55 protein-coding genes, 1 tRNA gene and 1 pseudogene (1 of these 57 cut by a window edge) are annotated in these 54,886 nt (G+C 72.5%); 22 read left to right on the top strand and 35 right to left on the bottom strand.

The window, feature by feature from the left end; translation table 11 throughout:
- Positions 1-123 carry the final stretch of a magnesium transporter MgtE N-terminal domain-containing protein gene (locus ACH35V_RS35770; RefSeq protein ID WP_395979298.1) on the top strand. It extends 1,185 nt beyond the left edge of the window, so the window shows 123 of its 1,308 coding nt (coding positions 1,186-1,308); the start codon falls outside the window, past its left edge; the stop codon is at positions 121-123.
- The gene (locus ACH35V_RS35765; protein WP_395979297.1) at positions 120-614 is read left to right on the top strand and encodes a DUF1003 domain-containing protein; all 495 of its coding nucleotides are present in this window, start codon (positions 120-122) and stop codon (positions 612-614) included. The genes ACH35V_RS35770 and ACH35V_RS35765 overlap by 4 nt, the downstream gene beginning before the upstream one ends.
- A gap of 4 nt (positions 615-618) precedes the next feature.
- Here the strand turns inward: ACH35V_RS35765 and ACH35V_RS35760 are convergent, their stop codons facing one another.
- Positions 619-1,074 carry a MarR family winged helix-turn-helix transcriptional regulator gene (locus ACH35V_RS35760; protein WP_395979296.1) on the bottom strand — a complete coding sequence of 152 codons (456 nt, stop codon included), beginning with the start codon at positions 1,072-1,074 and terminating at the stop codon, positions 619-621.
- Between the two features lie 112 nt (positions 1,075-1,186).
- On the opposite strand from ACH35V_RS35760, the gene ACH35V_RS35755 reads away from it, so the two are divergent.
- The gene (locus ACH35V_RS35755; RefSeq protein WP_395979295.1) at positions 1,187-2,326 is read left to right on the top strand and encodes an Mrp/NBP35 family ATP-binding protein; all 1,140 of its coding nucleotides are present in this window, start codon (positions 1,187-1,189) and stop codon (positions 2,324-2,326) included.
- Positions 2,327-2,524: 198 nt separating this feature from the next.
- Here the strand turns inward: ACH35V_RS35755 and ACH35V_RS35750 are convergent, their stop codons facing one another.
- The 5 genes and pseudogenes from ACH35V_RS35750 to sigE all read right to left on the bottom strand — a co-directional run.
- Positions 2,525-2,875, bottom strand: coding sequence for a sec-independent translocase (locus ACH35V_RS35750; RefSeq protein ID WP_395979294.1), 351 nt, complete (start codon positions 2,873-2,875; stop codon positions 2,525-2,527).
- 139 nt (positions 2,876-3,014) lie between these two features.
- Entirely contained in the window at positions 3,015-4,856 is a 1,842-nt protein-coding gene (locus ACH35V_RS35745; RefSeq protein ID WP_395979293.1) for a S1C family serine protease, read from the bottom strand.
- A 109-nt stretch (positions 4,857-4,965) separates the two neighbouring features.
- On the bottom strand, positions 4,966-6,066 hold the full coding sequence (locus tag ACH35V_RS35740) for a MucB/RseB C-terminal domain-containing protein (protein ID WP_395979292.1): 1,101 nt from the start codon (positions 6,064-6,066) through the stop codon (positions 4,966-4,968).
- Positions 6,063-6,683 carry an anti-sigma factor family protein gene (locus ACH35V_RS35735; RefSeq protein WP_395979291.1) on the bottom strand — a complete coding sequence of 207 codons (621 nt, stop codon included), beginning with the start codon at positions 6,681-6,683 and terminating at the stop codon, positions 6,063-6,065. The genes ACH35V_RS35740 and ACH35V_RS35735 overlap by 4 nt, the downstream gene beginning before the upstream one ends.
- A 216-nt stretch (positions 6,684-6,899) precedes the next feature.
- Positions 6,900-7,511 (bottom strand): annotated as a pseudogene (sigE, locus tag ACH35V_RS35730) (RNA polymerase sigma factor SigE); the annotation flags it as partial.
- A gap of 251 nt (positions 7,512-7,762) precedes the next feature.
- Here sigE and ACH35V_RS35725 point away from each other — a divergent pair.
- Positions 7,763-8,365 carry an O-methyltransferase gene (locus ACH35V_RS35725; RefSeq protein ID WP_395979290.1) on the top strand — a complete coding sequence of 201 codons (603 nt, stop codon included), beginning with the start codon at positions 7,763-7,765 and terminating at the stop codon, positions 8,363-8,365.
- 3 nt (positions 8,366-8,368) lie between these two features.
- Entirely contained in the window at positions 8,369-8,980 is a 612-nt protein-coding gene (locus tag ACH35V_RS35720; RefSeq protein ID WP_395979289.1) for a hypothetical protein, read from the top strand.
- Between the two features lie 16 nt (positions 8,981-8,996).
- Here the strand turns inward: ACH35V_RS35720 and ACH35V_RS35715 are convergent, their stop codons facing one another.
- Together ACH35V_RS35715 and ACH35V_RS35710 are read right to left on the bottom strand one after the other, a co-directional pair.
- Positions 8,997-10,469: a leucyl aminopeptidase family protein gene (locus ACH35V_RS35715; protein ID WP_395979288.1), complete on the bottom strand. Its 1,473-nt coding sequence runs from the start codon at positions 10,467-10,469 to the stop codon at positions 8,997-8,999.
- A gap of 110 nt (positions 10,470-10,579) precedes the next feature.
- On the bottom strand, positions 10,580-10,747 hold the full coding sequence (locus ACH35V_RS35710) for a DUF3117 domain-containing protein (protein WP_083946426.1): 168 nt from the start codon (positions 10,745-10,747) through the stop codon (positions 10,580-10,582).
- 180 nt (positions 10,748-10,927) lie between these two features.
- Here ACH35V_RS35710 and ACH35V_RS35705 point away from each other — a divergent pair, with 180 nt between their 5' ends.
- The 3 genes from ACH35V_RS35705 (at position 10,928) to ACH35V_RS35695 (ending at position 15,170) form a co-directional block, all read left to right on the top strand.
- The gene (locus tag ACH35V_RS35705; protein ID WP_395979287.1) at positions 10,928-11,713 is read left to right on the top strand and encodes an enoyl-CoA hydratase-related protein; all 786 of its coding nucleotides are present in this window, start codon (positions 10,928-10,930) and stop codon (positions 11,711-11,713) included.
- 96 nt (positions 11,714-11,809) lie between these two features.
- Entirely contained in the window at positions 11,810-12,574 is a 765-nt protein-coding gene (locus tag ACH35V_RS35700; RefSeq protein WP_395979286.1) for an ABC transporter ATP-binding protein, read from the top strand.
- 7 nt (positions 12,575-12,581) lie between these two features.
- Complete coding sequence (locus tag ACH35V_RS35695; protein WP_395979285.1) at positions 12,582-15,170, top strand: FtsX-like permease family protein; 2,589 nt, start codon at positions 12,582-12,584, stop codon at positions 15,168-15,170.
- Between the two features lie 7 nt (positions 15,171-15,177).
- On the opposite strand, the gene ACH35V_RS35690 is transcribed toward ACH35V_RS35695, so the two are convergent.
- The 3 genes from ACH35V_RS35690 to ACH35V_RS35680 are packed head-to-tail and all read right to left on the bottom strand — an operon-like array spanning position 15,178 to position 16,640.
- On the bottom strand, positions 15,178-15,753 hold the full coding sequence (locus ACH35V_RS35690; protein WP_395979284.1) for a DNA-3-methyladenine glycosylase I: 576 nt from the start codon (positions 15,751-15,753) through the stop codon (positions 15,178-15,180).
- A gap of 15 nt (positions 15,754-15,768) precedes the next feature.
- Entirely contained in the window at positions 15,769-16,197 is a 429-nt protein-coding gene (locus tag ACH35V_RS35685; RefSeq protein ID WP_395979283.1) for an SRPBCC family protein, read from the bottom strand.
- The gene (locus ACH35V_RS35680; protein ID WP_395979282.1) at positions 16,194-16,640 is read right to left on the bottom strand and encodes a hypothetical protein; all 447 of its coding nucleotides are present in this window, start codon (positions 16,638-16,640) and stop codon (positions 16,194-16,196) included. Before ACH35V_RS35680 ends, ACH35V_RS35685 begins: the two co-directional genes overlap by 4 nt.
- Positions 16,641-16,709: 69 nt before the next feature.
- On the opposite strand from ACH35V_RS35680, the gene ACH35V_RS35675 reads away from it, so the two are divergent.
- Positions 16,710-17,027, top strand: coding sequence for a hypothetical protein (locus tag ACH35V_RS35675; protein ID WP_395979281.1), 318 nt, complete (start codon positions 16,710-16,712; stop codon positions 17,025-17,027).
- Between the two features lie 22 nt (positions 17,028-17,049).
- Here ACH35V_RS35675 and ACH35V_RS35670 read toward each other — a convergent pair whose 3' ends face one another.
- The 11 genes from ACH35V_RS35670 to ACH35V_RS35620 all read right to left on the bottom strand — a co-directional run bounded on the left by ACH35V_RS35670 (position 17,050) and on the right by ACH35V_RS35620 (position 28,982).
- Complete coding sequence (locus tag ACH35V_RS35670) at positions 17,050-18,465, bottom strand: alkaline phosphatase PhoX (protein WP_395979280.1); 1,416 nt, start codon at positions 18,463-18,465, stop codon at positions 17,050-17,052.
- A gap of 133 nt (positions 18,466-18,598) precedes the next feature.
- Entirely contained in the window at positions 18,599-19,435 is an 837-nt protein-coding gene (locus ACH35V_RS35665) for an inositol monophosphatase family protein (RefSeq protein WP_395979279.1), read from the bottom strand.
- A 43-nt stretch (positions 19,436-19,478) separates the two neighbouring features.
- Positions 19,479-19,955, bottom strand: a complete 477-nt coding sequence (locus tag ACH35V_RS35660; protein WP_395979278.1) for a CBS domain-containing protein — start codon at positions 19,953-19,955, stop codon at positions 19,479-19,481.
- Positions 19,956-19,980: 25 nt separating this feature from the next.
- On the bottom strand, positions 19,981-20,583 hold the full coding sequence (locus ACH35V_RS35655) for a TIGR00730 family Rossman fold protein (RefSeq protein WP_395979277.1): 603 nt from the start codon (positions 20,581-20,583) through the stop codon (positions 19,981-19,983).
- Positions 20,584-20,622: 39 nt separating this feature from the next.
- Positions 20,623-22,227, bottom strand: coding sequence for an ABC transporter permease (locus ACH35V_RS35650; protein ID WP_395979276.1), 1,605 nt, complete (start codon positions 22,225-22,227; stop codon positions 20,623-20,625).
- Positions 22,224-23,132 (bottom strand): ATP-binding cassette domain-containing protein, encoded by a 909-nt coding sequence (locus tag ACH35V_RS35645; protein ID WP_395979275.1) that lies wholly within the window; start codon positions 23,130-23,132, stop codon positions 22,224-22,226. Before ACH35V_RS35645 ends, ACH35V_RS35650 begins: the two co-directional genes overlap by 4 nt.
- Positions 23,129-23,797: a TetR/AcrR family transcriptional regulator gene (locus ACH35V_RS35640; RefSeq protein ID WP_395979274.1), complete on the bottom strand. Its 669-nt coding sequence runs from the start codon at positions 23,795-23,797 to the stop codon at positions 23,129-23,131. Before ACH35V_RS35640 ends, ACH35V_RS35645 begins: the two co-directional genes overlap by 4 nt.
- Before the next feature lie 80 nt (positions 23,798-23,877).
- Entirely contained in the window at positions 23,878-24,945 is a 1,068-nt protein-coding gene (locus ACH35V_RS35635; protein ID WP_395979273.1) for a S1C family serine protease, read from the bottom strand.
- 65 nt (positions 24,946-25,010) lie between these two features.
- A complete protein-coding gene (locus ACH35V_RS35630; protein ID WP_395979272.1) occupies positions 25,011-25,676 on the bottom strand; it encodes a response regulator in 666 nt (221 codons plus the stop codon).
- Positions 25,673-28,228: a DUF4118 domain-containing protein gene (locus ACH35V_RS35625; RefSeq protein WP_395979271.1), complete on the bottom strand. Its 2,556-nt coding sequence runs from the start codon at positions 28,226-28,228 to the stop codon at positions 25,673-25,675. The genes ACH35V_RS35630 and ACH35V_RS35625 overlap by 4 nt, the downstream gene beginning before the upstream one ends.
- Before the next feature lie 139 nt (positions 28,229-28,367).
- Positions 28,368-28,982, bottom strand: coding sequence for a TetR/AcrR family transcriptional regulator (locus tag ACH35V_RS35620; protein WP_395979270.1), 615 nt, complete (start codon positions 28,980-28,982; stop codon positions 28,368-28,370).
- A 66-nt stretch (positions 28,983-29,048) separates the two neighbouring features.
- Between ACH35V_RS35620 and ACH35V_RS35615 the strand changes: the two genes are divergently transcribed.
- Positions 29,049-29,999, top strand: a complete 951-nt coding sequence (locus tag ACH35V_RS35615) for an NAD(P)-dependent oxidoreductase (RefSeq protein ID WP_395979269.1) — start codon at positions 29,049-29,051, stop codon at positions 29,997-29,999.
- On the opposite strand, the gene ACH35V_RS35610 is transcribed toward ACH35V_RS35615, so the two are convergent.
- Together ACH35V_RS35610 and dapE are read right to left on the bottom strand one after the other, a co-directional pair.
- Complete coding sequence (locus tag ACH35V_RS35610) at positions 29,950-30,750, bottom strand: TIGR00730 family Rossman fold protein (RefSeq protein WP_395979268.1); 801 nt, start codon at positions 30,748-30,750, stop codon at positions 29,950-29,952. The two genes, ACH35V_RS35615 and ACH35V_RS35610, sit on opposite strands and share 50 nt — an antisense overlap.
- Positions 30,747-31,823, bottom strand: coding sequence for a succinyl-diaminopimelate desuccinylase (dapE, locus tag ACH35V_RS35605; RefSeq protein WP_395979267.1), 1,077 nt, complete (start codon positions 31,821-31,823; stop codon positions 30,747-30,749). Before dapE ends, ACH35V_RS35610 begins: the two co-directional genes overlap by 4 nt.
- Positions 31,824-31,851: 28 nt before the next feature.
- Here dapE and ACH35V_RS35600 point away from each other — a divergent pair, with 28 nt between their 5' ends.
- On the top strand, positions 31,852-32,529 hold the full coding sequence (locus ACH35V_RS35600) for a 4'-phosphopantetheinyl transferase family protein (protein ID WP_395979384.1): 678 nt from the start codon (positions 31,852-31,854) through the stop codon (positions 32,527-32,529).
- On the opposite strand, the gene ACH35V_RS35595 is transcribed toward ACH35V_RS35600, so the two are convergent.
- Entirely contained in the window at positions 32,519-33,355 is an 837-nt protein-coding gene (locus tag ACH35V_RS35595) for a 2,3,4,5-tetrahydropyridine-2,6-dicarboxylate N-succinyltransferase (protein WP_395979266.1), read from the bottom strand. The two genes, ACH35V_RS35600 and ACH35V_RS35595, sit on opposite strands and share 11 nt — an antisense overlap.
- 44 nt (positions 33,356-33,399) lie before the next feature.
- Here ACH35V_RS35595 and ACH35V_RS35590 point away from each other — a divergent pair, with 44 nt between their 5' ends.
- On the top strand, positions 33,400-34,317 hold the full coding sequence (locus ACH35V_RS35590; protein ID WP_395979265.1) for a hypothetical protein: 918 nt from the start codon (positions 33,400-33,402) through the stop codon (positions 34,315-34,317).
- 129 nt (positions 34,318-34,446) lie between these two features.
- A complete protein-coding gene (locus ACH35V_RS35585; protein WP_395979264.1) occupies positions 34,447-34,806 on the top strand; it encodes a hypothetical protein in 360 nt (119 codons plus the stop codon).
- A gap of 15 nt (positions 34,807-34,821) precedes the next feature.
- Here ACH35V_RS35585 and ACH35V_RS35580 read toward each other — a convergent pair whose 3' ends face one another.
- Positions 34,822-36,285, bottom strand: coding sequence for an MFS transporter (locus ACH35V_RS35580; RefSeq protein WP_395979263.1), 1,464 nt, complete (start codon positions 36,283-36,285; stop codon positions 34,822-34,824).
- A gap of 159 nt (positions 36,286-36,444) precedes the next feature.
- Here ACH35V_RS35580 and sigJ point away from each other — a divergent pair, with 159 nt between their 5' ends.
- The 5 genes from sigJ to ACH35V_RS35555 all read left to right on the top strand — a co-directional run bounded on the left by sigJ (position 36,445) and on the right by ACH35V_RS35555 (position 41,793).
- Positions 36,445-37,353 (top strand): RNA polymerase sigma factor SigJ, encoded by a 909-nt coding sequence (sigJ, locus tag ACH35V_RS35575; RefSeq protein ID WP_395979262.1) that lies wholly within the window; start codon positions 36,445-36,447, stop codon positions 37,351-37,353.
- A 189-nt stretch (positions 37,354-37,542) separates the two neighbouring features.
- A complete protein-coding gene (locus tag ACH35V_RS35570) occupies positions 37,543-38,769 on the top strand; it encodes a glycosyltransferase family 4 protein (protein ID WP_395979261.1) in 1,227 nt (408 codons plus the stop codon).
- Positions 38,748-40,040, top strand: a complete 1,293-nt coding sequence (locus tag ACH35V_RS35565) for an MFS transporter (protein WP_395979260.1) — start codon at positions 38,748-38,750, stop codon at positions 40,038-40,040. Before ACH35V_RS35570 ends, ACH35V_RS35565 begins: the two co-directional genes overlap by 22 nt.
- 44 nt (positions 40,041-40,084) lie before the next feature.
- Positions 40,085-40,459, top strand: a complete 375-nt coding sequence (locus tag ACH35V_RS35560) for a VOC family protein (RefSeq protein WP_395979259.1) — start codon at positions 40,085-40,087, stop codon at positions 40,457-40,459.
- Positions 40,460-40,617: 158 nt separating this feature from the next.
- Positions 40,618-41,793: an epoxide hydrolase family protein gene (locus ACH35V_RS35555; RefSeq protein ID WP_395979258.1), complete on the top strand. Its 1,176-nt coding sequence runs from the start codon at positions 40,618-40,620 to the stop codon at positions 41,791-41,793.
- 134 nt (positions 41,794-41,927) lie between these two features.
- Here ACH35V_RS35555 and ACH35V_RS35550 read toward each other — a convergent pair whose 3' ends face one another.
- Genes ACH35V_RS35550 through ACH35V_RS35540 form a run of 3 tightly spaced genes read right to left on the bottom strand, consistent with a single transcriptional unit; the run spans position 41,928 to position 43,225 of the window.
- Positions 41,928-42,191 (bottom strand): DUF397 domain-containing protein, encoded by a 264-nt coding sequence (locus ACH35V_RS35550; protein ID WP_395979257.1) that lies wholly within the window; start codon positions 42,189-42,191, stop codon positions 41,928-41,930.
- Between the two features lie 18 nt (positions 42,192-42,209).
- A complete protein-coding gene (locus ACH35V_RS35545; protein WP_395979256.1) occupies positions 42,210-42,416 on the bottom strand; it encodes a DUF397 domain-containing protein in 207 nt (68 codons plus the stop codon).
- Entirely contained in the window at positions 42,413-43,225 is an 813-nt protein-coding gene (locus ACH35V_RS35540) for a helix-turn-helix domain-containing protein (RefSeq protein ID WP_395979255.1), read from the bottom strand. Before ACH35V_RS35540 ends, ACH35V_RS35545 begins: the two co-directional genes overlap by 4 nt.
- 721 nt (positions 43,226-43,946) lie before the next feature.
- Here ACH35V_RS35540 and ACH35V_RS35535 point away from each other — a divergent pair.
- Together ACH35V_RS35535 and htpG are read left to right on the top strand one after the other, a co-directional pair.
- Positions 43,947-44,387, top strand: coding sequence for a DUF3592 domain-containing protein (locus tag ACH35V_RS35535; protein ID WP_395979254.1), 441 nt, complete (start codon positions 43,947-43,949; stop codon positions 44,385-44,387).
- Between the two features lie 62 nt (positions 44,388-44,449).
- The gene (gene htpG / locus ACH35V_RS35530) at positions 44,450-46,423 is read left to right on the top strand and encodes a molecular chaperone HtpG (protein WP_395979253.1); all 1,974 of its coding nucleotides are present in this window, start codon (positions 44,450-44,452) and stop codon (positions 46,421-46,423) included.
- Between the two features lie 76 nt (positions 46,424-46,499).
- Here the strand turns inward: htpG and ACH35V_RS35525 are convergent, their stop codons facing one another.
- The gene (locus ACH35V_RS35525) at positions 46,500-47,447 is read right to left on the bottom strand and encodes a ParB/RepB/Spo0J family partition protein (RefSeq protein ID WP_395979252.1); all 948 of its coding nucleotides are present in this window, start codon (positions 47,445-47,447) and stop codon (positions 46,500-46,502) included.
- 115 nt (positions 47,448-47,562) lie between these two features.
- Complete coding sequence (locus ACH35V_RS35520) at positions 47,563-48,966, bottom strand: PLP-dependent aminotransferase family protein (RefSeq protein WP_395979251.1); 1,404 nt, start codon at positions 48,964-48,966, stop codon at positions 47,563-47,565.
- A 141-nt stretch (positions 48,967-49,107) separates the two neighbouring features.
- On the opposite strand from ACH35V_RS35520, the gene ACH35V_RS35515 reads away from it, so the two are divergent.
- Positions 49,108-49,180, top strand: a tRNA-Leu gene (locus ACH35V_RS35515).
- A gap of 49 nt (positions 49,181-49,229) precedes the next feature.
- Here the strand turns inward: ACH35V_RS35515 and ACH35V_RS35510 are convergent.
- Complete coding sequence (locus ACH35V_RS35510) at positions 49,230-50,141, bottom strand: ParB N-terminal domain-containing protein (RefSeq protein WP_395979250.1); 912 nt, start codon at positions 50,139-50,141, stop codon at positions 49,230-49,232.
- Positions 50,056-51,297 (bottom strand): hypothetical protein, encoded by a 1,242-nt coding sequence (locus ACH35V_RS35505; RefSeq protein ID WP_395979249.1) that lies wholly within the window; start codon positions 51,295-51,297, stop codon positions 50,056-50,058. Before ACH35V_RS35505 ends, ACH35V_RS35510 begins: the two co-directional genes overlap by 86 nt.
- A gap of 590 nt (positions 51,298-51,887) precedes the next feature.
- Here ACH35V_RS35505 and ACH35V_RS35500 point away from each other — a divergent pair.
- Positions 51,888-52,664, top strand: coding sequence for a BTAD domain-containing putative transcriptional regulator (locus tag ACH35V_RS35500; RefSeq protein WP_395979248.1), 777 nt, complete (start codon positions 51,888-51,890; stop codon positions 52,662-52,664).
- 89 nt (positions 52,665-52,753) lie between these two features.
- Here ACH35V_RS35500 and dpgD read toward each other — a convergent pair whose 3' ends face one another.
- Both dpgD and dpgC read right to left on the bottom strand, forming a co-directional pair.
- Positions 52,754-53,551 carry an enoyl-CoA-hydratase DpgD gene (dpgD, locus tag ACH35V_RS35495; RefSeq protein ID WP_395979247.1) on the bottom strand — a complete coding sequence of 266 codons (798 nt, stop codon included), beginning with the start codon at positions 53,549-53,551 and terminating at the stop codon, positions 52,754-52,756.
- On the bottom strand, positions 53,548-54,886 hold a 1,339-nt coding region (dpgC, locus tag ACH35V_RS35490), incomplete at its 5' end, for a (3,5-dihydroxyphenyl)acetyl-CoA 1,2-dioxygenase DpgC (RefSeq protein WP_395979246.1). The genes dpgC and dpgD, both read right to left, overlap by 4 nt.

Raw genomic sequence — 54,886 nt, 5'->3', positions numbered from 1 at the left:
ATCGACGACGTCCTCGACCACCTGCTGCCCGAGGACTGGCGGGAGGCCGTGATGGACGCCGCCGCGGACGAGTCCGCGGACCGCGATCCCGAGGAAGAGGCTCTCCGGGGGGACATGCAATGACGACACGCCAGATGCCCGCTCGCCTGGACCAGCCGAGGGAGATCCGCCGGACGTTCGTGCCGCGCGTCCACTACGATCCCGAGTCCTTCGGGCGCCTGTCGGAGCGGATCGCGAGGTTCCTCGGGACGGCCCGCTTCCTCGTCTACATGACGGGGTTCGTCACCGTCTGGATCGTGTGGAACCTGGCCGCGCCGTCGTTCCTGAAGTTCGACCCGTACCCGTTCATCTTCCTGACGCTGATGCTGTCGCTGCAGGCGTCGTACGCGGCGCCGCTGATCCTGCTGGCGCAGAACCGGCAGGACGACCGCGACCGCGTCCAGTACGAGCAGGACCGTTCCAGGAACGAGCGGAGCATGGCCGACACCGAGTACCTGACCCGGGAGATCGCCGGGCTGCGGGTCGCGGTGAGCGAGGTCGTCACCCGCGACTTCCTCCGCTCCGAGCTCCAGCAGATCATGAAGGAGCTGGACGCCAAGGAAACGCCCCGCTGAGCGGCTACGCGGGGATCTCCTCGTCGGCGAGCTTGTCCAGGATGGCGCCGAGGGCGCGCAGGTCGGGCTCGTCCAGCCGGCTGAGCACGTAGTCGCGGACGCCCTGCCGGTAGGTCGGGGTCGCCTCCTCGAGCCGGGCCCGCCCGGCGGCGGTCAGGACGGCGTACAGCCCGCGCGCGTCGCTCGTGCACGACTGCCGGACGACGAGCCCCTCGCGCTGCAGCCGGTCGACGAGCCTGGTCAGGCCGCTGCGGGACAGCAGGACGCGGTCGGCGAGGTCGTTCATCCGGAGCCGTCCCGCCGGGGCCTCGCCGAGGTGCATCAGCACCTCGTAGGAGCCGAGCGCGAGGTCGTGGCGGTCCAGCAGGTCGGCCTGGACCCGGCGGGAGACGAGCGCCTGGGCGCGGAGCATGGTGCGCCAGACGATCAGCTCGGCGGCCGAGAGGGTGCTGCTAGTCACGGACCCGATCGTACGGCGGCGCCGCTGCCCGCGCGATGAACACGGGGACACGTCCTGTGCGGTGGGACACCCTGATTAGGAGGGAGGGGCGTCCGGTTCATACCATGGGGGCATGGCCTCCCAGTTGACGACCGAGCAGGTGACCGCGGCGCTCTCCACCGTGATCGATCCGGAGATCCGCAAGCCGATCACCGAGCTCGACATGGTCAAGAGCGTCGACATCGCCGCCGGCGGCGCCGTCCGCGTCGGCGTGTACCTGACCGTGGCGGGGTGTCCGATGAAGGACACCATCACCAGGAACGTCCGCGAGGCCGTGTCGAAGCTGGACGGCGTCACCGCCGTCGAGGTCGAGCTGGACGTCATGAGCGAGGAGCAGCGCAAGGACCTGCAGACCAAGCTGCGCGGCGGCGAGCCCGCCAAGGAGATCCCGTTCGCCAAGCCGAACTCGCTGACCAAGGTGTACGCGATCGCGAGCGGCAAGGGCGGCGTCGGCAAGTCGTCGGTGACGGTGAACCTGGCCGCCGCGCTGGCCGCGCAGGGCCGCAAGGTCGGGGTCGTGGACGCCGACATCTACGGCCACTCGGTGCCGCGGATGCTGGGCGTCGAGGGCTCGCCCACCAAGGTCCAGGACATGATCATGCCGCCATCCGCGCACGACGTGAAGGTGATCTCCGTCGGGATGTTCACCGCCGGGAACCAGCCGGTCGTGTGGCGCGGGCCGATGCTGCACCGGGCGCTGCAGCAGTTCCTCGCGGACGTCTACTGGGGCGACCTCGACATCCTCCTCATGGACCTGCCGCCCGGCACCGGCGACATCGCGATCTCCGTGGCGCAGCTGCTGCCGTCCGCGGAGATCCTCGTGGTCACCACCCCGCAGCAGGCGGCCGCCGAGGTCGCCGAGCGGGCCGGTGCGATCTCCGCGCAGACCCACCAGCAGGTCGTCGGCGTGATCGAGAACATGTCGTACCTGACGTGCCCGCACTGCGGCGAGCGGCAGCACATCTTCGGCGAGGGCGGCGGCCAGACGGTCGCGGACGCCCTGACCAAGACGCTCGGCACCCGCGTCCCGCTGCTCGGCCAGGTGCAGATCGACCCGCGCCTGCGGGAGGGCGGCGACAACGGCGTCCCGCTGGTCCTGTCCGACCCGGACGCCGGCGCCGCCAAGGAACTCCGCACCATCGCCGACACCCTCGCGGGCCGCAGCCGCGGCCTCGCCGGAATGTCCCTAGGAATCGCCCCCAAGCGGGACTGACCTCACTCCCAGGGGGGCGACCCCCTGGAACCCCCGTCACGAGCCGGTCGATCCTCACGCCACGGTGCGGGTTCGCCGTGACCGTGCGGGTCGCCGACGTGTCGCTGCGGTCGCCCGGCTCGGCGGGCCGTGCGACCTCCGGCGCTGGGCGCCTCCGGCCGCACGACCCGTGACCCCGGCTGAGGTTCGGTCGAGGAGTCAGGTCGCTTCCGAGTCGAAGGGCGGGCGTTCGCCGTAGGCGAGTTCGCCGCCTGCCGGGGCCATCGCGGGCTCGTCGTCGAACAGGCCGTTCTTGCTGTTCGGGAAGTCGTCGTCGTCTTCGAGCAGGTGCTTGCGGACGAACGTCTTCGGGTTGAGGTCGGCGATGTCGAAGTCCTTGAACTCCGGCCCGAGGCCCTCCTGCAGGTCCGCCTTGGCGGAGTTGGCCATCTGGCGGAACTGCCGCAGCATCCGGCCCGCCTGCCCGGCGACCTGGGGCAGCTTGTCCCCGAAGATCACCAGGGCGAGGACGACGAGCACCGCCATCTCACCGAGTCCGACGTCGAACAACCCGTCCTCCACACGCCGCCGAAGGGGACCGGCCCTGCGGCGGACCGGTCCCCCCAGCGTATCCCGAGCCCGGATGAACCGGACCTGAACATCCCTGCCAAGATCGGCGTCACCCTGCCGGGATCGGCCGCCCGCGGGGTCAGTCGGAGCCGAGCGTCACCTCGACCGTGCTCTCCTGGCCGTCGCGGCGGTAGGTGACCTTGACCTTGTCGCCGGGCGCGCGGCTGCGGATCTGCGCGATCAGGTCGGTGGCGTCCTCGATCGGCTTGCCGTCCACCTTGGTGATCACGTCGCCGGGCTTCAGGCCCGCCTTGTCGGCCGGGCCGCCCTTGGTCACCGGGTCCTGCCCGTTGACGGCCTGCGGCATGATCCGGGCGCCGCCGTCCTGGAAGCGCGGGTCGGGGAGCACGCCGAGCTTGGCCTGGCGCACGCTGCCCGACCTGATGATCTCCTCGGCGACCCGCTTGCCCTGGTTGATCGGGATCGCGAAGCCGAGGCCGATGCTGCCGCTCTGCTGCTCGCCGCCGAGGCCCCCGCCGCCGAGCGTGGCGATCGCGGTGTTGATGCCGATCACGCGGCCCTTCGCGTCCACCAGCGGGCCGCCCGAGTTGCCGGGGTTGATCGCCGCGTCGGTCTGGATCGCGTTGAGGAAGGACGCGTCGCCGCCGCCCTCGCCCTGCGTGGGCACGGCGCGGTTCAGGGAGCTGACGATGCCGGTGGTCACCGAGCCCTGCAGGCCGAGCGGGGAGCCGATCGCGATCACCGGGTCGCCGACGGCGATCTTGCTGGAGTCGCCGACGGTGAGCGCGGGCAGCGAGTGCTGGCCCTCGGGCTTGAGGACGGCGACGTCCGAGCTGGCGTCCGCGCCCTTGACCGTCGCGGGCAGCATCTTCTTGTCGTTGAAGACGATCTGGATCTGCCCGCCGCCGTTCGCCACCACATGGTTGTTGGTGATCACGTAGCCGCCGTTGACGATGAAGCCGGTGCCGCCGACCTCGCCCTGCGCGGACGGCACGCGGATGCTCACGACGCTGGGCAGCACGCGCTGCGCCACGCCCGCGACCGAGTCCGGCGGGCGGGCCTGCGCCTGGCCCTCGCCGCTGTCGCTGCCGCCGCCGAGGCTGACCGAGCCGCCGTCGTCGCCGTCGTCGGTCGCGATCACGCCGACCCCGGCGCCGACCGCGCCCGCCACCAGCGCGATGATCAGCGCGACGATCGCGAAGAGGCCGAGGCCCGGACCGCCGCGCGAGGACGACGGGAGCGCCGGGACGGGCGCCCAGTTCGGGCCACCGCCGGGCGGCATCCCGAAGCCCATCGGGCGCGGGCCGCCGGGCGGCGGGCCCATCGGCGCGGGCGGCGGCCCCATCGGCGGCCTGCCCGCCCCGGGCGGGGGCGGCGGGCCCTGCTGGTGGGACTGCTGCGGCCAGCCGCCGCCGTACGGCGGCCTGCCCTGCGCGGCCCTCGGGTCCTGGTCGTAGGGGACGAACCCGGGCCGTCCATGATCGTCGGGCCGGTCGGCGAACGGCCGGTCGAGGGGAGGCTTGTCGAGCGGGACGGGCGGCGGCTGCGGCATGTCGCGCGGCGGGGCGTCCTGCAGCGGGACCTCCTGCGGCCCCATGTCGGACGGGCCGCCGCGGGAGAGGACGTCCTCGCTGGTGTCGGGCGGGCCGCCGAGCGAGTCCGGCGGCGCGAAGCCGCCCGCGACGAGCCGGTCGCCGTTGGCGAGCTCCGGGTCGTCGCCGGACTCCAGGGCGTGGCCGAGCTCGTCGAGTTCGGGCTCCGGGTCGTCGTCGGACGCGTCCGGGGCCGCGGCCTCGGGGTCCTGGTCCGGCGGCGTGTCGACCGGCGGGTCCACGGGGATCTCCTGGTCGGTCACCGTCTCGGGAGGAGCCGCCGCCTCCTGCCGTTCAGGCTCCAGGCCGGGGACGACGTCCTCGTCGTCCGACGGCGCCCTGACCGGCCCGCGGTTGTCTTCCGTCATCCCCATCTCTCCTACCGAGCATGGTTCTCGTCATCTGTGCTCATCGTGCCCGGCCCGGCATGTGGCGAGCATAAGACCTCCGGGCAGGGCGCTCAGCCAAGTCGATCATTCAGTCGAAGGGGTTCGCGACCGCGGCGAGGCGGTGGGCGCCGCGGGACACGCGCGTCCAGAACGAGGTGGTGTCGCGGGGCAGGTTCGCGGCCACCGCGTCGGCGGTGCTCAGCGGGGCGTCGGTGAGGACCGTGTACACGTAGCCGTCGCCCGCGGAGACCGCCCAGCGGCGCAGGGACTCGCGGTGGAAGATCGTCCGGCCGCGCTGCGCGGTCTTCCGCCAGCCGGACAGGCCCCGCTCGTCGATCGTGCCGCGCTGCACGAACACCGAGACGGCGGCGAGGCCGTCGGAATAGCTGAGGTGGACGGCGCCGCCGCCCGCGTCGCGGCGCGCGTCGTGGAGGGTGAGGCGTCCCGGCAGGACCTTGGGGACGTGCCAGCCGCGGTCGCGGAGGGCGGCGAGGTCGGCACGGTCCAGCCGGTCGCTCCACACCGCCGCGGCGCCCTGGCCGCCGGAGGAGGGGAAGCGCGCGGCCCCGCCGCGGGGGACGCCGACGCCGTAGGCCGCCGGGACCTTCGCCGGCACGGCGTAGCTGATCTCGCTGAACCCGGCGGCGACCACGCGGCGGCCGGTGGCGTCGATCAGCTCGCGGTGCAGCATCAGCCCGGTCTCGGAGTCGATCCAGAACCGCCCGGCGGGGCTGCCGTCGTCGCGGCGGGCCTCGACGACGCGGGCGGTCCGGCCGCAGACGGCCGAGTCGGCCGCGCGGACCACCGAGTAGTTGCGGGTCAGCAGGTCGAGCGTCTCCGCGGTGAAGCCCGTGAGGTCGCCGGTGTCGGCGTCGGGCCGGTACTCGTCCCCGGCGCCCGTGCCGTACCGGTAGCGGACGCCGTCGCCCGGCGTGTGGGACACCAGGACGCGGGACGTGCTGGACCGGCTCCGGTTCCACGTCGTGAGGAACCGCCTGCCCTCGTACGGGACGCGGCGGGCGGCGTCGGCGGCGGCGCGCAGCAGGCCCACCGCGCCCGGGTCGCTGCGGACGCGCCGGGCCGCGGCCGGGTCGCCGGCGAGCGCCGCGACCAGGGCGAGCGCGCCCGCCAGCCCGCAGACCAGGACGGATCTGCGCCGTCCCGGGCGGGTCACGGTCTTCGCGATCACGGCCCCGGGGAGACCTGGACCTGGTTGACCGGGTCGGTGAGCGGGTCGGTCATCGGCGCGTCCCCCGAGGTCAGCGCGTGCTGGACGGCGTAGCGGTCGAACGCCGGGGTGACGGTCGGCGGGTCCTCGCCGCCGCCGACGACGTAGGACGCGCCGCCGAGGCCGAGGAACAGGGTCGCGGCGCCCATGACCAGGTAGCGGCGCCGGGGCTGGACGGCCAGCGCGGCGGCGGCGCCGCGTCCGGCGGGACGGTTGTCGCGCGGGCGCGCGGGGGACGGCTGCCTGCTCAGGCGGGACGCCGACCGGATCGGCCGGGCGGTGTGCTGGGCCGCGGCGCCCGCGAGCGGCTCGGCCCGCGGGGCGGGCTCCACCGGGACGTCGCCGGGCGCCGGCGAACCGGCGGCGGCGGGCAGGGTGCGGAGCCGGATCAGGAAGTCGGGGGACGGAAGCTCGTCGGTCTCGTCCAGCCCCCGCAGCCGGCCCTTGAGCTTGCGCAGCGAGGCGACCTCGTCCCTGCAATGGTCGCAGCACGCGAGGTGGGCGAGGGCGCGGTCGCGCTCCTCATGTCCCAGCTCGCCGTCGACCAGAGCGGTCAGACGCTCCCCCAGACAACTCACGCGGCCTCCGTCTTTCCCGTTCTGTCATCCGCGCGGTCCCGTCACCGCGCGGTGAGCACAGCTTTACACGCCCTCCGGCTGGGACCGGCCGCCTGCCGCGTGCAGGGCCTGGTCCTCGTCGTCGGTCCCCCTGCCGTCCACGTCACCGCCGTCCAGCTCCGCTTCCATGAGCATGGCGTCCGCGGGCTGGAACTCGTTCCGCGTGCCGGGCCGGCGCCGTGTCGGCGCGCGGTGCTCCAGCGCGGCGCGCAGCTGCGCGCGGCCCCGGTGGATGCGGCTGCGGACGGTGCCCAGCTTGACGCCGAGCGTCGCGGAGATCTCCTCGTACGACAGGCCCTCGATGTCGCACAGCACCACGGCCGCGCGGTATTCGGGGGCCAGCGCGTCGAGCGCGGCCTGGACGTCGGCGTCGAAGTTGCTGTCGTCGAACGCCTGCGCCGGGGTCGGCTCACGGCCCTGGAGGCGTTCGGCGGCGTCGTCTGCGAGCCCCTCGAAGCGGATCCGCTGGCGGCGGCGCGCCATGTCGAGGAACAGGTTGGTGGTGATCCGGTGCAGCCAGCCCTCGAACGTCCCCGGCGTGTAGTTCGACAGGGAACGGAACACGCGGACGAAGACCTCTTGCGTGAGGTCCTCCGCGTCGTGCTGGTTGCCGGTCAGCCGGTACGCGAGCCGGTAGACGCGCGCGGAGTGCTCGCGGACGACCTCGTCCCAGGACGGCGGCGCCCACTCTGCCTCGGGGGCGTTCTCGCGAGTGCCCGCGACGCTTGCAAGCCCCTGCCCGGGGCCGACCCCCACAGCGCTTCTGAAACTGAGTGCTGCGACTCCCATGGTGCCGGGCTGTTCCTCTCTCGTGAGCCAAGGTCTCGCCTTGGAACGGCACGGTCTCGCCTGGGCTGGGGCGGTTCTGGACCGACTGGGTTCTCGTGGGTTCAACCCGCGCATGACGGGTTCCTGCTCTGGTTACAACGCGCTGAAACTCCAGTCGGTTCCCTGTCAGCGATATGGTCTTTCCAGCATGAGCCAGGCGGGGGTCCCGCGAGGAGGCAGCCATCGACGCCGACCAGGCCACACTGGCCTATGTGGAGGATTTCCTCCCCGAAGACGAGCCGCTCCTGGACGCCAGGCGCCGCGGCGAGGAGATCGGCGCGACGCCGATCGGGCCGGCGGGCGGGGCGGCGCTGCGCTTCCTCGCCACGCTGATCGGCGCCCGGACGGTCGTGGAGATCGGCTCCGGCTGCGGCGTGTCCGGCGTGTGGCTGATGCGCGGCATGCCGAAGGACGCGGTGCTGACGAGCGTGGACATCGATCCCGAGCACCAGCGGCTGGCGAAGCAGGCGTACGCGGAGGCGGGCCTCGGCTCCTTCCGCACCCGGATGATCATCGGGCCCGCGCTGGAGGTGCTGCCGCGGCTCACCGACGGCGCGTACGACATGGTGTTCTGCGACGCGCAGAAGCGCGAGTACCCCGACTACCTGACGGGCGCGCTGCGGCTGCTGCGGCCCGGCGGCGTCGTCGCGTTCGACAACGCGCTGTGGGGCGGCCGGGTCGCCGACCCCGACCGGCGCGACCCGGACACCGAGGCGATCCGCGAGGTGCACCGGATGATCCGCGAGGACGACCGGCTCGTCCCGCTGCTTGTCCCGGTCGGCGACGGGCTGCTCTGCGCGGTGAAGCGCGACTAGCCGGTGGGCGAGCCGGAGGCCGCCGCCGGCGAGGTGTTCGCGGTGCGGCAGCGGGTGACGTGGCGGGGGACGTGGCGGCTCGTCGCGTTCCTGATCATGTTCCTCGCGTCGGTGGCGTTCATCACGGGCGGCGCGCTGCGCGGCGCCGGGGTGGCGAGCGTCACGATCATGATCCTGGGCGTGGCGGGGCTCGGGCTGTTCGGCGCCGGGCTGCTCGCGTCCGCCGGGGGGATGCTGGCGCGGCGTCCCGTCCTGGAGTTCGACGGCGGCGGGGTGCGGCGCCCGGCGCGCTGGCCGCTGCCTCGCCGGGCGGGGCGGGCGCTGCCCTGGCCGGACGTGGCGGCGATCGTGGCGCTGCGGCGCGGCGCCGCCGGAACCCGCCGCGGCGAGCAGGACTACCTGGTGTTCCTGCCGTCCGCCGAGCTGGCGGAGATGGCGCGGACGTCGGAACGGCCGCGGCTGGTGGCGCTGACGCTGCGGGACGTGCCGTCCACGGCGGAGGCGGTTCCGTGGTCGTTCGCGGTGCTCTCGGACTGGGACGCGACGCTCCCGCAGATCGTCAAGCAGGCGAGGCGCTACCGCCGCGTCCCGGTGATCGACCGCCGCACCAAGTGACCCGGCCGCCGGTCGGTCAGGAGGTCAGCCAGGTGAGGAGCAGGCGGGTGCCGTAGCCGGTCGCGCCACGCGTGAGCTCGGCGTCGTCGGCCGTGGAGCGGCCGGGACCGGCGATGTCGAGGTGCGCCCACGGGCGGTCGCCGGCGAACTCGCGCAGGAACAGCGCCGCCGTGATGGAGCCGCCGCCGTAGCCGCCGCGCCCGATGTTGTTGATGTCGGCGACGTCGGAGTCGATCGCGGCGCGGTAGTCGTCGACGAGCGGCAGCCGCCACACCAGCTCCCCCGCCGCGGCGCCGGCCTCGGTCAGCGCGCCGGCGAGCGCGTCGTCGTTGGCGAACAGCGCCGCGTGCCGCAGTCCCAGCGCGACCTTCGCCGCGCCGGTCAGGGTCGCCACGTCCACGATCACGTCGGGGGCGAGCGCGGCGGCCGCGTAGGCGAGCGCGTCGGCGAGGACGAGCCGTCCCTCGGCGTCGGTGTTCAGCACCTCCGACGTCGTCCCGCCGTAGTGGGCGATCACGTCGCCGGGCCGCATGGACGACCCGGACGGCATGTTCTCCGCGGCCGCGACCAGCCCGGTGACGCGGGCGCGGACGCCGAGGCCGCGCAGCGCGCTCATCGCGGCGATGACGGCCGCGCCGCCCGCCATGTCGGTCTTCATCGTCTTCATGCCCTCGTTCGGCTTGAGGGACAGGCCGCCGCTGTCGAACGTGATGCCCTTGCCGATGAGGACGACGTGCCGCTCTGCCGGCTCGTCCGGCACGTAGGAGAGCTCGATCAGGCGGGGCGGACGCGATGACCCGCCGCCGACCGCGACGAGGCCGCCGAAGCCCTCGTCCACCAGCTCCTTCTCGCCGCGCACGCGGACGGTGAGGCCCGCGGCCCCGTGATCGCGCCGGGCGACCCGCTCGGCCTGCGCGGCGAGCCACGACGGGTCCTTCTCGCGGGACGGGGTGTTGGCGAGGTCGCGGGCCAGCGCGGTGGCGTGGGCCCGTGCGGCGCCCAGCTCGATCGCGGGCGCGTCCGAGCCGGGACCGGCCTCGGTGAGGACGGCGAGCGTGCCGAGCGCCTTCTTCGCGGGCGCGGCGCCGATCTTGAACTCGTAGGCCGCGAGGAGCGCGCCCTCGACGAACGCGGCCAGGTCGCCGGCGGGCACGCCCGCGACCAGCGCGGTGCGGCCCTTGCCGCGGCGGGCCAGTGCGGCGCCGGCCTTGCGCAGGTCGGCCGGGGCCGCGTCGCCCACCCCGTACAGCAGCAGCTCCCGCACCCGGTCGCCGAGCCGGACCTGGGTCGCCGTGATCTCGCCGGGCTCGCCCTTGGCCCGGTGGAGCTCCAGCAGCTCGTCCAGCGTGAACGGCAGCGACCCCGCCACCTCCGCGGCGGGCGCGACCGGCCCCGCTCCGACCGGCACCGCCACGACCTCCGCGTCGATGTCGACCGCGGTCTGCGACACGGTGCCGCCTGCGGCGTGGACGCGGGTCTCGATGGGCATGGCGGAGATTCCCCCAGTTTCGTTCGGTCGGTTTTCTGGTGCTGGAATGGCAAGGGCCCCGGCGATACCCCGCCGGGACCGTCACCAACAAGCCGGGAACGGCTGAGCCGTCAGCCGACGACGCCCTTGAGGGCCTCGCCGAGCTCCTTGGCCTCGTCGGCGGACAGCTCGACCACGAGACGTCCGCCGCCTTCCAATGGGACCCGCATGACGATTCCGCGTCCCTCCTTGGTCACTTCGAGCGGACCGTCTCCCGTCCGCGGCTTCATCGCCGCCATGCGTATCCCCTTCCTGCGTAGGGCCGCGGCCTTCGCACACCGTTGGCCGCGTGGCCGCGTGTCGCATCCGCGTCATCAGTAGTGGTCCATTATCTCGTCTTCCGGGCGCGAAGTGGTAACGATCAGCCTCCAGATCGGAAGATGAGAGGATCGGCGGACGGCTTGACGGAGGGGACGACCATGGCTGAGACCGTGCTATATGACCTGACCGACGGTGTGGGGACGATCACGCTCAACCGCCCGGACGGGATGAACTCGCTGACGGTCGAGATGAAGGAGCTGCTGCGCGCGACGGTGGTCCGCGCGGCCGCCGACCCCGCCGCCCGCGCGGTGGTCCTCACGGGCGCGGGACGGGCGTTCTGCGCCGGGCAGGACCTGCGCGAGCACGGCGACAACCTCGCCGCCGAGAAGGGGCTGGACGACACCGTCCGCAAGCACTACAACCCGATCGTGCTGGCGCTGGCGGGGATGCGGAAGCCGGTGGTCGCGGCGGTGAACGGGGTGGCGGCGGGCGCGGGCGCGTCGCTGGCGTTCGCGTGCGACCTGATCGTCGCGTCCGAGAAGGCCCGGTTCGCGACCGCGTTCACCGGGATCGGCCTCGCGCCCGACAGCGGCATGTCGTGGACGCTGCAACGGCTGGTCGGCCGCGCCAAGGCCGCCGAGCTGCTGCTGCTGGGCGAGCCGATCAAGGCCGACGAGGCGCTGGAGTGGGGCATGGTGAACCGGGTCGTCCCGGCGGACGAGCTGGCCCCCGCGTCGGTGGAGCTGGCCCGCCGCCTCGCCGCCGGTCCGACGGTCTCCTACGGCGCGGTCAAGGCGGCGCTCGACTTCGCCGCGACGCACGACCTGGCGTCCTCGCTCGAACGTGAGGCTGAGCTGCAGGACGAGTGCGAGAAGACCAGCGACCACCGCAACGCGACCGCGGCGTTCCTGAAGAAGGAGCAGCCCGCGTTCGAGGGCCGCTGAGGGCTCCTCCCCAGCCGCAGGTGGGGCTGTCCCCACCGGAGGCTCGGGAGTGGGCGTCACTGTGCCCGAGGGGTCCGCGGCGGTTTCCTGGACGGCATGATCCAGACAACCGCCGTACCTCCGGCCGGGCAGGTCCACGACCATGTCGCCGTGGCCCGCGACGTGGTGAAGTCGTACGGGACGGGCGACGGCGCGGTGACCGCGCTGCGCGGCGTCTCGGCGGCGTTCCCCCGCGGCCGGTTCACCGCGATCATGGGCCCGTCCGGGTCCGGGAAGTCGACGTTCCTGCACTGCATGGCCGGGCTGGACGCGGTGACGTCCGGGTCCGTCCTGATCGGCGACGTCGACATCACCACGCTGTCCCGGACGGCGCTGACCAAGCTCCGCCGCGACCGGCTCGGGTTCGTGTTCCAGTCGTTCAACCTGCTGCCGATGCTGACGGCGGAGGAGAACATCCGGCTCACCGGGCGGCTCGGGAACCGGCGCGCGGACCGGCGGTGGTTCGACACGATCGTGGACGCGCTCGGCCTGCGGGAGCGGCTGGGGCACCGTCCGAGCGAGCTGTCGGGCGGGCAGCAGCAGCGGGTCGCGGTGGCGCGGGCGCTGCTGACCCGTCCCGAGGTGCTGTTCGCGGACGAGCCGACCGGCAACCTGGACTCGCGGTCGGGCGCCGAGGTGCTGGGGTTCCTGCGCACCGCCGTGGACGCCTACCGGCAGACGGTGATCATGGTGACGCACGACCCGCTGGCCGCCGCGCACGCCGACCGGGTGCTGTTCCTCGCCGACGGGATGATCGTCTACGAGCTGCACTCCCCCACCATCGACCAGGTCCACGCCGCCATGCGGCGGATGGAGGGCTGAGCGCGCCATGTGGCTCATCGCACGCCGCTCCTTCACCGGCGGCTGGAAGCAGCTGACCGCCACGCTGCTGGCGGCGACGTTCGCGATCGGGCTGATCGCCGGGTCGCTGCAGTTCACCTTCCGGGCGCAGGAGGCGGTGGCGGGCACCGACGCCAGCGAGTACGCCCGCGCCGACGTGCTGGTGCTCGGCGGGACGACCGACCCCGGCGACGTCTACGCCGTCCCGGACGGGCAGGTGCCGCTGGACAAGGTCACCGGCCGGCCCGGCGTGGCGGCGGTGGCAGGGGACGCGACCGTCCCGGTGACCGCCACCGGCTCGAACGGCAAGATCATCCTGCCTCCGGCGGGAGCGTCCACCGTGCTCCGGCCGTGGACGCCGGAGAACCGGCTCAACCCCTACCACCTGGACGAAGGACGCGCCCCCGCCGCCGACGGCGAGGTCGCCGTGACCCGCCACGTCGCCCGCGCCGGGAAGCTCGGCGTCGGCGACTCGATGCGGACGACGCTGCCCAAGCAGACCCGCCCGATGAAGATCGTCGGGATCGTCACCGTGCAGGGGCGCAGCGCCGTCGCGAGCGGCGACCTGCTGCTGGCGCCGCCGGAGACCGTCCGGCGGGCGGCCGACCTGCCGCCGGGGACGTGGCAGGGCGTGTGGGTCAAGGCCGCGCCCGGCGTCACGGCGGCGCAGCTGCGCGCCGATCTGGCCCGTGACCTGCGCGGCGAGGACGTGACCGTCCGGACGGTCGCCGGGGTGCGGGACGCGCAGTCCGCCACCCTGGACTCCGCGGGCGTGTCGGTCGGCGGCTCGCTGAGCATGCTCTCGTCCCTCGCGGTGTTCGTCGGGCTGTTCGTCGTCGCCAACACGTTCGGCATGCTGGTGCGGCAGCGGACCCGCAGGCTCGCGCTGCTCAGCGCGATCGGCGCCACGCCCCGCCAGATCAAGCGGCTGATCCGGCTGGAGGCGCTCGCGCTCGGGATCGTCGCGTCCATCGGCGGAGTGCTGGTCGGCTACCCGGTGTCGGGCCTGCTCACCGACCTGTTCGCCAAGGACGGCTTCGACATCTCCGTCGCCGACGCCGACTTCGGCTGGATCGCCCTCACCGCGCCCGCCCTCGCCGGGATCCTCGTCACCCAGCTCGCCGCCTGGCGCGCCGCCCGCCGGGCCTCCCGGATCGCGCCGATGCAGGCGCTGCGCGCCGCGAGCACCGACTCGGCCGGACGCCGCTGGCCCCGGATCATCGGCGCGCTCGCCGTCCTCGGCTTGGCGGGCATGTTCTACGGGCTGGTGTTCGCGATCAGGTACGAGGAGCCGCCGGGCATGGAGCGCACGGTCGGCGTCTGCATCATGATCCTGATGGGGTCCATGACGGCGGTGTCGGGGCTCGCCGTCCTCGCCCCGTTCTTCGTCGGCCCGCTCGGCGGCCTGGTCGGACGGGTCGGCACGGCGTTCAGCGGCGAGGCGGGACGGCTCGCCCGCGCCACCATCACCCGCAGCCCGCGCCGGGTCTCGTCGGCGGCGTCCTCGCTCATGCTCGGCGTCGCGCTCGTGTCCGCCACGGCGCTGCTCGTCCTGTCGGTGAACGCCCGCTTCGACGCCGCCGGGAAGGAGGTGATGGTGGCCGAGCACGCGATCGCCGCGACGGAGAAGACCTCGTCCGGGCAGGCGCCGCTCCCCCGCGACACCGTCGCGAAGGCGGCCGCCGCGCCCGGCGTGTCGCGCGCGATGGCGCTGACGGGCACCGGCGTCCAGCTCGTGGACCCGCCGCCGAAGCGGCCGTCGCCGGAGGAGCCGGCGGAGCCGGTGTTCCTCAACGTGACCGGCGCGGATCCGGCGGCGCTGCCGTCCGTTCTGGATCTTGGCGGGAGCCTGCGGCCGCTCCGCCCCGGCGAGATCGGCGTCGCGTCCACGGTCATGAAGGCGAACAAGCTGAAGAAGGGGCAGCGGATCGAGGTGCGGGGCGTCCGGGGGAAGATCGCGCTGACCGTCGCCGGGGCCTACCACGACCCGTCCCACCTGTTCGCCGAGCAGGCGCTGGTGTCCTCGGCCACCATGGACAGGCTGGATCCGGGCGCGGGGACGCAGGCCGTCCTCGTCCGAGGCGGCACCAAGGACGCCCTGACCCGCGCGGTCGCGGACGTGCCGGGCGCGCAGGTGCTCGACGAGTCCGGCTACATCAAGACGGCGGCGAAGGCGATGACCAACGGCATCAGGGTCATCTACGGGTTCATCGGGATGGCGCTGCTCCTGGCGCTGTTCGGGATGGCCACGACCGTGTCGATGAGCGTCACCGAACGGACCCGCGAGTTCGGCCTGCTCGGCGCCGTCGGCGCCACGGCGGCGCAGATCCGGTCGGTCGTCCGCTGGGAGGCGGCTACGGTCGTCCTACTCGGCACCCTTCTGGGGCTCGGCACGGCGCTCGGCACCGGCTTCCTGATGCACGTCGGGACGGGCAGCTCGTTCCTGGCTCCGAGCCCGCCCTGGTGGCTGTTCGTCGCCGTCATCGCGGGTGCGGCGGCCGTCACCATGGCGACGTCCGCCCTCCCGGCCCGGCGCGCCGCCGCCGTCCCCGTCCTGGAGGCGGCCAAAGCCGAGTGAGTCGGCCCTACTTGTAGGCGCCTCGTCGGTGGCAGCCTGTCAGGTGGTCGTCTACGAGGCCGCTGGCTTGCATGAGGGCGTAGACGGTGGTGGGGCCGAGGAAGCGGAAGCCGTGCTTCTTCAGCTCCTTGGACAGGGCCTTCGAGCCGTCGGTGTACGCGGGCATGTCGGACATGTCGGCGTACGCCGGGGCGTCGGGGTCGGCGTAGCGCCAGACCGTCGCGGCGAGGCCGCCGGGGATGTCGAGCGCGGCGCGGGCGTTGGCGATCGACGCCTCGATCTTCGCCCGGTTGCGGACGATCGAGGCGTCCGCCATCAGGCGCTCGACGTCGTCCGGGCCGAACGCGGCGACCTTCTCGGGATCGAAGCCGTGGAAGGCGGCCCGGAACGCCTCGCGCTTGCGGAGGATCGTCAGCCACGACAGCCCGGACTGGAACGCCTCCAGGCAGAGCTTCTCGTAAAGGCCCTGGTCGTCGCGGACGGGACGGCCCCACTCCTCGTCGTGGTAGGCGACGTAGTCGGGCGCCGAGAGGCCCCACGGGCAGCGGGCCAGGCCGTCCTCGCCCAGAATCGCGGTACTCACCCGACCCGTTCTACCTCACGCCTCGGACAAAGCGGCCAATCGGCGGAGCCCCAAGCGCATGAACGCCTTCACGACCGGACCGGCGACGAGCCATCCGGCGCGGCCGAGCGGGCCGAGCGGCAGGTCGACGCGTTCGGCCCATACGACGCGGCTGCCCGTGCCCTCGGGGACGACCTTGAACCACGCCTCGCCGCGCACCACGCGCCCGGTGTGCCGGACGGCGACCCGCCGGCCGGGCCTCCAGTCGGTGATCACCATCGTGTCGAGGAACCCGACCGGGCCGACGCCCGTCCGGGCCCGCAGGTCGTCGCCGATCTCGTGGCCGCCCTCCGCGCTGGTGAACGGCATCCACTCCGCGTGCCGCGGCCAGTCGGTCAGGACGTCGAAGACCCGGTCGGCGGGCGCGGCCGAGACCGCCTCCGCGTGGACGGCGACGCTGCTCACGGGCGGTCCTCCTGCGCGCCGCTCACGCGCTCCTCTTCGGCGTCGTCCTCGCGGAGCGAGGGCGGGGCGCCGTTCGGGGCCGGTTCCTCCCGGCCGTTCGGGGCCGGTTCCTCCAGGCCGTGCAGGGCGCCGATCGAGCCCGCGCCGTGGCGCAGGTCGTGGAGCTGCTGTTCGAGGAGGGCCACGCGGGCGTCGCGTTCGGACAGCGCGTGCGAGACGCGGCGCAGCGCCTCGTCCATCACCTGCGGCTGGTAGCCCCAGAACGTGCGCGGGAACCGCATGTGCGCGACGTCCGAGCCGGTGATGGGACGGCCGGCGGCGCCGAGCGGGAGCCGCGGATAGTCGGGATGGGTCTCGGCCAGCTCCCCGCCCCTGCCCATGGCGAGGACGACGACGGCGCCCAGCACCGCCATGCCGGCCAGGACGAGAACCAGGACAACCATCACGCTCCGATCTGCACGCGTCCCTCTGAAGGACGTTTCCCGAACCCAGATCGTGCCACGCTTTGCCGCATGGAAGTGCGAGAGCGGATGGTCCTGGCATCGGACGCGCCCCTGCCGGACGGCGCCGTGGACGCGGGCACGGCTCCCCCGGCGGACCGCGTGGAGCGGCACGCGGCCGCGGGGGACGTGGTGCTCGTCACGCTGGAGACGGACGCGCGAGAGCCTGATCCGGCGCTGCTCGCCGCCGCGTCCGTCTACGCGTGGCTGGGCGCGGCGCTGTTCCGCGTCCCCGAGTCGCAGGCGGACGGCGTCCGCCAGGTCCTGGACATGGTGGCGTCCATCCAGGGGACCCGGCCCCCCGCCGTCGCCCGCCGCGGACTCGCCTGAGCGCGGGACCTGACCGCGGGGCCTAGCCGCGCAGACGGTGCCAGGGGCCCGTGATCGCGAACGTCGCGCCCGGGTCGGACTGGCGGCTGGCGAACAGGATCCGGCCGTCCGGCGAGAACGTGACGCCGGCGAACTCGCTGCCGTTGAGGGCGTTGCGGGCGAACGCGAACGGCTGGTTCTTCCGCGTGGTGCCGACGAGGTACTGCTCGCCGTCGCCGTCCTCGGCCAGGATCACGCCGCCGCCGTACGGGGAGACGGTGATGTTGTCAGGTCCGTCGAAGCGGCCGCCCGGCTTGAAGATGAGCTGGAGCTCGATCTCGTTGCGGCGCGGGTCGTACGTCCAGACCTGCCCGGCGTGGTCGCCCGCCGCGCCGTCCTCCTTGCTGGAGAAGCTGGCCACGAAGTACGCCTTGCCGTGCCCCCACCAGGCGCCTTCGAGCTTCTGGCTCCGCGTGATCGACTCGAACTGCTTGCGGACGGACGTCTGCTTCGCGGACGGGTCAGGCACGTCCACCCACTGGGCGCGCAGCTTCGTCCCGGGCTCGGTGACGAGCGACAGGTCCGGGACGCTCGGCACGTTCAGCGCCTCCAGCTCCCCGCCCTTCAGGTAGGCGTGGTAGCCGCCGCGGTGGGCCTTCGGACGGAACCGGTAGAACAGCCCGAACGGCTTGGACGCGTCCTCGGTCAGGTAGGCGGTGAGGGTGTGCGGGTCGACCGCGACGGCCTCGTGCGCGAACCGGCCGAGACCGGTCAGCGGGACCGGCTTGGTGCGCCTGCCGTACGGGTCGACCTCGAAGACCCAGCCGTGGCTCTTGGTCTCGCCCTTGAAGCCCTCCGTCTCCTCGCAGGTCAGCCACGTCCCCCACGGGGTGCGGCCGCCCGCGCAGTTCACGGCCGTCCCGGCGAGGCTGACGTACTGCGACACCAGGTCGCCGTCGCCGTCGACCAGCAGGTTGGTGGTGCCGCCGTTGGCCGCCGGGTCGTAGGTCAGTTCGGGCGGCGCGACGGCGCGGGTGCCGTTGTTGCTCTGCTCGTGGTTGCGGACGAGGATCGTCTGCCCCCGGCGGCCGCTGCCGCGCTCGCGGGCCCGCTCCTGGTCGCTGAAGTTCGGCCAGTCCGGGAATCCGGGGTGGTCGGGCCAGTGCGGGAAGTGGTCGTGGCCGCCGCGCGCGGGGAACGTGGCCGTCCCGTCGTGGTGGCCGGGGACGACGACGCCGTCCGAGATGGGCTCGCCTTCCACCGACAGCGTCTTGTACGAGAAACCCTTGGGCAGGTCGAGGACGCCCTTGGGGTCGGGGACGAGCGGGCCGTAGCCGTACGCCTCTCCGGTGTCGGCGCCCGCGGAGGTCTGGAAGATTCCGTCCAGGCTTCCGGCGAGGGCTATGGACAGCGCGCCGGCCGCGCCGCCCTTGACGACTCCGCGACGGGTCACGGACATGGGCACTCCTTCACGTGAGGGGATCACGCGGGAGCCTGGTCGGCGGCCCTTAACCGGTGGTGAACGAGCACCGGACGGATGGCAAACCCCCAGGACAATCTTCAGTTTTCGGGCTTCGGGCGGGGGTGTGCGGCTATCGCGCCCCGGCGCCGGCGACCCCGGCGATCTCGCCCATGACCGAGCCGGCGAGGTCGAATCCGCCGACGCAGGCCAGGTATCCGGGGGCGTCCCAGTCGTGGCCGCCGGGCCGCCCGCCGAGCGGCAGGTACGTCCCGCCGGCCTGCCTGACCAGGAGCATCGCGGCGGCGATGTCCCAGGCGTTGATGGACGAGTCGTAGGCGACGTCCGTCCAGCCCGCGGCGATGTGCGCGAGGGTGAGCGCGGCGCTGCCCGGCCTGCGGACGGTGGCGAACGCGTCCACCATCAGCCCGAAGCGCCGCAGCGTCTCGTCCCGGTCGCCGATGGCGAGGTCGTTCGGGCTGGGGTAGGACGTGGCGGCGACGGCGGTCGCGTCATGGGTCGCGCCGCGGCTGCGGAGCGGCTCGCCGTTGCAGGTGGCGCCGTCCAGGGTCGCGGTGAACATGTCGTCGCGCACCGGGTCGTACACGGCGCCCGCGACCAGCTCGCCGCCCGCGACGGCGGCGATCGACACGCACCAGAACGGCAGGCCGACCGCGAAGTTGGCCGTCCCGTCGATGGGGTCCACGTACCAGCGGATCGCGGCGGCGGAGTCGCCGCGCGCGCCGCCCTCCTCCCCGACGACGACGCTGCCGGGGGTGTGCTCGGCGAGCACCTCCCGGATGGTCTCCTCCGCCGCGCGGTCGTGCTCGGTGACCGGGTCGTGGAAGTCGATCTTGACGTCGACCTCCGGACGCGAGCGGAACGCCGTCCGCAGCTCTCCGCCGGTCGTGCGGGCGGCGAGTTCGGCGATCGCGGCGAGCTCCCGCGAGGCGGGCACGTCGGCGTTCATTCGGCTCCTTCGGGTGACGGCTTGCGGTCGGGCGGGACGCTGGTCAGGCGGGACGCCGGTCAGGCGGCAGGAGGCGCTCCAGCAGGCGGGCGGCCGTGATCACGCCGAGGACCGCGCCCTCCGCCGGGCGCCGCTCGTCGTCGGTGACGGCGACGACGGGGCTGCGGGAGCCCGCCATGACGCTGGCGATCTCCATGACGGTGGCGTTGTGGTCGACGACGGGGAGCGGGGTGCGCTCGTCCTCCAGCAGGTCGGCGACGGTCCGGTCGGCGAGCCCGGCGCAGAGCCGGTCGGCGTGGCGCTCGTCGTAGACGCGGGCGAGGGCCGGGTCGTCCCGGACGTGCGCCGGGACGATCTGCCGCAGCAGCCGCGAGCCCGGGATCACCGCCACGGCGCGGCCCCTGCCGTCCACCACGACGAGGCCCGGAAGGCCCTGAGCTGCGAGGAGGCGGGCCGCGTCCATCGCGCTGTCGGACGGCGTCACGGTGGGGTACTCGGCGGCGAGTTCACGGGCGCGCACGCCTCCGACGGTATCCGACGCGCCGTCAGAGCTCGGCTTCGGCGTAGTCCTCGGGGGAGAACTCGATGCGGGGCTGGGTGCTCTCCAGCAGGTCGAACGCCTCGGGGACGGAGTCCGTCCAGCCGATGGCGTCCCAGATCTTCGCGCGGGCGAAGCCCTGCTCGGTGAGGCCGCGCATCAGCTCGCGGAGCGGGTCGTAGACGCCGGTCGGGTCGAGGATCACGACGGGCTTGGCGTGCATGGCGAGGACGCGGGCCGTCCACACCTCGAACAGCTCCTCCAGTGTGCCGATGCCGCCGGGCAGGATGAGGAAGGCGTCGCTGCGGCGGTCCATCTCGCCCTTGCGGGTCCGCATGTCGGGGGTGACGATCAGCTCGTCGTTGTCCTCGTCGGAGATCTCGACGCTGACCAGGCGCTCGGGGATCACCCCGACGGTGCGGGCGCCGCCGGCCCGCGCGGCGCGGGCGACGGCGCCCATGCACGAGACCTGGGCGCCGCCGCTGACGAGGCTGTGGCCGCGCCGGGCGAGCTCGGCTCCGGTCCGCGCCGCGAGGTCGACGTAGCCGCGGTCGATCGTCCCGCTGGACGAGCAGAAGACGCAGACGGCGAGGGGCTTCGGGGATTCCACCGGCCCAATGCTACGGCCCGGCCCCGGCATCGGCCGGGGTCAGTGCATGGCGAGGTCCCTCCGGCGGAAGCCCATCATGCCGAGGACGGCCAGGACGGCGGCGATCGCGGCCAGCCAGACCAGCGGCATGACGGCGAAGTCCTGCCCGATCTTCGGGATGTGGGTGAACGGCGAGACGTCCATCACCCGCTCGTCCAGGTCCAGGCTCGGCCCGAACAGGGAGAGCAGCCCGAACAGGCCGACCGCCGCCCAGGCGCCGCCCGCGGTGAGCCTCGGCGCCAGCCCGAACAGCGCGAGCGCGATCGCCGCGACCAGCCACACGGCGGGCAGCTGCGCCATCGCCGCGCCGAGCACGCGGGGCAGCTCGCCGCCGACGTCGCCGACGTTCAGGCCGTGCGTCAGCCCGGCGGCGGTCCCGGCGACGGCCAGCGCGACGGCCGGCCCCAGCAGGGCGAACACCAGATGGCTGGACGCCCACCTGAGCCGTCCGGTGGCGGTGGCGAGCAGCGGCTCGGCGCGCTGCCCGGACTCCTCGGTCCGCAGCCGCAGCGCGGCCGACACCGCGTAGGCGGCGACGATCAGGCCGAGCATGCTCATCACGGAGGCGAAGTAGGCGTCGGTGATGCCGGACTGGCCGCCGAGCTTGGTGAAGATCTCCTCCAGGTCGGGGTTGTCCTCGACCATGTCCTTGATCCCCTTGGCGAGCGCGCCGTAGACGACGCCCAGCGCGGCGAACCCGGCGAGCCACCCGTACAGCGGACGGCTCTGCAGCCGCCAGCCGAGCCCGAACGGCCCCGACAGCCGCTCCGAGGCGGCGGCGGGCCCGAGGCTCGGGGGCAGGATCCCGGCGCCCACGTCGCGGCGCGCCTGCAGCCTCGCCGCCGCGGCCACCAGGACCGCGATGAGCGCGGCCACGAGCGCGAGCGTCCACCAGCGTTCCCCGCCGAAGGCGCGCAGCCGGTTGATCCAGCCGAACGGCGACACCCAGCCCAGCCACGACAGGCCGTTGCCCGCGCCGCCGACGTCGGCGGCCATCCGGACGGCGAACGCGGCGCCGAGCGAGGCGAGCGCGATCCCGCGGGCCGCGCCCGCGCCCTCGCTGAGCTGCGCCGTGACGCCCGCGACGGCCGCGAAGAGACAGCCGGCGGCGGCGAGCTGCAGCCCGAGGGCCAGCGACCCGGCGAACGGGAGGCCCTGGGACGTGAGACCGGCGGCGAGCAGCACGGCCAGGACGAGGTTCGCCGCCATCGTCACGATCAGCGCGGCGGCCAGGCCGGAGCCCCGCCCGGTCACGGTCGCGCCGAGCAGCTCGCGGCGCCCGGCCTCCTCCTCCGTGCGGGTGTGCCGGACGACCGTCAGCGCACTGATGATCCCGACCACGACCGGGATGAACCCGGAGCGCTGCGCGATGATGCTGCCGAGGCTGGTGTCGTACATCGGCCCGTACAGGGCGAGGAACGTCGGGTTGGTGCCGGTCGTCTTCGCGTACTGGAGCCGGTCGGCGAGCTCCGGGTAGAGGCTGTCGGTCGCCCCGACGAACCCCATCGGGATGACCGCGAGCAAGATCACCCAGGTGGGGAGCAGGAACCGGTCGCGGCGCAGGATCAGCCTGACCAGCCCGCCCGTCCCAACGAGCGCGCTCATGGTGAGACCTCTTCCAGCTCGTCCTTGTAGTGGCGCAGGAACAGCTCTTCCAGCGTCGGCGGACGGCTCGTCAGGCTCCGGACGCCGATCTCGGTGAGCTGCCGCAGCGCCTCGTCGAGCCGGGGCGTGTCGACCTCGAACTTGATCGTGGTGCCGTCGATGTGGACGTCATGGGCGCCGGGCAGCGGGAGGCCGTCCGGCGGGCCCGCCAGCTCGGCGTGGATCGAGGTGCGGGTCAGGTGCCGCAGCTCGTCGAGGGTGCCGGACTCCACGGACACGCCGCTGCGGATGATCGTCACCCGGTCGCACAGCGCCTCCACCTCGGACAGGATGTGGCTGGACAGCAGGACGGTCCGCCCGTCGCGCCGCTCCTCGCGGATGCACTCCTGGAACACCTCCTCCATGAGCGGGTCCAGGCCGGAGGTGGGCTCGTCCAGCAGCAGCAGCTCGGCGTCGGACGCCAGCGCGGCGATCAGCCCGACCTTCTGCCGGTTGCCCTTGGAGTAGGCGCGGCCCTTCTTGCGCGGGTCGAGCTCGAAGCGTTCCAGCAGCTCGGCCCGGCGGCGCGGGTTCGTCCCGCCGCGCATCCTGCCGAGCAGGTCGATCACCTCGCCGCCGGACAGGTTCGGCCACAGCGTCACGTCGCCGGGGACGTAGGCGAGGCGGCGGTGCAGCTCGGTCGCGTCCCGCCAGGGGTCGCCGCCGAGCAGCCTGGCCGTGCCCGAGTCCGCGCGCAGCAGGCCGAGCAGGACCCTGATCGTGGTGGACTTGCCCGCGCCGTTCGGGCCCAGGAAGCCGTGCACCTCTCCCGGCCGGACGGTCAGGTCCAGGCCGTCCAGCGCGCGGGTCTGGCCGAAGGTCTTGACCAGGCCGCGGATCTCGACGGGGGGCGTCTTCTCGGTCACCGGTTCTCCTCGCTGGGTGACTGCTCGCGGGAGGCGAGCATGCTCTTCAGGCCGGCGCGCGCCTGGGCGGCCAGCTCCGGCGACAGCAGCCTGTCGTCGTAGATGTCGATCATCGCGAGCGCCATCCGGGGGTAGCCCTCGCCCGTCAGCACGCCGGCGCCCAGGGCCCTCGACAGGTGCTCGTTCAGGACGAAGCTGCCGAGGCTCATCCCGGTCATGACGGCCGCGTACGCGTGCAGGTCGTCGGTGGAGGGCTTGGCCACCCCGGGCCTGCCGGTCTCCAGGACCTCCCTGGTGTAGGCCACGACGTCGTCGAACAGCGTCGCCGCGGCCTGCGACCCGTCGGTCAGCGCGCGGGCGAGGTAGCGCTGGATGGGCAGCGCCGTCCGCATGGCGATCTCCATGAACCCGGGGCTCGCCATGCCGCCCTGGAGCGACTCCTCCTTGACCTCGCGGGTGGCCGCGAGGACGTACTCGTCGCACGCCTGGCGCAGCGCCTCCTTCGTCCCGTAGTGGTGCTGGACGAGGGCGGGCGACACGCCGGCGGCCTTCGCGATGCCCCGGATCGTCGCGCCCTTCACCCCGCGCTCCGCGAACTCCAGAAGCGCGGCGTCCCTGATGCGGGCCCGTCCGGTCAGGTCTTCGGCCCGTTCCTTGCCCGCCATCCGCACCACCTGTACATACGTTCAGTAAACTGTACCGATGTACACTGTACCTCTGTACAGGGGCGGTTGTCGAGGCGGGGTCAGCCGCCGCCGGGAAGCTCGCCGAGCGTCACCTGGACCTGCTTCTTCGTCCCGTCCCGCCGCTGGATCTGGACGTTCGCGACACCGCCGGGCTTGAGGGTCGCGAGCACCGACGACAGCGCCGTCTGGTCGGGCGTGGCCGTGCCGTTCACCGACAGGATCAGGTCGCCCGGCTCGACCCCCGCCTTCGCGGCGCCGCCGTCCCGCTCGACCTCCACGACCGCGACCGCGGACCGCTGCCCGCTCTGCGGGTCGACGATCGTCCGGACCGTCACGCCGAGCGCCGCCCGCCCCGAGTCCGACACCTTCCCCGACTGGATGAGCTGCGGGACGATCCGCTTCACCGTGTCGCTCGGCGTCGCGAACCCGATCCCGGCCGCCGGCGCGCCGATCGACGGGTCCGACGCGGCGGCGGTCGGCACGCCGATCACCTGGCCGCTCAGCGTGACCAGGGCCCCGCCGCTGTTGCCCGGGTTGATCGCCGCGCTGGTCTGGATGGCGTCGGCGATCGTCGAACCCTGGAAGCCGCCCTCGCCCTTGGTCGAGACCGTCCGGTGCAGCGCGGACACGATCCCGTTCGTGACGCTTCCCGCGAGGCCCAGCGGGTTCCCCATCGCCAGGACGATCTGCCCGACCTCCGCCTTGCCCGACTCGCCCCACGACGCCGGCCGCAGCGACCCGCCGGACACCTTGACCACGGCGAGGTCGTCGGCCGCGAACGCGCCCACGAGGCCCGCGTTCAGCGGCGAGCCGCCGCTGGCGGCCGTCACCTGGATCTTCTTCGCGCCCGCGACCACGTGCGCGTTCGTGACGATGTTGCCCTGCCCGTCGTAGACGACCCCAGAGCCCTCGCCCTGGTCGGTCTGGATCTTCACGACCGACGGCAGGACGGCGTCCACGACCTTCTCGTACTGCTGCTGGAGATCCGCCGCCGGCCCGGTGCTGACCGGGGCGGACGTCTGCGCGGCCGTCGTCCCGGCGCCCTCGTCGCCGCTGCACCCCGCGAGCGCCAGCGTCCCCGCCGCCACCACTGCCGCGCATGCTTTGACCTTGGCTTTCCTTTCCACGCTCCCCACCTCCCGGACGGAGTCCTTCCCTCCTCCCGGAGATCAGGCATGGGAGCTCGGAGGGGTCACGGCTGGAAGCGGTAGCCCATCCCGGGCTCGGTCAGCAGGTGCCTCGGGTGCGCGGGGTCGGCTTCGAGCTTGCGGCGGAGCTGGGCCATGTACTGGCGCAGGTAGTGGGTCTCGCGCCGGTAGGACGGGCCCCAGACCGTCGTCAGGAGCTGCTGCTGGCTGATCAGCTTGCCGGGGTTGCGGATCAGGATCTCCAGCAGATGCCATTCGGTCGGGGTCAGCCGGACGCCGCCGCTGACCGTCTTGCCCGCGAGGTCGACGGTGTGGTCGCCGACGTCCACCCGCGCCACCTCGCCGGTCGCCGGCACGCGGCGGGACACGGCGCGGATGCGGGCGACCAGCTCCTCGATGTCGAACGGCTTGGTGACGTAGTCGTCGGCGCCCGCCTCCAGCGCCTCGACCTTGTCCTGGCTGCCGGCCCGGCCGGACAGGACGATGATCGGCACCCGCGTCCAGCCGCGCAGCCCGTGGATGACGTCGACGCCCGGGATGTCGGGCAGCCCGAGGTCGAGGACGACCAGGTCGGGCGGCGACGCGCCCGCCCGGCGGAGCGCGGTCGTGCCGTCGGCGGCGGTCTCCACGTCGTAGTCGCGGGCGCGCAGGTTGATGCGCAGGGCCCGCAGGAGCTGCGGCTCGTCGTCCACGACCAGCACTCGCGTCACGGCGCCTCCCCCCGGCTGGACCGGTGGACGGGGAGCGCGACGATCATGGTGAGGCCGCCGCCCGGGGTGTCCTCGGGGACCAGCTCACCGCCCATCGCCTCGGTGAGCCCGCGGGCCAGCGCCAGACCGAGCCCGACGCCGGTGTGGTTGTCGCGGTCGCCGAGCCGCTGGAACGGCAGGAAGATCCGTTCCCGGTCGGCGGGCGGGACGCCGGGGCCGCGGTCGGCGATCCGCAGCTCGACCCGGTCCTTGATGGCCCCGGCCGTGATCAGGACGGGCTCGTCCGGCGGGCTGTGCCGCAGCGCGTTCGCGATCAGGTTGACCAGGACGCGCTCCAGCAGCGCCGGGTCGGCGGTCACCTCCGGCAGCCGCGGATCGAGCCGGACGGTGACCAGGTCCCCGGTGTCGCCGATGTCGTCCAGGGCGCGGGGCATGATCTCGTCCAGGGCGATGGGCTGCGCGGCGATGCCGAGGACGCCCGCCTGCAACCGGCTCATGTCGAGCAGGTTGGCGACCAGCCGGTCGAGCCGGTCGAGGGACTGGGCGGCGGTGTCGAGCAGTTCGGCGCGCTCCTCGGGCGTCCAGTCGACCGAGGTGGTGCCGAGGCTGTCGACGGCGGCCTTCGCCGAGGCCAGCGGCGTGCGCAGGTCGTGGCTGACGGCGTTGAGCAGCGCGGTCCGCATCTTGTCGGCCTCCTCCAGGGGGCGGGCCCGTCCCGCCTCCGCCTCCAGCCGCTGCTGGCGCAGCGCGCCCGCCGCCTGGACGGCGAACGCCTCCAGCACGCGCCGGTCCCCCGCCGGAAGCGGACGGCCGCGGATCGCCAGCGTCAGGTCGTCGCCCGCCGGGATCTCGGTGTCGCCCTCGCCCGGCGACGTGCACGGGCGCCCGCCGACCGTCGCGACGATCCGCCAGTCGGCCGGGTCGCCGTGGCTGTCGGGCGTGGCGGGCACCGGCCGTTCGAGCAGGGTCACGGACGTGAGCCCGAACGTCTCGCGCATCCGTCCGAGCAGGGTGTCCAGGGCGCGCTCGCCGCGCAGGACGTTCCCGGCGAGCGCGGACAGCAGCCCCGCCTCGCTGCCGAGCTTCACGGCCTCCCGCGACCGCCGCGCGGCGTTGTCGACGACCATGCTGACGCCGACGCCGACCAGCACGAACACCGCGAGCGCGATGATGTTCTCCTGCTCGGCGACGGTGAACCGGTAGAGCGGCGGCGTGAAGAACCAGTTGAGCAGGAGGAACCCGGCGACCGCGGTGAACAGCGCGGGCCACATCCCGCCGACCAGCGCGATCCCGACGACGGCCGCCAGGAAGAACAGGATGTCGGACGGCAGCGACAGCGCCGGACGCGCCTCCGCCAGCCCGAACGTCAGCAGCGGCAGCCCGCCCGCCGCGACCAGGAACCCGGCGGCGCGGCGGCGCGCCGACAGCCCCTGGTCGCGGACCGTCCGGCGGATGCCCTGCCTGGCCTGGTCGTGGGTGACCATGTGGACGTCGATCGTCCCGGACAGCGCGGTGGTCGTCACCCCGATCCCCGGCCGCAGCAGCTGCGCGAGCCTGCCCCGCCGGGAGATGCCGAGGACGAGCTGCGTCGCGTTGACGGCCCGCGCGAAGTCCAGCAGGGCGCGCGGGATGTCGTCGCCGACGACCTGGTGGAACGTACCGCCGAGCCCCTCCACGATCTCCCGCTGCCGGGCCAGGTCGCGGGCCTGTGCACCATTCAGGGCGCCGCTCAGCGCGTCGCCGCGCGTCACGTGCACGGCGAGCAGGTCGGCGCCCTTGGACCGGGCGGCGATGCGGGTAGCGCGGCGCAGCAGCGTCTCGCCCTCAGGACCGCCGGTGAGCGCGACCACGATCCGCTCCCGCGCCTCCCAGGTGCCGCCGATGCCGTGGTCGGCGCGGTACCGGTCGAGCTGATCGTCCACCTTGCCCGCGAGCCACAGCAGCGCCAGCTCGCGCAGCGCCGTGAGGTTCCCGACGCGGAAGTAGTTGGAGAGGGCGGCGTCGACCTTCTCCGGGGTGTAGATGTTGCCGTGCGCCATCCGGCGGCGCAGCGCCTCCGGAGCCATGTCGACCAGCTCGACCTGCCCGGCGGTGCGGACCACCTCGTCCGGGACGGTCTCCCGCTGCGGCACCCCGGTGATGTTCTCCACGACGTCGTTGACCGACTCCAGATGCTGGACGTTCACGGTCGTGATCACGTCGATGCCGGCGTCGAGGATCTCCTCGACGTCCCGCCAGCGCTTGTCGTGGCGGCTGCCGGGGACGTTGGTGTGGGCGAGCTCGTCCACCAGCACCACATCAGGGGCGCGGCGCAGCACGGCGGGCACGTCCAGCTCGGTGAACTCGGCGCCCCGGTGCGTGATCGTCGCGCGCGGCAGGACCTCCAGGCCGTCGAGGAGGGCGGCGGTGCGCGGGCGGCCGTGCGTCTCGACGTAGCCGACGACGACGTCGGTGCCGCGGTCCCGCCGCCGCCGCGCCTCCGCCAGCATGGCGTAGGTCTTCCCGACCCCCGGGGCGGCCCCCAGGTAGATGCGGAGCTGCCCTCTGGCCATGCTCTCCATCCTCTCAGCCCTGGTAGGGGGGCCTGCCGTGCCTGCAGAAAACACCCGTTTCGGACGCTTTCCGCCGGTCTTGACGCGTTCCCTACGCCCCCGTCCGCCATCTTCACGCGATCCATACGCGGCCCGGCGCTCAGGGCCCTTCGGCGGCCCGTTCGACGCAGGAGTCCAGGTAGGGGCCCAGCTCGCGCGTCACCGTCCGCAGCGGACGGACGCTCCGCTCCGCCCGCGCCATCAGGATCGCGCCCTCCAGCGAGCTGATCATCAGCGTGGCGAGCGCGTCCGCCTGCCGGGACGGGACGCCCATCGCGGCCAGCTCCCGCGCCACCGGCCGCCGCCAGTCCGCGAACGCGGCGGCGGTCGCGGACCGCGTCGACTCGACGGTGTCCGAGCAGTCGACGGTCGCCGCCGCGACCGGGCAGCCCTTCGCGAAGCCCGCCGTCCGGTACTCGTCGATCCACTGGCGGGCCATTGCCTCGAACAGCCTGCCCGGCGTGGGACGCGCCATCGCGGACATGAACCGCGCGACGCGCTTGGCCGCGTACCGGCCCGCCCACTCCACGGCCTCGTTGACCAGCTGTTCCTTGCCGCCCGGGAAGTAGTGCTGCAGCGAACCGCGCGGCGCCCCGGCGTGCTCGGCGACGTCCCGCAGGCCCGTGGCGGTGACGCCGTCGCGGCGGATGAGCTGCGCCGCGCTGAACACCATCCGCTCCCGCGGCCCGCGACTTTCGGCTGTTGCGTCTTTCACCTGGGCCATTATCATGACCGTTGTCATAACTCGCAAGATCGGACGACGGCGCGGCCGGAGGCGGCGATGAGTTCGGACATCGGTTTCATCGGTCTCGGGGTTATGGGCCAGCCCATGGCGCTCAACCTCGCCCGCGCCGCCGGCGCCCGCGTGGGTACAGGTCTCGTCGTCTGGAATCGCACCGCGGCGAAGTGCGAGCCACTGCGGGCGGCCGGGGCGGCGGTGGCGGCGAGCCCCGCCGACGTGTGCCGCCGCGCCCGCGTCGTATTCCTCATGCTGGCCGACGGGCCCGCGATCGACTCCGTGCTGGCACGCGGCACGCCCGCCTTCGCCGCGAACGTCGCAGGGCGCGTGATCGTCCACATGGGCACGACGTCCCCTGGCTACTCGCGCGGCCTCGAAGCCGACGTCCGCGCCGCCGGGGGCCGCTACGCCGAGGCGCCGGTGTCCGGCTCGCGCGGGCCCGCCGAGGCGGGGCAGCTGGTCGCGATGCTGGCGGGCGACCCCGCGGCCGTGGCCGCCGTCCGCCCGCTGCTCGGGCCGATGTGCCACGAGTCGTTCGAGTGCGGGCCGGTGCCGAACGCGCTGCTGATGAAACTCTCGGTCAACCTGTTCCTGATCACGATGGTCACCGGGCTGGCGGAGGCGTTCCACTTCGCCGCCCGGTACGGCCTGGACGAGCACCGCCTCCGCGACATCCTCGACGCCGGCCCGATGGCGAGCACCGTGTCACGCGCGAAGTCGCACAAGCTCGTCGAGCGCGACTTCGCCGTCCAGGCGTCCATCGCCAACGTCCTGGACAACAACCGCCTGGTCGCGGAGGCCGCCAGGGACGCCGGCATCGCCTCGCCGCTGCTGGACGCCTGCCACGCCCTCTACGGCGAGACCCTGGCGCTGGGGCACGGCGGGGCGGACATGGCGGCGGTCGTCCGGGCAATCGAGTCGCGCACCGGCCTGGAACGGGCGGTCACTCCCCGGCGGTCTCCCCCGCTTCCGCCGACGCCCGGGATTCGATGATCTCCTGCTGGGCCCGGGTGTGGCCGTCGATGATGATCTGGACGACCTCGTCCGGGTCGTCGGTGAGGTGGATCAGGTCCAGGTCCTGCGGGGAGATCTTGCCGCTGGGCAGCATGGACTTCTCGATCCAGTCGAGCAGGCCGCCCCAGAACTCCGTCCCGACCAGCACGATCGGGAACCGGGTGATCTTCCTGGTCTGGACGAGGGTGATCGCCTCGAACAGCTCGTCCAGCGTCCCGAACCCGCCGGGCAGCACCACGAACGCCTGCGAGTACTTCACGAACATCGTCTTGCGGACGAAGAAGTAGCGGAACTCAAGCCCGATGCCGATGTGGTCGTTGAGCTTCTGCTCGAACGGAAGCTCGATGCCGAGCCCGACCGACAGCCCGCCGTTGTCGTCGCAGCCCTTGTTGGCCGCCTCCATGATCCCCGGCCCGCCGCCGGTGATCACGGCGTAGCCGGCGTCGTGCAGCCGGGCGCCGATCTCCACCGCGAGCCCGTACTCCTCGTTGCCCGGCTTCGTGCGGGCGCTGCCGAAGACGCTGACGGCCTTCGGCAGCTCGGCGAGGAGCCCGAAGCCCTCCACGAACTCCGCCTGGATCCGCAGCACGCGCCAGGGGTCGGCGTGCACCCAGTCGGCCGGGCCGCGGCCGTCGAGCAGCCGCTGGTCGGTGGTGGTCTGGGGGACGGCCCGTCCCCGCAGCATGGCCGGTCCCTGCCGGCGCGAGCGGGAGTTCACATCCGATGTCATGGACCCACGTTAGTAGGACCCTCCAGCCACATGCGCATGCGTTGCTCGCACTCGGCGATGAGGGGAATGTCGACGTATTCGTCCTTCGTGTGCGCGAGGGTCGGCTCGCCTGGCCCGTAGTTGACGGCCGGGACGCCGAGTTCGGAGAAGCGGGCCACGTCCGTCCAGCCGAGCTTGGCGCGGACGCCGGCCCCGCTGGACGCGACGAACGCGGCCGCCGCCGGATGCGTCAGCCCGGGACGGGCCGCGGACGCGGTGTCGGTGACCGTCACCTGGAAGCCGTCGAAGATTTCCCGAACGTACGCCTCGGCCTCAGCGACGGACTTGTCGGGCGCGAACCGGTAATTCACGGTGACGACGCATTCGTCCGGGATGACATTTCCCGCGACGCCACCGCTGATGAACACCGCGTTCAGGCCCTCGCGGAATTCCAGCCCGTCCACAACCGGACGGGTCGGCTCGTAGGCGCGCAGCACGTCCAGGATCTGCCCGGCCGTATGGATCGCGTTCGACCCCATCCACGCCCGCGCGCTGTGCGCCCGCTCCCCCGCGGCCGTGACCTCGGCGCGCAGCGTCCCCTGGCAGCCGCCCTCGATCTGCGCGCCGGTCGGCTCCATCAGCACGGCGAAGTCGCCCGCGAGCAGCTCCGGGCGGTCCGCCGCGAGCTTGCGCAGCCCGTTGTGCTCGGCCTCGATCTCCTCGCACTCGTAGAACACGTACGTGATGTCGCGAGTCGGCTCGACAACGGTGGCGGCGAGCCGCAGCGCGACCGCGACTCCGCTCTTCATGTCGGTCGTCCCGCACCCGTAGAGCCGCTCCCCGTCCACCCGCGACGGCAGATTCCCGTTCAGCGGCACGGTGTCGAGATGCCCGGCCAGGACGACCCGCTCAGCCCGCCCGAGCTGGGTCCGGGCGACGACGTTGTTCCCGACGCGCTCCACGGCCAGATGCGGAAACGCCCGCAGCGCCTCCTCCACGGCGTCGGCGAGCGCCTTCTCCGCACCGCTCACCGACTCGATGTCGACGACGGCCGCCGTGAGGTCCGCCACGTCCGAGAACAGATCAAGCCCCATCCCCAAGTCTTATCATCGCGTCGTGGACATGCCTGTGCTTGAGTGCGCTGTGCGTTGGGCGCGCCCTGCCGACACCCCCGAGATGCGCGGCCTCCTCGACGACGGGGAGCGCGACCGCTACGAACGTTTCCGCCGGCCCGAGGACAAGGCCCGGTTCGTCACCGGACGGTTCCTCGCCCGGACGGCCCTGGCCGAGGCCACCGGGCTGGACCCGCGGACCATCCGGTTCACGACCGACTGCCCCCACTGCGCGGGCACCCACGGCAAGCCGCGCCTTCCCGGGTCGGCCGTGGACTTCTCGCTCTCCCACTCGGGCGACAGGGTCGTCATCGTCCTGGCCGAGGGCGCCGAGGTCGGCGTGGACGTGGAGCAGGAGAACGACCGCGACATCGACCGGCTCGCCGAGATGGTCCTGTCCGCCCCCGAGCGCACCGCTCTCGCGGCCATGGACGACAAGCGGCGCGGCTTCCACCGCTACTGGACGCGCAAGGAGGCGCTCCTGAAGGCGACGGGCCACGGCCTGGCCGCGCCGATGACGGACATCCACGTCTCGGCCCCCGACGACGCGGCCGAGGTCGTCGCGTGGGCCGGTGCGGCGGCGGTGTCTCCCGTCCGCCTCGCCGATCTCGACCCGGGGCCCGGCTACGCCGCCGCGGCCGCCGTCCTCACCGACCGCCCCCTCAAGATCACCGAGGTCACGTGTTGATGCCGTGGTCCCTCAGGATGTCGTTGAGGGACGCCTTGTCGTGCCGCTGCCCCTCTTCGAGGCGCTTGAGGATCAGCACCGCGGGGAGGCCGAACGTGCCGCCCTTGAACTCCTTGTAGCGGGTGCCGCCGACGGCGACGCACCAGTCGGGGACGCGGCCGCGGGCGACCTCCTCGCCCGTCTCGACGTCGATGACCGGCATGGACGCCGACAGGTTCGTCCCGGACCCGATGACGGCGCCGCGCCCCACCCGGGCCCCCTCGACGATCATCGACCGGCTGCCGATCATGGCCTCGTCCTCGATGATCACGGGCTTGGCGTTGGGCGGCTCCAGCACGCCGCCGATGCCCACGCCCCCCGACAGGTGGACGTTCTTGCCGATCTGCGCGCAGGACCCCACGGTCGCCCACGTGTCGACCATCGTGCCGGAGTCGACGTAGGCGCCGATGTTGGTGAACGACGGCATCAGCACCACGCCGGGCGCGAGGTGGGAGCCCCAGCGGGCGATCGCGCCCGGGACGACGCGGACGCCGTCCAGCCGGGTCTTGAGCGGGATGCGGTCGTGGTACCGGAAGTCGCCGACCTGGGAGCGCACCATGCCGAGGACCTTGAAGCTCAGCAGGATCGCGCGCTTGGCCCGCTCGTCGACGACGACCTCGCCGGTGCCGGGGTCGATGCGGGCGACGCGGGCCTCGCCGGAGTCGAGCTGGTCGACGGCGGCCACGATGGCGGTGCGCGCGCCGGCGTCGTCCGGGGTGAGGTCGGCGCGCCGCTCCCACAGCTCGTCGATGCCGCCGGAGATCGGGCTGGTGAACGTTTCGGTCATGGGCCATGAGCTTACTGGGGGCCGTCTGCCGGTACCTTCAACGCGTGGCTGTTTGGGCGAGGGAGAAGGCGGGCCCCGGCGAGGGGCCTGACCACGGGGGACGCCGCCGCGGGCGGCGCTGGGCGGCGGGCGTGACCGTCGTCCTGGTGCTGCTCGGCGTCGGCGCCTACACGCTCTTCCAGAAGGCCCGCCCGTACCTGCACGGCACCGGCTGCGAGGTGAGCACGAGCATCGGGAAGATGCCGCTCGACCTGGAGCAGGGCGCCAACTCCGCCACGATCGCCGCCGTGGCGTTCCGCAAGCAGCTGCCCGAGCGGGCCGCGGTGATCGCCTACGCGACCGCGATCCAGGAGTCCCACATCCGCAACCTGCCGGGCGGCGACCGCGACTCGGTCGGCATGTTCCAGCAGCGCCCGTCGCAGGGCTGGGGCCCTCCGCACAAGCTCCGCGACCCCGTCGAGTCCACCACGAAGTTCTTCAACGCGCTGGTCAAGGTGAAGGGCTACCTGGACCGCGACCTGCACGACGCGGCGCAGACCGTCCAGCGCAGCGCGGACGGCCGCGCCTACGCCCAGCACGAGGACGACGGCAGGCTCCTCGCGGCGGCGTTCACCGGACGCGAGGCGGGCACTGCGCGCTGCTGGTACCCGCCCGGCAAGCGGGCCGCGTCCCGCCGCCCGGAGGCGATCCGGGAGATGCGGCGCGCGTTCGGGAGCAAGGTCCGCGTCGGCGGCCCGAGCCCGCTCACGACGGGCGCGGCCTCGAACCCCGGCTCCTGGAACGCGGTGAAGGTCACGAACACGCGGGCGGGCTGGGCCGTGGCGGCGTGGGCCGTGACGCACGCGCAGGTCTACGGCCTCACCGAGGTCCGCTACGCGGGACGCCACTGGCAGGCCGACGCGGGCCACGACGGCTGGACGGACGACAAGGACGCCCGCGAGGACACCGTCATCATCCAGTGACCCGCCCGGCAACCGGCACTGCCCGGCGACCGGCACTGCCCGGCGACCGGCGCTGTCCGCTTCCGGTCGTTGATCATGAAGGCGCTTCGTGCGTTCATGGGCGGAACACTCGCGAAAGGAGTGGCTCCCATGTGGCGAACGCCTTCCCGCATCGCTCTCACCGCCTCCATCACCGCCGCACTCGCCCTGCTCCCCGCCGCCCACGCCTCGGCCGCGTCCCCCGGCAGCCCGCCCGGCTGCCCCGAGCGCTCGCAATGCGGCTGGAGCGGAGCCGATTTCACGGGGACGGCGACGACCTTCAGCCCGCTCGAAGGATGCACGAACGCGCCGTTCCCCGTCCTGTCGGCCGGAAATACCGGCGGGGGCCAGTTCGTCATGTACGTCTTCGCGGAACGGGACTGCGAGGGCGAGGTCGTCGCCCAGGTCAGCCGCAACCGGTTCCTGCCGTCCCTGCCCGCACCCGGCTTGAGCGCCTTCGTGGTGTGGTGACGTCCTGCCGCGTCCCTATTTGACGGGGACGGGGTCGGTGGCCTCGACGGTCTCCGCGTCGGACGCCTCGCCTCGGGTGTTCGCGGCGCGGAGGGCGACGACGGCGGCGACGGCGAGGAAAACACTGCACACCAGGAGCGCCCTCGCGAAGCCGGAGGTCAGCGCCTCCGCGACGGGCTTGCCGTCGGCCAGCAGGCCGTTCGTGTGGGACGTGGCGACCGCGGAGAAGATCGCCAGGCCGAGCGCGCCGCCGATCTGCTGCGAGGAGTTGAGCAGCGCGGCGGCGAGCCCGGCCTTGTCCGCGGGGACGTTCGCGTTCGCGGCGGTGGTGATGGCGACGAACACCACGCCGAGGCCCAGCGAGGTGACCAGCAGGCCCGGCAGGAGATCGGTGAGGTACGCGCCGTCCACCGGGATGCGGGACAGCCAGAAGATCCCCGCGCCCGTCACGAGCAGGCTCCCGACGATCAGCGGGCGGGTGCCGGTGCGGGCGAGCAGGCTCGGGGTGACGCCCGCGGCGATGCCGACGCCGAAGCACAGCGGCAGGTACGCGGAGCCGGTCTTCAGCGGGGAGTAGCCGAGGACGTTGACCATGTAGAGGCTGAGGAAGAAGAACATCGAGGCCAGCCCGGCGACGGCGACGAGGTAGGCGACGTCGGTGACGGCGAGGCCCCGCACGCGGAAGATCGACAGGGGCAGCAGCGGGCTGCGGTGGCGCTGCTCGTTGACGGCGAACGCGGCCAGCAGCACGGCCGTCCCGGCGAGGCCGCCGATGGTGCGGGCCGAGTCCCAGCCGACCTCGGGGGCCTTGACGAGGGTGAAGACGAGCAGCAGCATGCCGCCGGTGACCAGGGCCGTCCCGCCCAGGTCGAAGCTCTTCAGGCGGGCGGAGCGGCGGTCGCCGTCCACCAGCAGGAACAGCCCGATGATCACCAGGACGCTGACCGGGAAGTTCACGAGCATCACCCAGCGCCAGCCGAGGCCGTCGGTGAGCAGCCCGCCGAGCAGGACGCCGGCCGCGTTCGCGCCGCCCGCGACGCCGCCCCAGACGCCGAGCGCCTTGGCGCGGTCGCCGCCCTCCTTGAACATCGTCGTCAGGATCGAGAGCGTCCCGGGCAGCATCAGCGCCGCCCCGGCGCCCTGCGCGAGCCGCGCCCCGACCAGCATCCCGGAGTTGACCGCAAGGCCGCCGGCCAGGGACGACAGCGAGAACAGCACCGTCCCGACGAGGACGACGCGGCGGCGGCCGAGCAGGTCGGCGAGGCGTCCGCCGAGCAGCATGAACCCGCCGTAGGTGAGCAGGTAGCCGCTCGGCACCCACTGCAGGTCCTGGACGGAGAAGTCCAGGTCCTGCCGGACGGCGGGCAGCGCCACGTTGACGATCGAGGCGTCGATGAAGTCCAGGAACGCGATGGAGCACAGCAGCGTCAGCGTCAGCTTGCCGCGCCTCGTCGCGAGGAAGGACTGGGTGTCCGTCATGAAGACCTCCGAGTCGGATTTGTCGCGTCCCATGAGCGGATCGGCGCGCGGGAGTGTGACACGGACGCCCCCGGATGAGGCCCACATCACATTCCGGCCCGCGATGTCACACTTCGGGGGCCCGCGTCCCTCTAGGGGTGGAGAGGACGGAGGTCAGCCATGCCCGAAGGCATCACCGAGGACGCCGCGACGCGGGTGTTCGCCGATCATCGGGAGCTGCTGTTCTCGGTCGTCTACAACCTGCTCGGCAGCGTCGCCGACACCGAGGACGTGCTCCAGGAGACGTGGCTGCGCTGGGCCGCCAGGAACAGCGGCCCCGACGGTGCGGGCGGCGGGGGCGACATCGAGAATCCGCGGGCGTACCTGGTGCGGGTCGCGGTGAACACCGCGCTCGCCCGGCAGGCTGACATCAGCCGCCGCCGCGAGACGTACGTGGGGCCGTGGCTGCCCGAGCCGCTGGTGGCCCGCGCGGACGCGGGCGAGTCCGCCGAGCGGACGGAGGCGGTGTCGATGGCGCTGCTCGTCGTCCTGGAGACGCTGACGCCGCTGGAACGGGCCGTGTTCGTCCTGCACGAGGTGTTCGGGTACGCGCACACCGAGATCGCGCCGATCCTGGACCGGAGCCCGTCCGCCGTCCGGCAACTCGCCCACCGGGCGCGCGAGCACGTCCAGGCCCGGCGCCCCCGCTACCAGGCCGATCCGAAGGTGCAGCAGCAGGTGACCGAGCGCTTCCTCAAGGCGGCCCTCGGCGGCGACCTCGCGTCGCTGCTGGAGCTGATGGCACCGGACGTGACGCTGTGGCGGGACGCGGGCGGCAGGCGCGGCCCGCTGCGCCCCATCCACGGCCGCGACCGGGTGGCGCGCGTGATCACCGGCACCGCGCACCGGGAGGAGGCCGAGCGGCTGGAGATCCGGTACCGGACCGTCAACGGCGACCCGTCCGCGGTGCTGTTCGACGCGGACGCCCCGTTCGCGGTCATGGTCCTCGACCTGGACGCGGACGGCGACCGCGTCCGCGGCATCTACGCCGTCGCCAACCCGGACAAGCTCGGCCACGTCGGGGACTAATTTCCTACCATAGAAGTAGAAATAGTTGACTATGCCTCGTGGACATGGTTCATTGGGAGGCGTGGGGTTCCCTTCCGCGACCGGGTCCGGTGTGGGTGGCACCGGACCCGGTGCGGCGTTTCACCAGGTGGAGCGGCCGCTGACGCCGTGCCGGTGAATGGTGTCGCGCTCCCGGGGAAACGGGTCCCCATGGACATACCCCGGACGGTCGTGATCACCGGGCACTTCCCACCGGAGCCCGGCGGGGTGCAGACGTTCACCTGGGAACTGGTGCGCCGCCTGCCCGCCGACCGGCTGCTCGTGGTCGCGCCCGCCTGGCCCGGGGACGCCCGCTTCGACGCCGGACTGGACTTCCCGGTCGTCCGCCGGCACGCCTACCTGCTGTTCCGCGGCCTGCGCAGGCTCGCCGCCCGGCACGGCGCCGACGTCGGCTGGATCACCGCCGCCGCCCCGTTCGCCATGTACGCGCCGCTGGTGAAGGCCGCGGGCGTGCACCGGCTGATCGGCTCCACGCACGGCCAGGAGCTCGGCTGGTTCCGCTGCGCGCCCACCCGCGCCGCGCTGCGCGCCGTGGCCCCGGCCTTCGACGCGCTCACCTTCCTCAGCATGGGGACGCGCGGCGAGATCGCGGCGGCCCTCGGCGACCGGACGCGGCTGATCCAGCTCGCCGGGGCCGTCGACCCCGTCCGGTTCCGCCCCGGGCTGGACGGCCGGGCGGTGCGGCGGCGGCACGGCCTCGGGCAGGGGCCCGTCGTCCTCAGCGTGTCCAGGCTCGTCCGCCGCAAGGGCCATGACCTGCTGCTGGACGCGTGGCCCGACGTCGTCCGGCGGCATCCGGGCGCCCGGCTGGTGATCGTCGGCGACGGCCCCATGCGAACCCACCTGATCGACCAGGCAGCGCGATCGGCGCCGGGCACGGTCACCGTCCCCGGGACGGTCTCCGCCGCGGACCTCCCCCGCTACTACGCCGCCGCGGACGTGTTCGTCCTGCCGTGCCATGACACCCGGCGCGGGCTCCAGGTCGAGGGGCTCGGCCTGTCGGTGCTGGAGGCGTCGGCGGCGGGCCTGCCGGTCGTGGTCGGACGCTCGGGTGGCAGCCCCGAATCCCTCCTCGACGGGCGGACCGGCGTCCTGGTCGACGCGTCCCGCCCGGACGGCCTCGCAGGCGTCCTGCACGACCTGCTCGCGGACCCGGGCCGCGCCCGCCTCATGGGCGAGAACGGCCGCAGCTGGGTGTGCGAGAAGTGGAGCTGGGACCGGGCGGCCGCCCGCCTCGCCGCCCTCCTCCGCGGTGCCCCCGTCCCTCCCGAGGAGCACGGGGGGCCGTCCCGCGAAGGCGAACCGGACCGGCAGGACGCTCGGCTTCGGGACGCGGTACGGGGGGTCGAGCCCGCATGGGACTCAAGGAGAGCCTGAACCGCCGCGACTTCCGGCGGCTCATGGTGGGCCAGACGGTCTCCTCGTTAGGCGACTGGATGGGGACGCTCGCCCTCATGTACTTCGTGCTGGAGCTGAGCGGATCCACGACGGCGGTGGGCGGCGTCCTCGTGCTGCGCCTGCTCCCCTCGGCGCTGGGCGCGCCGGTCGCGGCGCGGGTCGTCACCCGGTGGCGGCGCCGCTCCGTCATGCTGACGTCCGACCTGATCCGCTTGGGGATGGCGGTGGCGCTGCCCGTCCTCCCGTGGCTGTGGTGGGTGTACTTCTGGGCGTTCGCCATCGAGGTCGTCGGCCTGTGCTTCCTCCCCGCCCGGGACGCCTCCATCCCGTACCTCATCGAGGACGACGACGAAAAGAAACACGGCCGCGCACACGACACAGGAACCCTCGAAGTCGCGAACGGAATCACGATGGCCACGTCCTACGGCATGATCCCCGTAGGCGCTGGCCTTTTCGGTTTGATGCTCTGGGCGTCCAACAATGCGGGCTGGGAAGGCCACTGGCGCTACGTCGTCGTGTTCTGGCTGAACGCGCTCACCTACCTCGTCTCCTATTTCGCGATCCGCTCCATTCCCGACCTCGGCCCGGCGCCCGGGGAACGGTGGGCCACCGAGCAGGAGAAGAAACAACAAGGCAGCTTCCTGGACGCGCTGCGGCTCCCCGTGGTGCGCGGCGTCCTGCCCGGCGTCGCGGTCGTCGCGCTCGGCCTCGGCGCGCTGTTCTCGCTCGGCGTCGTGTTCGTCAAGGACGTCCTGGACGCGAGCCCCGTCGGCTTCGGCGTCCTGGTGGCTCTGTTCGGGGTCGGCGCGATCACGGGGCTGATCATCGTCCGCAACGGCCGATGGCCCCTGATGACCCAGATCCGGACGGCCACCGCCCTCCAGGGCGCGACGATCGCCACGATGGGCGCGGTCGCCTCGATCACCTGGTCGTTCATCGGCGCCATCCTCTTCGGCGGCGCCGCCACCGCCGCGCTCGTCGGCGGCATCACCTACATGCAGGAGAGCCTGGAGGGCTACCGCCGCAACCTCGCGCTGACCGCGTTCCACGCCGTCCTGCGCTTCGGCCTCGCCCTGGCCGCCCTCCTCGCGGGCGCGGCGTCCGACCTGCTCGAACGGTGGGACGTGAGCCCGCTCGGCATGGTCCCGCCCCGCCTCGTCCTGGCCCTGTCCGGCCTGGTGGTCATCGCTGGAACGTTCCTCATCCGCACTCCCGACCCACGCACCCGCCGAAGACACAAACCCACCTGACGCAACGGGTATGGGGATGTCACCCCTGGGATAGAAAGAGACGCATGGACTTCAAACTGGAACTGGTCGCGGTGCCCGTCTCGGACGTCGACCGCGCGAAGACCTTCTACACCGAGCAGGTCGGCTTCAACGCCGACCACGACCACCGGGTCAGCGACGAGATCCGCTTCGTCCAGCTCACCCCGCCCGGCTCGGCCTGCTCGATCGCCATCGGCACCGGCCTCGGCGCCGAGATGGCCCCCGGCACCCTCCACGGCCTCCAACTCGTCGTCGCCGACGCCGACGCGGCCCGCGCCGAACTCGCGTCCCGCGGCGTCCAGGTCAGCGACGTCCACGACTTCCCCTGGGGCCGCTTCGTCTATTTCAAGGACCCGGACGGCAACGGCTGGAACGTCCAAGAAATCCAATCCCCGAAGTAGACCGCCCAACCACGCCTAGAGCAATGGTCAAGACCTGTGGATCAAGATCTTTAGACTACTTTCCGGCAGGCTTGATCGGGTAGGCGATGACATGGTGGAACCGTCTTAGAGGGTTCGCGATAGGTCGCAGTCCGGTTCCGCGATGGCCAGGAGGTCTCATGCCCCGTCCGACCAGCGACGTGCAAGCATTTGAAGCCCACGCGACTGACGCCGACCTCGACGATCTGCGCGCACGGCTAGCCGCGGCGCGGCTGCCGGAGGCCGAGACGGTGTATCGCACCGCGCCCGACCCACGCCGATGGGAGCAGGGCGTTCCTCTCGCCGACCTCGTCGAGGTCGTGCACTACTGGCGCACCGGGTACAACTGGCGGTCGTTCGAAGAGCGCCTTGACCGCATCGGCCAATTCCGCACGACCATTGATGATCTGGGCATTCACTTCCTGCACCGCCGATCCGCGCGCGCAGATGCCACTCCTGTGATCCTGACGCACGGCTGGCCAGGCAGCATTGCCGAGTTCGTCCACGTAGTAGGCGAACTGGCAGATCCGAAAGATGCGGACACGCCGGCGTTCCACGTCGTGGTCCCTTCGCTACCGGGCTTTGGTTACAGCGACAAGCCGACCGTCACCGGGTGGGGAACCGAAAAGATCGCGGCCGCATGGGTGGAACTGATGGGAAGGCTCGGCTACAGCAAATTCGCAGCCCACGGCGGCGACTGGGGAGGCAATATCACCACGGTTCTCGGCGGCAGGTTTCCGGAGCACGTCCTCGGCATCCACACGACGTTGGCAGTGGCACCGCCCGGGTTGACAACGGACGGGCTGACAGCGGTCGAGCGCAGGTGGACCGAGGAAACCCGCGATTTCTACGAGGGGCCCCACGGGGCATACGCGAAGCAGCAGGCAACCCGGCCGCAGACCATCGGCTACTCGCTCGTCGACTCACCGGTCGGGCTTCTTGCCTGGATCCTTGACAAGTTCGCCGAGTGGTCGGACACCGAAGACAGCCCGTTCGAGACGATTTCCAGAGACCGCATTCTTGACGACGTCACCCTCTATTGGCTGACGCGGACCGGCGCATCGGCGGCCCGCATCTACTACGAAAGCCACAGCTCGCTCGATCCCGCACTTCGGGTCGACGTCCCGTCGGCAATCACCATGTACCCCCGCGACATCGAGAAGTGTCCGCGCCCCTGGGCACAGGAGCGGTACCGACAGATCGTCCGATGGAGGTCACCCGAAAGCGGGGGGCATTTCCCGTCGCTGGAGGTCCCCGAGTATTTCGTCAAGGACCTGCAAGAAGGTCTCGCGGCAGTGCTGGCCGCTCATCGGTGAACACAGACCGACCGCGATCGGTCTGCCCCTCCCGCTTCTCCTTGCGGGCTCCCGTAGGTCCACCCGCCACGCGGACATACAAGGGCCTCACACCTGATCGTGGTGTGAGGCCCTCGCCCGTCTTCCGAACGCGGTTACCGGTCGTACCGTCCAGCCTGGATGCCGCTCACCAGGGCCCCGAAGGCCGCGCGGTCGAAGGCCAGCACGGGCCCGTCCGGATCCTTGGAATCCCGGAACGCCACCACCGAAGCCGCCCCGCCAACCTCAACGCAGGCACCTCCTTCTGAGTCGCTGCGGGAAGCCTTCCGCCAGGACGCGACCTCAACGCAGGTGCCGCCATCGGAGCCACTGTGCGAACTCTTACGCCAGTGGACGGATGAAGGGTTGGACGTGCTCATGCGACCTCCCAGTTGTGGCTACCGGTCGTACCGTCCTGCACGGATGTCACGCGCCAGCGCTCCGAACGCCGCGTGGCCGAACGCCAGCTTCGGCCCGTCCGGATCCTTCGAGTCCCGGACGGCCACGATCGACGCAACTCCGGCAACCTCGATGCAGTTGCCCCCTGAGGCGTCGCTGTACGTGCTCTTGCGCCAGTTGCTGGGTGACAGGTCGGGGGTGCTCACGTGCCCTCCATGATCGTCTGTATCAATGTGGCGGATTCCGCCACTGACAGCGCCTGAGATCTTGCCACATTGAACACTACGGCAAGGCTCCGAACCGCAGCCACGTCAGCGAGCATCTGACCATTTCCGCCAGCCCCCTCGATGTACGCGACCTCCGCTGCCCTTTCGAAGGTAAGGACCTGGAACCCAGTCGCCTCGAAGACATATGCGCAGGCCGGGAGAACTTGAATGGAGACGTTTGGCAGCTCAGCCAAATCCATCAACCGCTTGCATTGCACATCGCGGACCTCTGGAGGGACATCGCGGAGGACAGACTCCCGAATCAACAGGAACACGATAGGCGCCTTAGGACCCGTCAGCACTGCCTGCCGCTCCATGCGGATAGCGACTAGTTCATCGACCTTGTCCGCCCGTATCCCACTGCTGAACATCAGGCGGGCGTACTCCTCCGCCTGGAAGAGACCGGTGATGAGCACAGGCTCGTAGATGCTGATCTGCGCCGCCTCTTTCTCAGCATCGATCAGCGGCCTGAACCCACGGGGGATCAGACCGTTCTTTCGAGCCTCAGTGTGCTTCTCCCAGAAGCGGCGGAAGGTGCCGCCCAATTGGAAGTAGGTGTCCAGATCGTCGGCGAGGCCCTCGGACGGGGGCTTCTCGAAGGTCTCGACCTTGGCGATCCACTGCGGGGTGCAGCCCAGCGCCGCCGCGAGCTTGTTCCGGGAGAGGCCGGACGCGTCGCGCCTCGCACGCAGCTCGTTGACAAACACTTCCTGGTAGGCGGAGCGGTTCGTGTCGTTTGAGGATGCCATCGGGTGCCTCCCGGGTGTCGGCCCGTCGCGTCGGGGGTGTCGCCTCACTCGCTCGGGTGTTCATCGGGGGGTGAGCGGTTCGTAGCTCAGCGTAACCCACCGCTGGAAGGCTCGCCTGTCGAAAGCCGAACCGATTCGCAGGGAATTCCGACCCGTGAACGATCAAGAACGAGCACGTCTTCAGGAGTTGTATCCGGCCTGGCACATTCGCCGGCCCCCGACGATGGAATGTCTGGTGGCCACTCGCCTCGGTCGTCCCCTGACGAACAGGGAGATGTACCACGGTCTGTGCACCACCATCGTCGAGGACTCGTATGTGTTGCTTAGCGAGGCCCTCGCCAATCAGCGCAAGATCGAGGAGGGCCTGTGATCTCCGTCCTCGTGATCGTCGGCCTGGCGCTGGTCATTGGCTTCGCGGCCTGGATGCTGATCCTCTTCGTCGGCCTGGCCATTACCAACAACGGTTACGTGGGCAGGCACCGCTGATCTCCCGGAGCGGCCGTCGTGCTCGGTGCCTGCCCCCTCCCCCAGGACAAGCAGGCACCGATCCCCCAGGCCGGCGGCCGCTCCGGGGCACCATCCGCTCAAAGCAGGATGAGGTGGTTGAAGGGACGGGGTGGGGGCTGGTTCGGTTGGCCGGATGGGGACTCATGAAGGCGGGGCCAGCGCGCGTGGGCGGTTCATGTGGGCTCGGTGGGTGCTGGTCATTGGGTTGTGGGCAGTGGCCGGGGTCATCGCGCTGTGCGTGCCGATCATTGGGTTCAGCTGGTTCTTCGGTGGGGTGGAGCAGATGGGGGACGCCTCGGCGCTCGCTGATCGGGGGCGGCCCGCGATCGGGGTCGTGCAGGACGTGCGGGTGGAGAGTCAGGGGCCGGGCATGGGCGTCAAGAAGGACGTCCTGGTCCGGTTCAGTGCGTCGGACGGGACGCGGCACGCCGTCTGGGCGCCCGGGGACGAGCGGGTGGGGGCTGCCGTCCGGGTGCTCTACGATCCGCGGGATCCGGAGAACGCGTCCACCGAGTCGGTGACGAAACAGCGGGTGGGCGGTGTCACGCGCATCGGGGGCGGCGCGGTCCTGTCCTTCGGGTTGCTGTTCGCGTACGTGGTGTTCGGGTGGAAGCGTTTGCGGGGGCTTCGGCGGACGTCCAAGGCGGACGGTTGACCGTTGCGTGGGGGATTTCTATCCTGAATGGTTGTCCGGCGGTCGACACGGGAGGGGAAAGGGTGTCATTACAGGCGGAAGAGGAGACGTTTCGCTTTCAGGCGGAGGCGGCGCAGATCCTGGATCTGATGGCCAATTCGCTGTACAGCAACAAGGAGATATTCCTGCGCGAGCTGGTCTCGAATTCTTCGGACGCGATCGATCGGCTGCGAATCGAGAGGTTCTCCCGTCCGGAACTGGCCGAGGGCGAGGACGAAGGCGAGCCGCGGATCCGGGTCTCGTTCGACAAGGACGCGGGGACGATCACCGTCGCCGACGACGGGATCGGGATGAGCCGGGACGAGGTGATCGAGAACATCGGGACGATCGCCAAGTCCGGCACCTCGGAGTTCCTCCGGTCGCTGAGCGGCGACCAGCGGCGGGACACCGCGCTGATCGGCCAGTTCGGCGTCGGTTTCTACGCCGCGTTCATCGTCGCCGAGCGGGTGGTGCTGACCACGCGGCGGGCCGGGCTGCCCGCGGACGAAGGCGTGCGGTGGGCGTCCGACGGCAAGGGCGAGTACACGCTTGAGGCCGTCGAGCGGGCGGAGCGGGGCACGACGATCGTGCTGCACCTGCGCGACGGCGAGGACGAGCTGCTGAACGAGCACCGGCTCCGCTCGATCATCAAGCGCTACTCCGACCACATCGCCCGGCCGATCACGGTCGGCGAGGACGACAGCGCGGTGAACCAGGCGTCGGCGCTGTGGACGCGTCCGAAGGGCGAGCTGAGCGACGGCGACTACAACGAGTACTACAAGCAGCTCACCGGCGACTTCACCGATCCGCTCGGTCATGTGCACGCGAAGGTCGAGGGGCGGTACGACTACACGCTGCTGCTGTTCGTCCCGTCGCGGGCGCCTTATGACCTGTGGATGCCGGAGCCGGCGCAGGGCGTGCGGCTGCACGTCCAGCGCGTGTTCATCCTGGAGGACACCGGACGGCTGCTGCCGCGGTACCTGCGGTTCGTGCGCGGGATCATCGACTCGGCCGACCTGCCGCTGAACGTGTCCCGGGAGATCTTGCAGGGCAGCCAGGCCATCGACCACATCCGTGCCAGCGCGGTCAAGAAGCTGCTGCGGCTGCTCACGGACATGGCCGGCAGGGAGCCGGAGAAGTACGCGGAGTTCTGGACGCAGTTCGGCGCCGTCCTCAAGGAGGGGGTGTTCGACGATCCCGCCCACCGGGAGGAGATCGCCGGGCTGCTGCGCTTCACCTCGACCCGGTCCGGCGGGGAGGCCCGCGTGTCCCTCGGCGACTACGTGTCCGGGATGAAGGACGGGCAGGACAAGATCTACTACCTGCTCGCGCCGGGGCTGTCCGACGCCGCCGCCAGCCCGCACCTGGAGGCGTTCCGCGCGAAGGACATCGAGGTGCTCCTGCTGGACGACGCCGTCGACAACTTCGTCGTCACCGGACTGGCGCAGTACGAGGGGAAGCAGCTGCAGTCCGTCGCGCAGGGTCCGCCCGACTTCGGCGGCATGGCGGACGAGGCGGAGAAGGAGGCCGCCGAGCGGGCGGGCTCCGACTATGCCGGGCTCCTCGGCAAGCTCAAGGCGCACCTGGCGGGCAAGGCGTTCGACGTGCGCGTGACCAGCCGGCTCACCACGTCGCCCGCGTGCATCGTCGCGAACGAGGCCGAGACCGACTTCACCGTCGCGCGGCGGATGCGGGGGTCGGGGCTGCCCGCGCAGCCGATCCTGGAGATTAATCCTGGGCATCCGCTGGTGGAGCGGCTCAACGGCGGCCAGGACGACCCGCGCCTCGCCGACTGGGCGCACGTCCTGTACGACCAGGCCGTGCTGACCTCCGGCGCCCGCATCGACGAGCCGGGCGCCTTCGTGTCGCGGCTCAACAAGTTGCTGGTGTCCCTGACGGACGACGAACCGCCCGCTCAGACGGAGGGCGAACCGTCCGACCGGACGGAGGACGAACCGGCCGGCCGGACGGAGTGCGAACCGGCCGTTCAGACGGGCGGCGACGAACCGGTCGGCTGAGGGTGTGATGGAAGGGTTCGGCGGCGGCCGGTCGTCCGGCCGCCGCCGGGTTCAGCGGGGGATGTGAGGGCGCGCGTCAGGCGAGTTCACTGCGCGCCCGGGTCTTGAGCGCCTCGGCGAACCGCGCCCACTCGTCGGCGCAGCTGAGCGCCAGGTCGGCGACGAGCGGGACGCAGTGCGCCGGGATCTCGCCTTGGACTTCGGACCACTCCTGAGCGCGCAGCGACCGCGTGCTCAGCATGCGCAGCAGCCCGCGCCCCGCGTCGGTGAGCCGCAGGGACGGGTCGCGCTGCAGCTTGCGGAGCGCGAGCTCGGCGTCGGGCGCCCGGCGGTGCCGCCGGAACGCGCCGGTGCCGCCCGCCGTGACCGTGCCGCCCGCCGCGGCCCGGTCGCGCTGCTCGGCGCGCAGTTGCTTGTCGGGGACGGGGTCGTCGCCGCGGCCGAGCCGTTCCCGCACGTCCAGCGCCGTGGCCGGGGAGATGCCCGCCTGCTCGGCGATCTCCCGGAGCGAGGCGCCTGGACGCTCGGCGAACAGCCGGGCGGCGAGCCGGCGGCCCGCGGCGCCGTTGATCGGACGGACGCGGCCGTCCCTGCCGATCCGGGCCTCGGGCTGGTCCCGGACCGCGGTGGTCCGGGCCCTGATCCTGGCGACGGTCGTCGCCGCCAGGCCCACGACCTCGGCGATCGAACGATCCGACCAGCGCGGATGCGAGGCCAGGATGCGCACCGTCGCGGCCTCGCGGTCGGTCGTCGACAGCGGCAGCCCGTGCCCGATGTTCGCCTTCACCGCGGCGACGAAGGCGTCCTGCTGGGTGCCGTCGAAGAACCGCACGCCGATCTCGGTCCGCCCGTTCTGGACGGCGGCGCGCAGCCGGTGCATCCCGTCGAGCACGGTCATCGTCTGGCGATGCACCAGGATCGGCGGGAGTTCGTTGTCCATGCCCGCGAGGACCCGGACGTGCTCGGGCTGCTCGCCGTCCAGGCGCGGGCTGTCGGCGTAGGTGAGCGCGGCTATCGGAACCATCGCAACGGCGTCCGTGTGCAGGACGCTTAATCGACCTTCAGCTGATTGCCCCAATTCCATCCCCCATAGTTTTGAAGCACAATCTGGAAAACTTCTCATTGGTTCCGGGTGACCTTTAATGGGCCGGCGTCCCCTCCTCTCCTGATCGCTCGGATTCCACGAAACGGGACAGCCGGGCCACGCCCTCGGCGATCTCGGCGTCGCTGAGGTAGCTGATCGACAGCCGGATCGTGTGCTCGCCGCCGCCGTCCGGATAGAAGTACGACATCGGCGTCCAGATGACGCCGAACCTTTCGGCCGACCGGGCCAGGCAGGCGTTGTCCGCGCGGAACGGCACCTGGAGGGCGAGGAAGAACCCGCCTCCCGGCTCGTTCCACGCGACGCCGAGCCGGTCCCGGACGGCGGCCGGGAACCGCCGTCCGAGTTCGCGGAGCGTCGTCCGCATCGCGTTGCCGTAGTAGGCGGACGTGTCGCGGTTCAGCTCGGTGACGCCGCCGTCCCCGGCCAGCAGCGCGCCCGCGATGACCGCCTGGCTGAGCGCCGGGGTGTTCACGGTCACCATGCTCTTGATCTTGGCGAGCTGGGCGGCGAGCGGGCCCGTGCGGCCGGCGGCGTCGACCACCTCCTGGTCGGCGACCACGAACCCGACGCGCGCGCCCGGCAGCACGGTCTTGGAGAACGAGCCGAGGTGGATCACGGTGCGGCGCCGGTCGAGGCTTTTCAGGGTGGGCTCCTGCGGACCCGGGCTGACCAGCCGGTACGGGCTGTCCTCCAGGACCAGGACGCCCTCCCGCGCGGCCAGGTCGAGCAGCTCGCGGCGGGCCGCGAGCGGCATCGTCACGCCGGACGGGTTGGAGTGGTCGGGGATCACGTAGACCGCGCGGACCCTGCGTCCGGACGCCGTCTGCGCCTGGATCGCCGCTTCGAGGGCCGGCGGCGACAGCCCCGCGGGGCCCTCCTCGACGGGCACCACCTCGATGCCGAGTAGCCGGGCGGCACCGGTGATCCCCATGTAGCAGGGGGTGGAGACGAGCAGGACGTCGTCCGGGGCGCCGAACAGGGCGCGCAGCACCAGGAACATGGCCTCCTGGCAGCCCACCGTCACCACGATCGACTCGGGCGCCGCCTCGATGCCCTCGTCCCGGCGGAGCGCGTCGGCGACGAACCCGCGGATCATGCCGGCGGACGGGCCGTACTGGAACAGCGCGTCGCGGATCCGGCCGGGCGCGGCCCCCTCCCCGGCGAGGTGGTCGATGTACCGGCGGAGGTGGCGGAAGACGTCCTCGACGTCGAAGAACCCGTCGTAGGGGCGGCCGGGGGCGAACGAGATCGCGTCGGGATACCGCGCGGTGACCTCGTTGAGGAAGTTCATCGTGTCCATGACCGGGTCGGCGATGGCCGGGAACAGGTCGAGCGCCCCGGTTCCGGAGGCGGTTCCGGTAGCGGCTCCGGGGGCCGTTCCTGCGGTCGTTCCTGGGGCCGTTCCTGGGGCGGTTCCGACATGATCTGTCCAGGTCATGGTTCGCTGACTCCCCGTTTGATCGGCGCGATCCCTCCAATTTCCACGGGCGGCCGTTGTCCAGCAAGGCCGTCCGGCGGGCCACATTGTGACGGCGTTAAAGGGTCGTCTTTTCCGTGAGCGGCTGCCTACGATCGCATCACCCTCGTGGCCCAAAGGAAGAGGCGGACCACTTAAAATGGTCACGGTGTCGGTTCGAATCCGATCGAGGGTACGAGTCGGACAAATCGGAATTCAGGCACTTTTTCGCAGGCGCTCGCGCCTCAGTCGCCGTCCAGGCGCTCGACACGATCGGCGAACTCCGCCCAGAGCCGCGCGCATTCCAGCGCCAGCTCGGCCACGGCGCCGCCCCGATGCGGCGGCACCCCGCCGGTCAGCCTGTCCCACTGGCCGGCGTCTCCGGTGTGGGCGAGGAGCAGCCTGAGCAGCGCCCGGCCGTCCTCCGACTCCTGCAGCGCGGGCTCCGACCGGAGCCGCTGCAGGTCGGGCCGCGCGACGGCCGCCTGCTCGCCGCCGGGGGCCCGCTCCGGCACCGGGCCCTCCCCGCGCAGCGTCCGGTTGCGGACGTCGCGCGCCGTCTCGTGCGAGATGCCCGCGCGCCGCGCCACCTGCCGCAGCGACAGGCCCGGCTCCCGCTCCATGATCTCGGCGGCGGCGCGGCGGCCCTCCGCGCCGTCCACCGGGCGGCTGCGCCCGTCCCGGCCGACCCGCGCCTGGCCCGCGCCCGAGTCCCCGAGCCCGCCGCGCACGTCCGCCACCGTCCGCGCGGAGATGCCGGTCAGCGAGGCGATGACCCGGTCCGACCACTGCGGATGCGTGCCCAGGACGCGGGCGGCCGCGGCCTTGCGCTCGGCGAACGACAGCGGGAGGCCGTGCGCCAGGTTGGCGCTGACCGCGAGCACGAACGCGTGGTCCTCGTCGCCGTCGAAGAAGCGGGCCTCGATGTGCTCCTCGCCGCGCCGCCGCGCCGCCAGCACCCGGTGCCGCCCGTCGATCACCCGCATCGTCGGCCGGTGGACAATGATCGGCGGCAGCGGCTCGGTCGCGGCGGCCAGGACGCGCACGTGCTCCGGGTCCTCGGCTCGGCTTCTAGGCGATCCCGCCAGGGACAGCGATGTGATCGGCACCAGCACCGGCCGCTCGTCGACGGACAACGGCAGCCGGTCGCGAGCCATGGCCACGCTCACCTCTCGTCGATCCCGCCGACCCCGCCGACCCGGCCAATCCCGCCGATCCGGCCGATCGCGTCGATCCCGTCGATCCCGTCGGTTGACGCGGCGTGCGTGTCCAACTGTCCAATCCCCGCACTTGGACGCCGTCCACCGGGCCCGCGACCGCGTCGCCCGCCGCCTCGGGAGCCGGTGCGGGGGCGGCGCCGCCGACCAGGCCGGCGAACTCCGTCCAGCCGGCCGCGCAGTCCCGGGCCAGCCGGACGATCGCGGCCCGATGGCCGGACGGCACCGCCGCCACGAGCCGCTCCCAGTCCGCCAGGCTGAGCGAGGTGAGGCTCAGCAGCCGGAGCAGGTCGCGTCCTGACTCCCTGAACCGGACCGCCGGGTCGGCCCTCAGCCGTTCCATGAGGGCGTCCCGGCCCGGCGCCGCCGCCGGCGTCGCCCGCGCCTCCTGCGGCACCGGTTCCGGCGGCGCGGACGGGCCGTTCAGGAGGCTCTGCTTCAGCGTCCGGACGGTCTCCGGGGAGATGCCCGCGACCCGGGCGATCTGGCGCAGGGAGAGCGTGGGGTCCTCGATGATGAGCCGGCGCGCGATGTCCCGGCCCTCGGCCTTGTCGACGGGCCGGACCCTGCCGTCCCGGCCGAGGCGGACGTCGCCGTCCGCGCCGTCCCCGAGCTCCTCCCTGCGGATCTCGGTGACCGTGCCCGCGGAGAGGCCGGTCACCGCGGCCGCCATCCGGGCCGACCAGCGCGGGAAGGAGCGGACGATCCGGCGCGCGGCGCGCTTGCGGTCCGCCAGGGTCAGCGGCAGGCCGCGCGCGGTGTTCTCGCTGACCGCGAGGACGAAGGCGTCGGTCTCGCCGCCCTCGAAGAGCCGCACCCTGATCGTCTCGTCGCCGCGCGACCTCGCCGCCGTCAGCCGGTGCAGGCCGTCGATCACCCGCAGCGTCGGCCAGTGCACGATGATCGGCGGCAGCGGTCCTGGGACGGCGGCGAGCGCCGCGGCGTGGTCCGGGTCGACGCCGGCGGATCGCGGCGAGTCACCGTCCGCCAGTAATCGGACCGGGATCTCCAGGCCGCCCTCGGCCGTGACGCGCGCTCCCTCGATCTCGATCCGCGAGCCGTCGGCCGGACGCCTTAATGCCGGTGCGTCGTCCATCGCTGTGCCCCCTCAGCGCGCCCCGCCGGGCGTTCCGTTTCGGCCGGGCTCGCGCCGGGCCGACCCATCTCCGGCGCCAGGATCACACGGCGGCCTGAGCGGCGACAAGCGGCCGGGGGCGCCCGCCGGTTCGGCTCCATTGGCGCGCCATTAATACACCACCGCCACGGATGCTGATCACTGAATGCCACCGAGCTGAACACTTCTGTTGATCTGAAAGTAATAGGTGAGTTCTGGATCACGCAACGTAGCCGCGGAGGGGCCGCGGGAACCGGTCTGACGGGCGGAAGTGGTCTTGCACAAGCTGGTCAATAGGGGTCACAATGCCCTCACCCTCCGGCTGTCCGGATGTGGCCGCGAGCGCGCTACCTGGCAAGACGCTCGCTAACCTGAGTTGCGACAGGACTGGCCCGTTCTTTCTGGCACCTCCTGCCAGAACAAACCTTGTCGAATCGAACTCTAAAAGCGGCGTAAGGGGATGCCCCGGGGGCTTCTGGCGTCCCGTTTTGAAGGCCCCGTACCTTTGATCTTTGATTCAGTGCCGGCCCGGCCGGCGGTTCGGAGGCGTGAGAATACGCATGCTTTTCCACATGTTGGGCGGCCTGGAGATCAGGGTGTCCGGAGAGCAAGTCGCCCTTACCCCTCCCAAGCAGCGCGCGATTCTCGCGGCGCTTCTCCTCGACGTCAACCATGAGGTCCCGATCAGCCGGCTTTCCCGGTTCATCTGGGACGACCGCCCGCCGGCGACCGCGCAGACCACGCTGCAGTCCTACATCTACCGGCTGCGGCAGTTCCTCCGCCCGCTGGCCGTGGAGCTGAAGACCTCGAACGACTGCTACGTGCTGGAGGTCCGCCCCGCCGAGATCGACCTCTGGCATTTCCGGCAGCGGGTCCGCGAGGCGCGCGAGAAGACCCACGACGGGCGGCTGGACGAGTCCGTGGCGGAGTACCGGAGCGCGCTGGCGCTGTGGCGGGGCGGCGCCCTGTCCGCGATCCCGGGCGAGCTGGTCCGGCAGGAGGCCCGCTTACTCGAGGCGGAGCGGATAGCCGCCTATGAGGAGCTGTTCACCGCCGAGATCAGGCTGGGCAACCACCGGCAGATCATCCCGGAGCTGCAGAAGGTGGTCACCGCCCACCCCTTCCACGAGTCGCTCACGGCGCTGCTCATGCTCGCGCTCTACTCGTCCGCCCGCCAGGCGGAGGCGCTGCAGCACTACCGGCAGGTCCGGCGGCGGCTGCGCGACGACCTGGGCATCGAACCCGGCCAGGAGCTGCAGGAACTGCACCAGTCCGTGCTGGAGCAGCAGCCCGCCGAAGAGATCGTCGCGGCGAGATACGGCACGCGCCGCCCCTCAGAGGTCGCATAGCGCCACCGGAACGCCGCGGGCGTGCGCGGCGAGCACGCGCGCTACTGCGGGCGGGCAGCGGATGGCGGGGGCGGCGCTCGCCGGACGGGTCAGCGGCCGGTCCAGACGGGGGGCCGTTTCTCGGTGAACGCGCGAACCCCCTCGACGGCGTCGTCGCTTTCCCTGCGCCGCCGCTCCCACGCGTAGTCGGCGGTGAAGGCGCCTTCGAGCGGCAGGTCCACCGACGTGTACGCCGCCTCCTTGACGGCGCGGACCGCGAGCGGGGCCGCGGCGACCAGGTCGGCCGCCCACTCCGCCACCCGCTCGTCCAGCAGCTCGGCCGGGACGACCTCGTTGACCAGCCCGTACCGGAGCGCGGTCGCGGCGTCCATCCGGCGGCCGGTGAGCAGGTGCCCCAGCGCGACCTTCTGCGGCAGCTGCCGCATCAGCCGGAACACCCCGCCCGCGCCGGGCACCAGCCCGAGCCGCACCTCGGGCAGGCCGAACACCGCCCGGTCGGACGCGATGATCAGGTCGCAGGCGAGGGCCAGCTCGAAGCCGCCGCCGAGGGCGTAGCCGTCGACGCGGGCGACGACCGGCTTGCTCATCGTGAACCGGTCGGTGAGCCGCGGATGGCCGGGCCGGCCGCGGCTGCCGAACGTGGTGGGCGAGGCACCCGCCCGATCGAGCCCGGCCCGTTCCTTGAGGTCCTGGCCGACGGAGAACGCGCGGTCCCCGGCGCCGGTGAGGACCGCGACGCGGACCGCGTCGTCGGCCTCCACGTCGTCCCAGATCTCCGCGAGCTCCTCGTGCGTGCGCAGGTCCATCGCGTTCAGCACCCGCGGACGGTCGAGCGTGACGTGGGCGACGTGGTCCTTCTTCTCGTAGCGCACCCGCGGCCCGGTCATCGCGTCCGCGCCCCGAACCGGCCGACCTTGCCGATCACGTCCGCCCCGTGGATCCGGCGGGCCTGCTGGACGGCGAACTCCGCCGCGTACGCGCGCAGGGCGTCCGGCGGTTCCTCGGCGAGGTTCAGCATGCGCCGGTTGGCGAGCACCGCCTCCCCGGCGAGCCGGGCCAGGGCGCGCTCGATGGCGGCGTCCATCCCGTCCGGTTCCACGACCTCGTCGACCAGCAGCCGCGCGGCGGGCTCCGCCGCGCGGATCCGGCGGCCGCCGAGGACGATCTGCCGGGACAGCCGCGGCCCCGCGAACCGGCTCAGCCGCAGGTTGGCCATGCCCGGGACGATGCCCTCCGCGGCGGCGGGCAGGCTGAGATGGGAGTCCGCCGCGGCGATCACGTGGTCGAGGACGAGCAGCAGCTGCATCCCGCCGCCGATCGCGAACGTGTCGACGGCGGCGGCCCACGGCTTGCCGTCCGGCCCCCGCCAGCGGTCGCCCGGCCCGTCGCCCGACAGGCCGCGGACGATCTTGTGGAGGTAGCCGAGCTCGCGCCGGAGCAGGAAGCCGACCAGCGAGATGTCGCCGGAGCCGAGCTTCTTGAGGTTGACGCCGGCGCAGAACACGCGCCTGCCCCGGTACCGCGGATGGCTCATCTCACCCCCGCGGATCAGGCCCACCCGGACGGACGGGTCGAGCAGCGCGAGGTCGACGGCCGTCTCCATGTCGTCCACCTGCTGCTCGTCCTCGGCGTTCAGGCAGTCGTCCCGGCACAGGGTCAGGTGCGCGACGCCGTCGCGCCGTTCGAGCAGGACCGCCTCCATCCGCACCACGCCGGTCCGGGTGAACTCCGGCAGCAGCCGCAGGGCACGGGGCGTCGGCCGGAGCATGGCGTCGAGCAGATGCGGGCCCGCGACGGGAGACCGGAGGACGCCGCGCAGGAAGATGCCCTGGTCGATCTCCCTGCCTTCCTTCCCGGCCTGCGGACGGGCCCGCTCGGCCGCCATCTGCGCCGGTGTCGGGCACAGCCCCGGGAAGGCGTCCGCGGCGGCGTCGACGAGTTCGTCAAGGCGCAGATACTTCGCGCGCCCACCGGTGAGGACGTCGTACACCTCGACGGCATGCTCGTCCATGAACGCGGTGCGCAGCGCCCGGACGTCCTCGTGCGCCGCCGCAGCCGCCGCCTTCTGCTCGTCCGAACGTTCGTCCGGACCGGGAAGCGCCGCGATCACCCGTTCAACCACCCCAACCGCCGCCGCCAGCCCGGCACCCGCCCGCTGAAGCCCCACGCTCCGCCCGCCCAACCCGGCCCCGCCGTTCGGGGTGGTCGGGGGGTTCGGGGTT

This window comes from Actinomadura sp. 1N219, from assembly GCF_044326405.1.
GTDB lineage: Bacteria > Actinomycetota > Actinomycetes > Streptosporangiales > Streptosporangiaceae > Spirillospora.
Note: the sequence above shows the minus strand (reverse complement) of the source record. Positions and strands in the feature narration are given on the sequence as shown.

What these genes read in the sequence shown, in the direction of transcription:
- ACH35V_RS35755 (WP_395979295.1), top strand. Translation starts at nt 1,187, where the DNA reads ATGGCCTCCCAGTTGACGACCGAGCAGGTGACCGCGGCGCTCTCCACC.
- ACH35V_RS35680 (WP_395979282.1), bottom strand. Translation starts at nt 16,640, where the DNA reads ATGGTTGTCCTGGTTCTCGTCCTGGCCGGCATGGCGGTGCTGGGCGCC.
- ACH35V_RS35525 (WP_395979252.1), bottom strand. Translation starts at nt 47,447, where the DNA reads ATGGTTCCGATAGCCGCGCTCACCTACGCCGACAGCCCGCGCCTGGAC.
- ACH35V_RS35610 (WP_395979268.1), bottom strand. Translation starts at nt 30,750, where the DNA reads ATGACATCGGATGTGAACTCCCGCTCGCGCCGGCAGGGACCGGCCATG.
- ACH35V_RS35710 (WP_083946426.1), bottom strand. Translation starts at nt 10,747, where the DNA reads ATGGCGGCGATGAAGCCGCGGACGGGAGACGGTCCGCTCGAAGTGACC.
- ACH35V_RS35585 (WP_395979264.1), top strand. Translation starts at nt 34,447, where the DNA reads ATGTGGCGAACGCCTTCCCGCATCGCTCTCACCGCCTCCATCACCGCC.
- dapE (WP_395979267.1), bottom strand. Translation starts at nt 31,823, where the DNA reads ATGGGGCTTGATCTGTTCTCGGACGTGGCGGACCTCACGGCGGCCGTC.
- ACH35V_RS35505 (WP_395979249.1), bottom strand. Translation starts at nt 51,297, where the DNA reads ATGGACGACGCACCGGCATTAAGGCGTCCGGCCGACGGCTCGCGGATC.
- ACH35V_RS35675 (WP_395979281.1), top strand. Translation starts at nt 16,710, where the DNA reads ATGGAAGTGCGAGAGCGGATGGTCCTGGCATCGGACGCGCCCCTGCCG.
- ACH35V_RS35560 (WP_395979259.1), top strand. Translation starts at nt 40,085, where the DNA reads ATGGACTTCAAACTGGAACTGGTCGCGGTGCCCGTCTCGGACGTCGAC.
- ACH35V_RS35705 (WP_395979287.1), top strand. Translation starts at nt 10,928, where the DNA reads ATGGCTGAGACCGTGCTATATGACCTGACCGACGGTGTGGGGACGATC.
- ACH35V_RS35595 (WP_395979266.1), bottom strand. Translation starts at nt 33,355, where the DNA reads ATGACCGAAACGTTCACCAGCCCGATCTCCGGCGGCATCGACGAGCTG.
- ACH35V_RS35520 (WP_395979251.1), bottom strand. Translation starts at nt 48,966, where the DNA reads ATGACCTGGACAGATCATGTCGGAACCGCCCCAGGAACGGCCCCAGGA.
- ACH35V_RS35695 (WP_395979285.1), top strand. Translation starts at nt 12,582, where the DNA reads ATGTGGCTCATCGCACGCCGCTCCTTCACCGGCGGCTGGAAGCAGCTG.
- ACH35V_RS35600 (WP_395979384.1), top strand. Translation starts at nt 31,852, where the DNA reads ATGCCTGTGCTTGAGTGCGCTGTGCGTTGGGCGCGCCCTGCCGACACC.
- ACH35V_RS35765 (WP_395979297.1), top strand. Translation starts at nt 120, where the DNA reads ATGACGACACGCCAGATGCCCGCTCGCCTGGACCAGCCGAGGGAGATC.
- dpgD (WP_395979247.1), bottom strand. Translation starts at nt 53,551, where the DNA reads ATGACCGGGCCGCGGGTGCGCTACGAGAAGAAGGACCACGTCGCCCAC.
- ACH35V_RS35565 (WP_395979260.1), top strand. Translation starts at nt 38,748, where the DNA reads ATGGGACTCAAGGAGAGCCTGAACCGCCGCGACTTCCGGCGGCTCATG.
- ACH35V_RS35745 (WP_395979293.1), bottom strand. Translation starts at nt 4,856, where the DNA reads ATGACGGAAGACAACCGCGGGCCGGTCAGGGCGCCGTCGGACGACGAG.
- ACH35V_RS35715 (WP_395979288.1), bottom strand. Translation starts at nt 10,469, where the DNA reads ATGCCCATCGAGACCCGCGTCCACGCCGCAGGCGGCACCGTGTCGCAG.
- ACH35V_RS35555 (WP_395979258.1), top strand. Translation starts at nt 40,618, where the DNA reads ATGCCCCGTCCGACCAGCGACGTGCAAGCATTTGAAGCCCACGCGACT.
- ACH35V_RS35500 (WP_395979248.1), top strand. Translation starts at nt 51,888, where the DNA reads ATGTTGGGCGGCCTGGAGATCAGGGTGTCCGGAGAGCAAGTCGCCCTT.
- ACH35V_RS35640 (WP_395979274.1), bottom strand. Translation starts at nt 23,797, where the DNA reads ATGGCGGGCAAGGAACGGGCCGAAGACCTGACCGGACGGGCCCGCATC.
- ACH35V_RS35670 (WP_395979280.1), bottom strand. Translation starts at nt 18,465, where the DNA reads ATGTCCGTGACCCGTCGCGGAGTCGTCAAGGGCGGCGCGGCCGGCGCG.
- ACH35V_RS35540 (WP_395979255.1), bottom strand. Translation starts at nt 43,225, where the DNA reads ATGGCATCCTCAAACGACACGAACCGCTCCGCCTACCAGGAAGTGTTT.
- ACH35V_RS35700 (WP_395979286.1), top strand. Translation starts at nt 11,810, where the DNA reads ATGATCCAGACAACCGCCGTACCTCCGGCCGGGCAGGTCCACGACCAT.
- ACH35V_RS35580 (WP_395979263.1), bottom strand. Translation starts at nt 36,285, where the DNA reads ATGACGGACACCCAGTCCTTCCTCGCGACGAGGCGCGGCAAGCTGACG.
- ACH35V_RS35570 (WP_395979261.1), top strand. Translation starts at nt 37,543, where the DNA reads ATGGACATACCCCGGACGGTCGTGATCACCGGGCACTTCCCACCGGAG.
- ACH35V_RS35650 (WP_395979276.1), bottom strand. Translation starts at nt 22,227, where the DNA reads ATGAGCGCGCTCGTTGGGACGGGCGGGCTGGTCAGGCTGATCCTGCGC.
- ACH35V_RS35615 (WP_395979269.1), top strand. Translation starts at nt 29,049, where the DNA reads ATGAGTTCGGACATCGGTTTCATCGGTCTCGGGGTTATGGGCCAGCCC.
- ACH35V_RS35665 (WP_395979279.1), bottom strand. Translation starts at nt 19,435, where the DNA reads ATGAACGCCGACGTGCCCGCCTCGCGGGAGCTCGCCGCGATCGCCGAA.
- sigJ (WP_395979262.1), top strand. Translation starts at nt 36,445, where the DNA reads ATGCCCGAAGGCATCACCGAGGACGCCGCGACGCGGGTGTTCGCCGAT.
- ACH35V_RS35550 (WP_395979257.1), bottom strand. Translation starts at nt 42,191, where the DNA reads ATGAGCACGTCCAACCCTTCATCCGTCCACTGGCGTAAGAGTTCGCAC.
- ACH35V_RS35625 (WP_395979271.1), bottom strand. Translation starts at nt 28,228, where the DNA reads ATGGCCAGAGGGCAGCTCCGCATCTACCTGGGGGCCGCCCCGGGGGTC.
- ACH35V_RS35510 (WP_395979250.1), bottom strand. Translation starts at nt 50,141, where the DNA reads ATGGCTCGCGACCGGCTGCCGTTGTCCGTCGACGAGCGGCCGGTGCTG.